This is a genomic window from Shewanella algicola (assembly GCF_014648035.1).
Classification (GTDB): Bacteria; Pseudomonadota; Gammaproteobacteria; order Enterobacterales; family Shewanellaceae; genus Shewanella; species Shewanella algicola.
In genome coordinates, this window is sequence record NZ_BMQI01000044.1 from 1 (window position 1) to 45007 (window position 45007).

Below are 45007 nucleotides of genomic sequence, written 5' to 3' on the forward strand. Positions count from 1 at the left end.
CGCTGTCTGCCGTGTCAGTGGATGCGCATTATAGGCAGCTTAAGATTTAGTGCAAGCGCTTTTGTGCAAAAAAATGATCTTTTTACGATCTTTTATGCCTTTTAGCACTTAACTACACGATACACACTATTTACCCCCAAAGTTATCCACAAAGGCTTTATTTTGTTGGTATTTTTTAGACGCTAGAAACAATAAAGGCAGCGTGTATACGCTGCCTTTATTCACAATGAATTTGATAAATTAACTGAGTTTACCGTGACATTGTTTGTACTTTAGACCTGAACCACATGGGCATGGATCATTACGACCAACCTTTTCACCATCACGAACAACTGTTTTTGGTGCTTCTGGTGCTGACTCTTCTGATCCACCTGTGAGTGATTCAGCAGCTGCGTGTTGATAAGCATGTTCAATCTTAGCTTCTTCCTCACGACGGCGCTGTTCCATTTCGTCGACATCTGATTGTGCTTGTACTTGCACTTTCGACAATACGCTAATGACATCATTTTTTAATGTCTCTAACATTTGTTGGAATAACTCAAATGACTCACGTTTATATTCTTGCTTTGGATTCTTTTGCGCGTAACCACGTAGGTGGATACCTTGGCGTAAATGATCCATCGCCGCAAGATGTTCTTTCCATAGGCCGTCAAGCGTTTGAAGCATGACTGCTTTCTCAAATTGGCGTAGCACTTGTGCGCCAACCATTTGCTCTTTGGTTTGGTAGGCTTGTGTCCAAGTATTAACAATACGCTCACGCAATGTTTCTTCGTGAAGGTCTTCTTCTTTATCTAACCATTCTTGAATGGTGAGTTTAAGATTAAATTCATTTGATAAACGTTGCTCTAAACCTGGAACATCCCACAACTCTTCTAATGATTGTGGAGGAATATATTGATCGATAACACCAGCTATAACATCTTGCTCAATGTTTTTAATGGTGTCTTCAATACTTTCTGCATCCATTAATTCGTTGCGTTGAGCGTAGACTACTTGACGTTGGTCATTTGCCACGTCGTCATATTCTAGAAGTTGTTTACGAATATCGAAGTTACGTGCTTCAACTTTACGTTGAGCATTTTCGATAGCGCGCGACACCCATGGATGTTCAATCGCTTCGCCTTCTTCCATACCCAGCTTTTTCATCATGCCCGATACACGGTCTGATGCGAAGATACGCATTAAGCTATCTTCCATAGATAAGTAGAAACGTGATGAACCCGCATCACCTTGACGACCAGCACGACCACGTAACTGATTATCGATACGGCGAGATTCGTGACGCTCTGTGCCAAGGATGTGTAAACCACCGGCGGCAAGTACTTCATCATGACGGATTTTCCAATCAGCTTTAATTTTAGCTTTTTGCTCAGCCGTAGGATTGGCTAACGCTTCGATTTCCATGTTCCAGTTACCGCCTAATACGATATCTGTACCACGACCAGCCATGTTAGTTGCAATGGTTACTGCACCTAGGCTACCGGCTTGGGCAACAATCTCTGCTTCTTTTTCATGGAATTTAGCATTCAGTACGCTATGTGGAATTTTAGCCTTTTTCAATAATCCATTAAGCAATTCTGATTGCTCAATTGACACAGTACCAACCAATACCGGCTGACCGCGTTCGCGACAACTTTCGATATCTTTAATAATGGCGGCATATTTCTCAGCTGCGGTCAGATAGACTAAGTCAGCCATATCATTACGCACCATTGGGCGGTTTGTTGGAAGTACTACCGTATCTAAACCGTAGATGTGTTGAAATTCGAATGCTTCGGTATCTGCAGTACCAGTCATACCCGCTAGCTTTTCATACTGACGGAAGTAGTTCTGGAAAGTAATAGACGCTAGTGTTTGGTTCTCATTTTGAATTTTAACACCTTCTTTCGCTTCTACGGCTTGGTGTAATCCTTCTGACCAACGACGACCAGGCATTGTACGACCTGTGTGTTCATCAACAATGATGACTTCATCGTCTTGTACAATATAGTCGACATCTTTTTCAAATAAGGTGTGCGCACGTAATGCAGCATTAACATGGTGCAGTAACGAAATGTTAGTTGCCGAATACAGTGAATCGCCTTCGGCAAGCATGCCTTTTTCAATTAGCAATAATTCGACTTTTTCTTGACCACGTTCAGTTAGATGAACCTGTTTACCTTTCTCATCGATGCTGTAGTCGCCATCACCAATTTCGTCTTCGGTGTCTTCTTTATCTTGACGAATTAAGCTTGGGATTAACAAGTTAATTTTAGTGTAAAGCTCAGAGCTATCTTCAGCTGCGCCAGAAATAATTAATGGTGTACGTGCTTCATCGATTAAGATTGAATCGACTTCGTCAATCAGTGCGTAGTGCAGTGGACGTTGTACACGTTCTTGCGGTGAAAAAGCCATGTTATCGCGTAGATAATCAAAGCCAAATTCGTTGTTAGTACCATAAGTAATATCTGAATTGTAAGCTTCTTTCTTTTCAAACTGACCTAGTCCGGCTACGTTAATACCTACCGTTAGACCTAAGAACTCAAATAATGGGCGGTTGTTTTCGGCATCACGACGGGCTAAGTAGTCGTTGACGGTAATGATGTGTACACCCTTACCTGTTAAACCGTTAAGGTATGCTGGTAATGTTGCCGTTAAGGTTTTACCTTCACCGGTTCTCATTTCAGCAATACGGTTACTGTCTAAAACCATACCACCAAGCAGCTGAACGTCGAAGTGACGCATTTCAAATACACGCTTTGATGCTTCACGAACTACAGCAAAGGCTTCTGCCATGATGTCATCAAGAGTTTCACCGCCGTCAAGGCGCTTACGAAACTCTTCAGTTTTAGCTTTCAATTCGTCATTAGATAACTTTTCATAATCCGCTTCTAATGCATTAATTTGGTTTACAATTTTTCCGAGACTTTTCAGGGTACGGTCGTTGCGACTTCCGAATACTTTTGTCAGTAGTTTGCCTAACATCTTAATCACTTATCTGTTGTAGGTTTGGCTCATTTGAGCGCATTAACCGTTAATATTATTAACTTGCTTTGCGGTAGACGTACTTTTGTGGATCGATTCGCTGTTTACCGCGCAACACTTCGTAATGCACATGGGGGCCCGTTGACCGGCCTGTGCTTCCCATACAGGCAATTTTATCGCCTTTGGCAACGACGTCACCTACGTTTACTGACAGAGATTTATTATGACCATAACGAGTGCGAAGACCATTTCCATGATCAATTTCGACTAACTCACCATATCCAAACATGCTTCCTGACCATGTTACTACGCCTGCTGCAGTCGCAATAACATCTGCCCCTTCTTTACCGGCGAAATCAATACCTTTATGCATTGTTCGGCGGCCATTAAAAGGGTCATTTCGTAAACCATAGGGCGAAGATAACCAACCTTTCTTGATTGGTCGCCCTGATATATAACGCTCTTCATCTATATGGAGATTAGATGCCACTGTTTCAAGTAGTGATAGCTGAACATTATTATTATCAATTCTGAATGCCAGCTTATTCATTTCATCCATAAGCTGACCTAATTCGACGCCATTACCTATTTCGCTTAAGCCACCGATGCCTACTTCTGCTGAGAAGTCGAATTGATCATCAAGAAGATTGTTTTGCGCAACTTGTTGGCCTAGGGCTTCAAGTCGGGTAATTTTGGCTTGCATTTTCGCCACATGAGCAACAAGAGTTGCCAGTTGGGTTTCGGTGGCATTTTTGAGTTCTAACACTTGTTGCTTTTGCTGTTGACGCAGTTGTTTGTTTTCGTCAACTTTAGCCTGTTGGCTGGCAAATCGCTCTGTGTTGTATTGATATATTCCTGTGCCTGTGGCCATTAGAATAATAGGTAAGAGTAACCAACGCTTGCTGGGTTGCCAACGTGTTACACCATTTCGACCTTGGATAAAAACTGTTACACTCATAGCCTAATTCAGCCATCTTATTATCATATGAAAAAGCCCCCTCAAGATCTCAGCAATTTAGTTCATTTGTCAGGGCGACTACCTGAACTTGCCGAGAAAGCAGAACTATTAAATAGTCTGAATCAATATGTAAAACAGACATTAACTGGTCCTGTGGCCGAGCAGCTTAAAGTTGCCAATCTCCGCCAGGGTGTTCTTGTAATTGAAACCACTTCAGCAGCATGGGCTGCGAGAATTAATTTCCAAAAGCAGAAGCTATTACTACAGCTTCAAGTTGACACGCTTCCGATGCTTACCGCTATTGAGGTAAAAGTCAATCCTGGGCTTGCCTTAGCGAGACCAAAACCCACAACTAATCAAAATGCAATTAGTTCAACTGCGGCACAACATATTGAAGCATTAGCGGAGCATGTCGATGGTACGCTAGGTGAAAAACTAAAACGGCTGGCTGCATTAGCCAGCCGTAATAGGCAATCTTAACGGTTAAGCGTGCGCCAGCGCACCCGGAACCATGAAGCTGACGGGAACATCAGCCTCTTTGTCAAAGCTAACAAGTTCCCATGCATCTTGCTGGGCAAGTAACGCTCTCACAAGTTGGTTGTTAAGTGCGTGACCGGTTTTGTATGCCGTAAACTCGCCAACAATGGCATGACCTGCAACGTACAAGTCACCAAATGCGTCGAGAATTTTATGCTTAACGAATTCGTCTTCATAACGCAGACCATCAGGGTTTAATACACGATATTCGTCAAGTACAACGGCATTTTCCATGCTGCCACCTAGTGCAAGGTTATTTGCACGTAGGTATTCAATATCACGCATAAAACCAAATGTTCTGGCACGACTAATGTCTTTTACAAACGCTGAAGTCGAAAAATCCATAATCATGTGTTGTTGACTACGGGCAATTTCAGGGTGAGCAAAGTCAATTTTAAAATTAACTCTAAAGCCTTTAAACGGTTTTAGCTCTGCCCATTTGTCACCATCTTCAACACGCACAGGCTTAGTGATTTTAAGGTATTTTTTCGGTGCCGCTTGCTCTTTAATCCCTGCACTTTGCAGTAAGAACACAAACGGGCTTGCACTGCCATCCATAATCGGGATTTCTGGTGCATCGACTTCGATAATGGCATTATCGATACCTAAGCCGGCAAGTGCTGCAAACAAATGCTCAATTGTTGAAATTCTAATACCAGCATCATTGACTAAGGCTGTACACATGGTGGTTTCGCGCACCATATCCGCCTTGGCTGGAATAGACACAGCGGGGCTAAGATCGGTACGTTTTAGTACAATCCCTGTATTTACTGGTGCGGGCATAATGCATAGAGTCACTTTATTGCCAGAATGCAATCCGACTCCAGTGCTCTTCACCATTTTTTGAACAGTTCTTTGAAAAATCATTCAGTAACCCGTAAATATCAATATTAAACAAATAGTTGCAAAAACAGCCCAAGACTATCATGCAGATCTGGTATGACATGCTATCATAAGTTTGGATTTTCACAAAAAAATCACTAACTCAGTAGCAAAATCGTGAACCGACCTACAAAATAATCTTTTTCACAACAGCGTACTCATTAATCACGCAAAACATCACGTTTTATCCGAGTTTTAGTCAGCCTGCTTACGCAAGAATGCTGGAATATCAAGATAGTCAGCATCTGGACGTTGAGTTGGTTGTGGCTGTGGAACTGCGTTTCCTTTTGGCGCTGCGGTATAGCTAGTTTGAGGTGAAACCTCTTCAACTGGCTCTGGGCGAGGCTCAATGGCAACGGGTTCTGGACGTGCAACTGGCTTAGAAACCAATTGAATGTCTGGTTTTTTCTCTGCGCCAATACCGGTTGCAACAACCGTTACGCGTAACTCTTCGCTCATTTCTGGGTCAATTACCGCACCAACAACCACTGTCGCATTATCTGATGCGTAAGCTTTAACATGGTTACCCACAGTTTCAAGCTCTTCGATACTGATATCCATACCGGCAGTGATGTTAACTAACACGCCACGCGCACCAGCTAAATCAATATCTTCAAGTAATGGACTGGCAACAGCTGCTTCTGCGGCTTCTTCTGCACGGTCGTCACCAGTAGCAACACCGGTACCCATCATGGCATTACCCATTTCTGACATCACGGTTTTCACGTCGGCGAAATCGACGTTAATTAAGCCAGGACGAGTAATCAGCTCTGCAATACCTTGAACCGCACCAAGCAGTACGTTGTTAGCTGCAGCAAAAGCATCAAGTAATGATGTGCCACGGCCAAGTACTTTAAGCAGCTTTTCATTTGGGATCGTAATTAACGAATCCACATGTTTAGCTAACTCTGCAATCCCTAGCTCAGCATATGCCATACGCTTTTTGCCTTCAAATGGGAACGGCTTAGTTACAACTGCAACAGTTAAGATGCCTTCTTCGCGTGCAATTTCTGCAACAACAGGGGCAGCACCAGTACCGGTACCACCACCCATACCGGCTGCGATAAAGATCATGTCAGATCCTTTAATCGCTGCGCGGATGTTTTCGCGATCTTCTTCAGCTGCTTGGCGACCCACATCTGGGTTTGCGCCTGCGCCAAGCCCTTTAGTGACATCACGACCCAGCTGGATTGTTGAACCCGCGCTTGATTTGCGTAATGCCTGGGCATCTGTATTTGTGACGATAAATTCAACACCTTCGATGCTGTGTTTTACCATATGTTCGACGGCGTTTCCGCCACCACCACCGACGCCGATGACCTTAATCACCGCTTCGTCTGAATGAGTGTCCATGATCTCAAACATTGTCTGATCTCCGTATGTCTGCGTTATTAAAATTCACCTTTAAACCAACTTTTGACCCGATTCAAAAAGCTGGTAACCCCTTGACGCTCAGGTCGCTCAAACTGACGTTCGATAACTCGCCTTGCGCCATAATGAAGCAAGCCTATTCCTGTTGAGTAAATAGGTTGATCCACATATTCGTATAACCCTTTTACAGGCAATGGTGATGCCACACGAACTGGCATACCAAATGTTGCCTCGGCAATGTCAACTGCACCTGATATTGAGGACGTACCTCCGGTGAGCACTATGCCTGCTGCAATTTGGTCTTCTAACCCACTGTCTTGCAGCTGCTTGAGCACAAGCTCAAACAATTCTTGGTATCTTGGCTCGACTACTTCCGCCAATGTATGTCTGGACATACTGCGCGAAGGACGACCGCCCACTGACGGAACTTCAATGCTGTCTTCGCGGCTCACCGTTGAACTTCTTGCGCTGGCAAATTGCACTTTAATTTGCTCAGCATGTGTTAACGGTGTTCTGAATATTTTGGCGATGTCGCTGGTGACTTGGTTGCCCGCGACTGGGATAACCGCACAGTGACGTAATGCGCCGTTGGTATATACAGCAATATCGGTTGTTCCACCACCAATATCGACAATACATACGCCTAAATCTTTCTCGTCATTGGTCAATACAGAGTCTGCCGACGCAATTCCAGAAAACACTAAGTCGTCGACTTTTAAACCACAACGTTCAACACTTTTAGTGATGTTCTTTGCCATGTCGTTTGCACAGGTCACGATGTGTGCTTTGGCTTCCATGCGCATGCCCGACATACCGATTGGGCTTTTAATGCCATCTTGCACGTCGATTGAGTATTCCTGCGGTAACACATGTAAAATACGGCGCTCTGTTGGTATTTTTACCGAACGTGCCGTGTGAATAACATTGTCGACGTCTTCTTGTGTGACTTCTTCGTCATTAATTGACACCATGCCATTTTCGTTTTGGCAAGCAATGTGCTTACCCGAAATACTCAAGTACACTGACGATACTTGGCAATCTGCCATTAGCTCGGCTTGATCTAATGCGCGCTGTACACTGCGTACAATCGAGTCAAGATCATTAACACCGCCTTTGTCCATTCCGCGTGAAGGATGGTTACCTAAACCAATGACACTAATCTCACCATCAGGTAATACTTCACCAATGATCACTGCGACCTTGGATGTCCCTATATCTAGCCCCACGATGAGGTTTCTTTCCTGATTCTTGGTCATTTATTGTCGGCTCTCTGTTTTGGATCATCCCAGCCTACTGCAAACCCGGTATCGTATCGTAAATCAACGGTTGCAACTGGTTTATTACTTTGCTTCAAAGTAGGATACACATTAATAAATCGTTGTATCCGTGACATTTTATCTTCTCGCCCTAGTTCAATCTCAATCCCGTTAGCTAACACAGCATGCCAAGCGTGACGTGGACTTAAGCGCAAATTAACTAAGGTAAAACCATTAATTGTGAGCAAATCATTTAACTGCTGAAAACTGGTTAATACTTCTTGCTCTGTCCCTTCTGGGCCAGATAACATGGGCAAAGTCGCATGCTGTGCATGAGCTAGCGCTTCAAATACTTCACCATTTACATTTAACCAAGCCGTATTATTCCAATGTGCTACGGCTTGCTGTTCTTGCAGTGTGACTTTAAATTTTGCTGGCCACTCGCGTCTTACTGAAGCATGATAAACCCACGGCAATGCCTCTAATGCTTTTTGTATATCGACAACATCTGCGTTAAAAAAGCTGTTTTGCATTAACGATTGCAGCGCATTTTTAATCTCGTCATCGGTGGTGTAAATCCGCTCACCTTTAAGCGCTACCGCCTCAATAGGCAGGGCGTCTGCGTCATTGAGCAGGTTATGAAGCTGAAAACCACCCCAAGCAATTGTGCCGAGCACACTCAACAAAAACAGTACGCCAGTGCAAAAATACCAATTTACACGAGCTAGGTTATGTTTTAGTTGGCGCCCTTTATCGCTCCACGACACCTTAGTTCCGCCTCTGACGTTGTTCCGGAGTTAGCCCCAAAAGATCGGCCATTATATCGACCAACCCTTACGGATTAAAGCTCGATTTTTAAACGCAACAATTGACGATAAATCAATCATTTCCTTGTTCTTCTTTCTGCACTTTAAAGCCTAGTTCGCTGATGGCTAACTCTTTCGATAATGCCCCGATATTGCCTGCACCTTGGGTTAAAAATAAGTCCCCTTGTTGCAATACATCGGGTAACACGGCAGCCAGCTGATCTGGGCTAGCCACAAAAATGGGGTCTACCTGTCCACGCAAACGAATTGAGCGACATAAAGCTCGTCCATCGGCACCAGGGATCGGCGCTTCACCGGCTGCATAAACATCAAGTAGCAACAAGCTATCGACTTGCGATAACACATCGACAAAGTCTTCATATAAATCACGTGTACGGCTATAACGATGCGGTTGATACGCCATAACGAGGCGTTTATCTGGCCAACCAGCACGCGCCGCTTTAATCGTTGCCAGCACTTCACTTGGATGATGACCATAGTCGTCGACCAACATGACATTACCATTAGGAGTCGCAAATTCACCTAGGTGCTGGAATCGACGGCCAATGCCTTCAAACTCTGCTAACGCTTGTACAATCGCCTCATCGTCAATGTCGTCTTCACTTGCAACCGCTATCGCCGCTAACGCATTGAGTACGTTATGTTGCCCGGGTAGATTAAGCACAATGTCTAAATCATCTTTTGCATGACGTTTAACGGTAAAACTTGACTGATGACCGTTTTGAGCAAAGTTAATCGCTTGTACATCGGCATCGTTACTAAAACCATACGTTACGACTTGGCGGCCAATGCGCGGCATGATCTCGCGGATCACTTCATCGTCAATACACATCACGGCGACGCCATAAAACGGTAAGTTATGTAAAAAGTCGACAAAGGTGGTTTTTAACTTTTCAAAGTCACCACCATAGGTATCCATATGATCGGCTTCGATATTGGTTACTACACTCACCATAGGCTGCAAGTGTAAAAAGCTTGCATCGCTTTCATCCGCTTCAGCAATCAAATAACGGCTTGTGCCTAACCGAGCATTAGTGCCTGCGCTGTTGAGCAGTCCACCAATCACAAAGGTTGGATCGCGCTCTGCCTGACCATACACACTGGCTATTAAACTGGTGGTTGTGGTTTTACCGTGAGTACCCGCAATAGCAACCCCATGACGATAACGCATCAGCTCCGCCAGCATTTCAGCACGGCGAACAATCGGGATACGTAACTCTTTGGCGGCAATAATTTCAGGGTTTTGCGGGTTAATCGCAGTCGATACCACCACAACATCAACATTTTCGACGCTCTGTGCCTGATGGCCAATAATAATCTTGGCGCCAAAACGCTGCAGACGTTCTGTTACACTGTTTACCGCAATGTCAGAACCGCTAATTTGATAGCCTTCGTTAACTAATACTTCGGCAATACCACCCATGCCAGCACCACCGATGCCAACAAAATGTATGCGCTTGATCCGTCTCATTTCTGGGATCATGCTACGAAGCTGTGCGTATCTTTCTGTCTTAGTCATTTCAACCCTTTGTTGCTACTGAGGCGCAAATATCTGCAACTCGTTGAGTGGCATCTAACACTGCAACGCCTCTGGCTTTACGGCCCATTTGGGCTAGTTCTTGTCTATTTTCAGCAAACAACTGTAATTTCTCTGCAAGGTTGTCTGCATTTAAAATCGTTTGTGGCAATAAAAAGCCTGCGCCAGCGTCAACCAATACCGACGCATTGACGGTTTGATGGTCATCGACAGCATGTGGGTATGGCACCAAAATACTCGGAAGCCCAACCGCTGCAAGTTCAGATACGGTTAACGCGCCTGAACGGCAAACTACGACATCTGTCCAACGGTAAGCCGCTTCCATATCATCAATAAATTCAGCGACATTAACCGTGTCTAATTGGCCTAATTGCTGATAACTGGCTTTAACAGCAGTGTGATTGTTTTTACCCACCTGATGCCACACAGTAATCGAATGATGTTTACTTAAATGAGCGACAACGGCTGGCATCACATCATTAAGTACTTTGGCACCTAAACTGCCACCTACCACTAATATTCTTAACGCATCGACCTGGGCTGTTTTGGTTTGATCGCCTAATGCGATAAGTTCTTGGCGAATAGGGTTTCCCACCACCTCTACATTAGCGACATCACTGCCAAAGGTATTAGGAAATGCACACAACACTTTTTTGGCGATTTTAGACAACAATTTGTTGGTCATTCCAGGGATAGCATTTTGCTCATGCAATACCACTGGCACCCCAGATAACTTACCCGCTACACCACCTGGCCCGCTGGCAAAGCCGCCCATACCTAAAATGACATTCGGCTTAAAATCATTGATCACCGCTTTGGCCTGAATAATCGAACGAATAATCTTAAATGGCGCCGCTAATTTACGGATTAACCCATTACCACGAACGCCTTTAATGTCGATAAACTCAATATCAAAGCCATGCTGAGGCACTAAACGCGCTTCCATACGATCGGCTGTTCCCAACCAACGTACCTGCCAGCCTTTTTCTGCTAAATGTTTTGCCACGGCCAAAGCAGGAAACACATGCCCGCCAGTACCGCCAGCCATCACCAAAATACGTGGAGAACGACTTACATTGCTATTCATTAACTTGTTCTCCCTTGAACAGCTTGCACTAAACTCAGCCGGCGCTCGTAATCAATTCTCACTAGTAGCATTACTGCGGCGGTCATGACCCATAAACTACTGCCACCATAACTAATAAACGGTAATGTTAGCCCTTTAGTCGGCAACATCCCGATACTCGCCCCCACGTTAACCACAGTTTGGAAGCACACCCAAATACCCACACCGTATGCCACATAACTTTCAAATGGGCGTTGCATTTTTAAACACAAATTGCCTAGCCTAATGGCTCGAATCGCCACAAAAAACAATGCAAGTAACACCATAATGATGCCAACAAAACCGAGCTCTTCACCGATAACCGCAAAAATAAAGTCAGTATGCGCTTCTGGCAAATAAGCTAACTTCTGAATACTGTTGCCTAAACCTTGGCCAAACCAATCACCACGGCCATACGCCATTAACGATTGAGTTAGCTGATAACCACTACCAAATGGGTCTTCCCATGGGTCCATAAACGAGGTGACTCGTCGCATACGGTAAGGCTCAAACAATACCAGCAGCACAAAAGTCACTACGCCAAGTAGAATCAGTGCCATAAAGTCGATAATTCTAGCGCCAGCCAAAAACAATAAACTTACGGTACACACAAACAACACCACCACGGTACCTAAGTCAGGCTGCAATAAAATCAGTAATGCAAACAAACCGTATACACAAATGGGTTTAATAAAGCCCTTACGGTTTTCGCGTAGCTCACCATGGCGCCGAACCAGATACCCAGCCATGTACACAATAAATATAAACTTGGCCATTTCAGCTACTTGGATACGTATTGGGCCAACTGACAACCAACGTTTTGCCCCATTAACCGAGGTACCAATAAACAACACTGCAATCAGTAAAACCAGTACCCCGAGCATTAGCATTCCGCTGTTTTTTTCCCAGTAACTGACATCAAACTTCAGCACCACAAACGCTATCGCGATACAGCCAATCAAATAAAATATATGGCGATACATAAAGTGAAACGGGTCGCCGGTTAACTTGGTGGCCTCTGGCATTGACGCCGACATCACCATCACAAACCCAAAACACATCAACCCAACAATGGCGACTAAAAAACTACGATCATACAACTGCATTCCTGGGGCACTGTCATCAGACAACAATGACGGTAACGCCCACTTTATGCCTTGCCTAAACAAGCTAAGCTGCTCGTTACTCGCCATCAGCTAACGACTCCACACATTGCTTAAAGTCATCACCACGAGCCATAAAGTTTTTATACATATCTAAACTGGCGCAAGCAGGCGACAACAATACAATGTCTCCTGACGATGCAAGCTCTGCCGCTTTTGCCACCGCCTCGGCCATGTTGCTAACCGTTAAAGAGCTCTCTTTTAACTTGGCAATTTTAGGACCATCACGCCCTAGGGTTATTAGCTTAGTGATATTCTCAAGTGGCGCTGCAAGCGGACTAAAATCACCGCCTTTACCATCACCGCCGGCAATTAAATACAAGTCACCGAGATGCGAATTAAGCCCTTCTAATGCCGCCACTGTTGCGCCTACATTGGTCGCTTTAGAGTCATTGATATACGTTACACCTTGCTTTACACCAACAAGTTCACAACGATGGCTTAAGCCTACAAAATGGGTGGCCACTTCAACCATTGACTCTTTCTCTACGCCACAGGCATAGGCTAACGCCATTGCCGCGAGTAAGTTCGCGTGGTTATGGCTACCAATAAGCGTGACTTCATTTAAGTTAACAATTTCACTATCACCGTGGAAAATTTTGCCGTCACTTAAGCCCCATGCATCACCTTTTGGAACACCTAAACAAAAGTGATTTTGGTTCATTGGCTCCAGCGGATAGGTGAGCTCATCATCAAGGTTATACATCACAAAACGGCTTTGTGGATACAAGCGTAATTTAGCTTCACGGTACGAATTTAAATCACTGTAACGATCCATATGGTCTTCACTAATGTTTAGACAGGTCGCCGCAATACAATTTAACGAGTGCGTGGTTTCAAGTTGAAAACTCGATAGCTCAAGAACAAAAAATTCAGTGCCTTGGCTTAATAAGTCCAGTGCTGGCGTACCAATATTGCCGCCAATGGCCACAGAGATATCGGCTTTTTTCAGCATTTCGTACACTAGCGTTGTCACGGTTGATTTACCATTAGAGCCGGTAATACCTACAACACAAGGTTTGCGGTCGGCAATTTCACGGGCAAATAACTCCACGTCGCCAATGACCTCAATCCCCATATCGAGTGCTGCGCGCACTTCTGGTGTATCAACAGGTACACCTGGGCTAATAATAATCTGGCTCGCTTGAACTAAATATCGGCAATCAAAGCCACCGGCAATTAATTCAATATCAGCAAACTCTTTGGCCAGCGTTTCAGCTCCCGGAGGGTTACGACGGCTGTCCATGACCAAAGGTTTAATGCCTTTAGTTGCTAAAAAACGCACGACTGAAAGCCCTGTAGCCCCCAACCCTAAAACGATGTGCGTGTAACGAGTTTGCATAATATCTACCTTAATAATTGCTTAGCGTAGTTTTAGAGTCGCAAGACCTAATAACACTAAAAACAATGAGATAATCCAAAAACGAACAATAACGCGCGGTTCTGGCCATCCTTTTAGCTCATAATGGTGGTGAATAGGCGCCATGCGGAAAATACGTTGCCCACGTAGTTTGTATGAACCGACCTGTAAGATCACTGACACGGTCTCCATTACAAATACGCCGCCCATAATCACTAACAAAATTTCTTGGCGAACTAAAATAGCAATAACGCCTAATGCAGCACCTAATGCCAATGACCCAACATCGCCCATAAAGACTTGTGCAGGGTATGTGTTAAACCATAAAAAGCCTAAACCCGCACCGACCATAGCAGTACACACAATCACCAACTCACCGGCTAACGGTAAATGTGGCAGGTGCAAGTAACTGGCAAATTGCGCATGGCCAGATAAATAAGCAATTAATGCAAACGCGGCAGCCACCATCACGGTCGGCATAATAGCCAAACCATCTAAACCATCAGTTAAGTTCACTGCATTACTGGCGCCCACAATGGTGAAGTAAGCCAGTACAATAAACATAAAGCCAAGTTGCGGCATAACATCTTTAAAAAATGGCACCACAAGCTGCGTTTCACCGCCCATAGTTGACGAGCTGTATAAAAACACGGCCACGACGATTGCTGCGATGGATTGCAACGCATATTTCCAACGCGCAATCAGTCCTTTAGAATCTTTTTTAACCACTTTACGGTAATCGTCAATAAAGCCGATTACCCCAAAACTGCCTAGCACAAACAAGGTGACTAACACGTAGCGATTCGATAAATCCCCCCACAGCAGCACACTAATAAAAATACCTGCCAGGATTAAAATGCCGCCCATTGTTGGCGTGCCGCGTTTACTAAAATGCGACTCTGGGCCGTCATCACGAACAACTTGACCAATCTGAAGCATTTGCAGACGCTTAATTAAAATTGGGCCCCACCACAAACTAAACACTAATGCAGTCAACAAGCCCAAAATAGCCCGGAACGTTACATATGAAAAAACGTTAAACCCGCTATAAAATTGGGTTAAATACTCGGCTAGATAAACCAGCATCTACACTAACTCCCCACGCCCAAAGGCATTCAATAAACTGTCGACAACCCGCTCCATAGCAGCGCTGCGAGAACCTTTAACTAAAATAGTCACATTGCCTTCAACATCTTTGAGGTGTTGTTGTAATGCGACAATCAATTTGTCTTGTGCTGAAAAATGCTCGCTACCAAATGCCTCGCTGGTATGGGCCGAAAGTTGGCCGCAACAAAATAATGACTCAATTGCTGCATTTTTCGCCTGCAATCCAACGCTGGCGTGCAAAGGGGCAGCATTGTCGCCTAATTCCCCTAAATCTCCCAGCACTAAACAACGATAATCATCACGTTGTTGCAACCAATTAATGGCCGCACTGACAGAAGTGGGATTTGCGTTGTAACTGTCGTCAATTAACAGTATCCGCCCGAGCTTATGCGGTTGCATACGCCCTTTAACGGGTTGCAATAACGCAAACCCTTGTGCGATAACATTCAGCGGGACATTTAGCGCAATACACATAGATGCGGCCGCTAATGCATTGCTCACCTGATGCAAGCCAGCAAGCGGTAATTGCACCTCTGCGTGTTGGTTACTGTACGTTAAAGTAAAGCGACAACAGCCATTATCATCAGCTTCAATCGCGCTCGCTTTCACTTCCGCATTGATGTCTGCCTGGCGAGAAAAACGTAATTGCTTATGCCCTTTAGAGCGTTGCAACATAAACTCAGCATATTGATCATCTGCGTTAATAATTGCTGTGCCATCTTTGGCTAAATGATTAAAAATTTCTGATTTTGCTTGTGCAACTCCATCTAATGAGCCAAAGCCTTCAAGATGTGCACTACCAATATTGTTCACTAATGCCACTTGCGGTTGCACTAATGATGAGGTGTAATCGATTTCACCGCTGTGGTTGGCGCCGAGCTCAAACACGCCGTATTCATCACCTTGAGTTAACCGCAACAGCGTTAAAGGCACACCAATTTCATTATTAAAATTACCGGCGGTAAATAACACCTGGTGATGCTGCGATAAAATCGTCGCTACCATTTCTTTCACGCTGGTTTTGCCGTTTGACCCCGTCAACGCGACACTAATGGGCTTAACATGTTGACGCACAAGTGCGCCAATGTTGCCCATGGCTTTTTGCGTGTCTGCAACCACAATTTGCGCGACATCAAAAGGTAAAACATGATCGACAAGCAAGGCTAGCGCACCATTATCAACCGCCGTTTGAGCAAAATCATGACCATCAAAGCGCTCACCTTTTAACGCAACAAATAAGCACTTTGTGTCTATCTTACGGCTATCGGTACTCACAGCTGAGATTGTTTGGTCTTTACCGTGCAATTGAGCTTGTAAGTGCTCAGTAATTTGAGCAAGCGATAAGCTGATCATAATTCGTCCTTAGACAAAGCAAGTGCTAAAGCGCGCTCATCATAATCGATACGTTGGCCTGCGACTTCTTGATAGGTTTCATGACCTTTACCGGCAAGCAATACGATGTCATCTGCTTGTGCTAATGCTGCTACACGGGTAATAGCTTCAATACGGTCAACATGTGTTAGCACATTATTAGGTTGGCTGATGCCTTGTAAAATATCATCGATAATGGTTTGAGGGTCTTCACTACGCGCATTGTCGCTAGTGATCATCACCTTGTCTGCAAACGCCTCTGCGGCTTGTGCCATTAATGGGCGCTTACCTTTGTCACGATCACCACCGCAACCAAATACGCACCATAAGGTCCCTTTGCAGTGTACGCGCAATGCTTTAAGTGCTTGCTCGATGGCATCTGGCGTATGTGCATAATCAACCACCAGAGTGGCTTTATTAGCAGCAGAAAAACGCTCCATTCTACCGGCTACTGGCACCAAACTTGGCATCACCGCGAGCATGGAGATCATCGACATGCCTTGCAAATACAAGGCTGCAATGGCTGCGACTAAGTTTGATAAATTAAACGCGCCCAGTAAGGGTGATTCAATGTTAGCCGATAAGCTGCTTCGGCCATTTAGTGCTGGGTAATGCAACACAGCACTCACGCCTGCATCATGGTATTGCACATCGGTACAATAAAAATCGGCACTGGTATCGCCTTGAATACTGAACGATTTAATCTGACGATTAGCGAGCTCAGCAAACCATTTAGCTCCTGTGGCATCATCGATGTTAATGACACCGTGTTTTAAGCTAGGAAAATGAAATAAGCGTTTCTTTGCTGCAGCATAGGCATCCATATCACCATGGTAATCAAGGTGATCGCGGCTTAAATTGGTAAATATTGCCGTTTCGAAGGGAGCTGCCTCTACACGGCCTTGCACTAGGCCATGGCTCGATACTTCCATGGCACACACTTCTACCCCTTGAGCATTAAACTCGGCTAATTGCTTCATTACGGTAATGGCATCGGCCGTTGTATTACCACTGTCTACCAATTGTCCCCATACACCATTACCTAAGGTGCCCATAACGGCCGCAGGGTGTCCGAGCAAGTTAACAATTTGTGCAATGATTTGGCTAACTGAGGTTTTACCGTTAGTGCCAGTAACACCAATTAATGTCAGCGAATGGGTATGAGTTGCATAAAACTGTGCTGCTACGGCAGATAGCTGTCGGCCTAGTTGGAAAAAATACACCAAGGGCACTGAGTATTGTTGTGTATCAACTACACCATGTTGTTCAGGATCATCAGTATGAATTAATATTGCAGCGGCGCCTGCATCAATGGCTTGCGCAATATAATGGCGACCATCCACTTTATGACCCGGTAGCGCGACAAATAAACTGCCCTTGCTAACACTGCGGCTATCAAGGGTTAAATCGTTTATCGACTCTACCCCTGCGTAATGAAACCAGGGCGCTAGAAGATCATTTAATAACATCATGCTGCGCTCCTTGCGCAGTGGCTAAATGGATAGCCTCTCGCTCTGAAATTGGCTCAACATTCAGCATTTGCAATGCCCCAGACATAATTTTGGCAAAAGCAGGACCCGCAACATCGCCGCCGTAATATTTGTCGCCTTTAGGTTCGTTAATCACCACAGAAATCGCTAAGCGAGGATTATGAACGGGCGCAACACCGGCAAATAATCCAACATAATCATCACCATAACCACCCGCTACCGCCTTACGGCTAGTACCGGTTTTACCCGCTACGGGATAACCGTCAATATGGGCCTTTCTGGCTGTGCCGCCGGTTTCAGTGACGCCTACCAGCATTTGCATTACATCTTTAGCGACTTGAGTGGAAATGACTTGTTCGCCTTTAGGGGCTTGTTTTAGTTTTAAAATAGACACCGGGTATAACATGCCACCGCTGCCGAGTGTGGCGTACATTCGCGCAATTTGCAGCGGTGTTGCGGTAAAGCCATAACCAAATGATAAGGTTGCACGTTCAAAGTCAGACCAGCGGTTGCGGTCATGAATTAACCCTGCGCTTTCGCCAGTTAAATTAATGCCTGAATAGTTCCCTAACCCCATTGACTGATAGGTACCCAACAATTGCTGAACTGGCATAGATAACGCCAATTTACTGATGCCTACGTTACTTGATTTTACGAGAATTTTTGCCAGCGACATGTCGCCATAATTATTAGAGTCGCGCACCTGACGACCACCAATTCGCATCCAACCGGGCGAGGTTTGAATTAATTCATTGGATTTCACCGTACCCGCTTCTAAAGCTGCAGCAACCACAAACGGTTTTACAGTAGAGCCGGGTTCAAAAGTGTCGGTTAATGCGCGATTACGCATGCGGTGAGTTTGAAGGTTGTCGCGAGAGTTTGGATTATAAGATGGCGTATTGGCCATTGCTAATACCTCACCCGTATTAACGTCAATCACTACGACGGAACCTGATGTCGCTTGATACATTTCTGTGGCTCGTTTGAGCTCACGGTACGCTAACTGTTGAATTCGTTGGTCGATACTTAATACCAGATCATTTGAGCTTTCGCCCTCTTGCACCATATCTAAACGCTCAACAACACTACCGTCGCGCGACTTTCGTACTTTTTGTTTTGAGGGTGTGCCAGTAAGCCAAGTGTTGTAGGTATTTTCAATGCCCTCAATACCTACGTCATCAATATTAGTAATACCAATAAGTTGAGCTGCAATTTCACCGGTGGGATAGTAACGACGAGATTCTGATTTAAGATAAATGCCGCCAATTTTAAGTTGCTCAATATAATCAGCTACGGCAGGAGTCACTTGACGCTTTAAATACACAAAGCGCTTTTTAGGATTGCCTTTTACTTTACGAACGAGATCATCGACTGGCTCTTGTAAAACATCAGCAAGCGCTTGCCAACGACGCATATCTTTAAACGCATCTTGATCAAATGCATGTTTGGGGTCGGCCCAGACAGCACGAACCGGCACACTGACCGCTAACATGTCACCGTTACGATCGGTAATTAAACCACGCTGCACCTGATTACTGGTGGTACGCAAGGTGCGCATATCGCTTTCGTGGCGAAGTTTGTCAGGCTCAATAATTTGAATATAGGCGGCGCGAGCAATCAGGCTGCAAAATAACAACAAAACGAAGCCAACCACAACGTATAAACGCCATGGTATCAGTTCGTGATTTAGTTTTCGTTTTGCTTGTCTAGCCATAGTCCCTATGCTCACTGAACTCGAATAATGACTTCCTCTTTAGGAAGTGGTCGAGCCATATTAAGTTCTTTTATTGCCATTCGCGTCACACGACTGTGTTCAGACTGCGATTGTTCTTCTAATAGTAAGTTGCGCCATTCAATGTCTAGCCTATCCTGCTCTTGCAGCAATTGATCCCATTGAGAGGTCAATTGCCGTGTTACATGGCTGGTGTAAACCACCACAATGCCATTGGCGACAACCAGTAAACCTAACAGCACAATCCATTTATGATGCCAGAGGTCGAGCAACACAATCCGAGGTAAACTTAATGGTGATTGGCTCACATTATCCTCGGTCTTTAATAATCTAAGCGCTCAGCAACTCGTAACACCGAGCTGCGAGCACGTGGATTTTGTTCTAATTCTGCTTCCGAAGGCTTCATCGCCTTGCCAACAGCTTTTAACTTGCGTGATTTATTGATCTCAGCTTCTGTGATGGGCAACCCATGCGGGACACTTTCACCTTGGCTATGACGACGAATAAAACGCTTCACCATGCGATCTTCTAATGAATGAAAGCTGATAACTGACAAGCGTCCTTGTGGTGCAAGTACCGTTAACGCACCTTCAAGTGCTTGATCAATTTGCTCTAGTTCGCTATTTATATAAATTCGAATAGCCTGAAATACCCGAGTCGCAGGATGTTTATTACGCTCTTTGTTTTTAGTAATACGCGCAATTAAATCGGCTAAATCTTTGGTGCGTAAAAACGGTGTTTTTTCTCGATCGGCCGCAATACAACGGGCAATATGTCGTGAATTTTTTTCTTCGCCATAGGTTTTAAACACCCATGCCATGTCTTCTATTTCAGCGCGCGCAATCCACTGTGCTGCTGTTTGACCTTGGCTATTGTCCATGCGCATGTCTAACGGGCCATCGCGTAAAAAGCTAAAGCCACGCTCGGCATCGTCTAACTGTGGTGACGACACCCCTAAATCAAGTAACACACCGTTAATTTTGCCAGTAAGCCCGAGCTCTTCAACATACTGCGCTAACTGACCAAAACTACCGTGCACAATTTGAAAACGTGAGTCGTCGGCAAACTGTTTTGCGGCTTCAATCGCTTGTGGATCGCGATCAATGGCAATCAATCGACCATTAGCACCTAAATGACTTAATACATGACGAGAATGTCCACCACGGCCAAAGGTGCCATCAATATAGATACCATCACTTTGGATATTGAGACCCTCTACCGTCTCATTCAGTAATACAGATAAATGGGCAAACTCTTGGCTCATTGCTTTTATTAACCTTATTGGTCGCTACAGTGAAAAATGTGCCAGACGTTCATTGCTGGCTAAATCTTGGCTATGGATAAGCTCATTGCCATCATCCATTTGTTGCTGCCAAGCTGACTCTTCCCACAGTTCAAATTTATTCAGTAAGCCCACCAGCATGGTTTTCTTTTCTAAGCTGGCAAAACTTCGCAAAGCCGGTGGGACCACAATGCGCCCGTGGCTGTCGAGTTCACAGTCTTGTGCGTGACCCAGTAATTTTCGTTTAAAGGAGCGTTCAAGTGGATCGGTATCAGAGAGTAATCTCAGCTTTGCTTCAATTTGCTCCCACTCGTGCAATGGGTAAATCAACAAACAGGCGGCATTAATGTCAACGGTAATAATCACTGTACCGGCATGCTCCACACGCAACGCGTCACGGTATCTCGCAGGAATTGCGATCCGTCCTTTAGCGTCCATGTTAATAGCACTGGCACCTCGAAACACTTTATTACACCCTTTTTGTTAGCATTTGATCCACAATGATCCACTTTTTCCCACAAATGCTAAGTTTAGGGACTCAAGGCAAGTGTTGTCAAGGGATGAGCAGATATATTAAATCCAGACGCCAAGCGGGTTAGCAGCAAATTGATCTCAATCAGGAGGAATGACAAAGCCGTCTGTAAAAAACAGCTAAAAATCAGGGTAAATGAGTTAAACCAGAGACATAACGCTCATTTTATCGACGAAAATAACCGAGGTTCTTTTGATTAAAATGTGTTAATTCTTTAAATAGTCCACCTTTAGATTGAATTATGAGCCTGTTAGTAAGGGACTTCTCCAGATTAAAACTCACAAATTATCGATCTGGATCGATAAAAGTGGTTAAAAAAACATTCTCATATGGTTGATATCAGGTACTTACAGGGTATGAATAGGTATCAATTTTATGCTCGGTAACAATATCCCCCCTCTAAAATGCTTATGGTATTAACGTCGAAAAACGATATTAGCCCAGCTACAGTAACAATTTCCTGACAGCACCATACCTGTCCCTCTCAACGTCAAGGGCAGGCATTTTATCAATTCAGCTTGTAATCACAGTTAATTATTCTTAATGCCGATAATAGCGCCTGTTGTTCTTTCAAAGTTGTTTTACTGTGAATGGCTCATCATGACTCACATCAATAAGACCAAGATGAATTATGATTAAATTTTAGCCTAAAGGTGCCGATAACAAGTATAGTTAATGGTATATACCTGATCTTTATATCTGCACGGGAGGGCGCGACATGAGTATTGATAGCATTTATGCCATGCTCGCTAGGCCTGTGCGTGCCGTCAGTGAGCATCGTCGAATTGTTGAGCAGGTAAATAGGACTAGTGCGATAAGTGCTGACAGTCATGAAGCACCACAATCACAGTTACCGCCACATATTACCCACAAGCCTGTCATCCACAAAAAAACATTAGTACGTAAAGAACGTCGCTCAAAATTACGCACTATAGATGACAAGAAAAACACCGGCAGCCGCTTAAGAAGAATGGATACTGACGAGCGCTTCTCCACTCGAGGAGAAACCGCCAGTCAGCATATTGATATAGAGGTATAGTGAAAGGGTAATGATTATTGCGGGTTACTGTTAGGACTAACTTGAGACACAGCTTGCTTCCAGCCGGCGTAAATCTCAGCTCTGTGGTCATGATCCATCGTGGAAATAAATTCACGCTCCGTCGATAACATGGCTTTCAATTGATCTGTAGACTCCCAAACACCTACCGCTAGGCCGGCTAAAAATGCAGCGCCCATACCGGTAGTTTCGATCACTAAAGGACGAATGACTTTCGCCCCAGTAATATCTGCTTGAAATTGCATTAAAAAATCATTTGATACCGCGCCACCGTCAACGCGGATTTCTGTTAATGGCACATCCGAATCTTTACTCATTGCATCCAATACATCACGAGATTGATACGCAATAGCTTCAAGAGCAGCACGAATAATATGATTACGATTGGCGCCACGAGTCAGCCCAATAATCGCTCCGCGAGCATCGGCGTCCCAGTATGGCGCTCCTAACCCAACAAAAGCAGGCACTAAATACACGCCATTAGTGTCATCTACTTTTTCGGCAAAGTATTGAGTGTCGCAAGCGTCAGCAATTAAGCCTAGCTCATCGCGCAGCCATTGAATTACCGCACCGCCCATAAAGACTGAACCTTCTAGTGCGTAATTGACTTTAGCATCCGCACCAATGGCCACTGTAGTTAATAACCCATGTGTCGACTCAACGGCCTTCTCGCCGGTATTCATCAGTAAAAAGCACCCTGTACCATATGTATTTTTAGCCATACCAGGTTCAATACAGAGTTGACCGAATAACGCCGATTGTTGATCCCCTGCCATCCCTGCAACAGGCACATGGTTGCCAGCAAGTTCGGTATAACCGTATATGGCGCACGACGGTTGTATGTCTGGCAACATCGCCGGCGGGATGTCAAAGAGTTCCAGCAGATCCTTGTCCCACTCTTGAGTGTGAATATTGAAAAGCATGGTACGCGATGCATTAGTTGGTTCGGTGACGTGCACTTCGCCCTGGGTAAGCTTCCACACTAACCAGGTGTCTACAGTGCCAAATAACAAATCACCCGCTTCGGCGAGCTCACGCGCACCTTCAACATTGTCTAAAATCCATTTAATTTTTGAAGCCGAAAAATACGGGTCTAATACCAGCCCCGTTTTTTGACGTACCATATCTTCAGCGCCTTGCGCTTTTAGTTGCTGACAAATACCTTGGCTACGACGACATTGCCACACCACGGCATTACATATTGGTTTACCGGTATGCTTGTTCCAAACAATCGTGGTTTCGCGTTGATTCGTAATCCCAATGGCTGCGACATCATGACGACTAATCCCTGCACGGGTTAACACTTCCACCAACACTGAACTTTGCGACGACCAAATCTCCATCGGGTCATGCTCTACCCAGCCCGCCTGAGGATAATGCTGAGTAAACTCTTTATGCGCAACGGCAACAATATTTGCTTGGTGATCAAACACAATCGCACGAGAACTGGTTGTGCCTTGATCTAACGCGACAATGTATTTTTTAGCAACCATCTGATTTCCTATATCATTTTTTTATGATTATTTTTATATGATTTATCTGCTTAATTAATCAATGTGACATCCTACATCGACATATAAATTTAATGCAAGTATTAGTCGGTACTTCACATAAATGTTCATGCTTTGTAATTGTGCAGTAGCTAGATCCATTTATTCAATAATAACAAAAGCCCCACATAATGCGGGGCTTATTTAAAAATCCTTGGTTCAAACAACAAACAGATTACATTTTATAGCTAACCTGTAAACCTGCTAACCATACATGGCCTGTCGCTTCACCAGTATACCCAACGGAAGCTAAGCCCAACAAATCCTGAGTTTCAGTAATAGGTGCATCGCCGTGCATGCGGATATAAGTCACAGCAAGGTCAATATTCAGGTTTTTAGATACTTGATAGCCGGTACCCATGCTAAACCATAAACGGTCAGAGTCAGGAATCGTAGTTGTACGGTGTTCATCGTCTACTGCAGTTTTATCAAGTGCGACACCGGCACGTAATGTCCACTGATCATTCACAGTGTATGTGCTACCAATCGAATACCGCCAGTTGTCTTTAAAGTTCTCTTCTTTGACAACATCTGACTCAAGATCGCCAGTTGGTTTTACATCACCAGGAAAGTAAGCGACAAGCTGATCAAACACGCTCCATTCAGTCCAGTTTACGCTACCGTGCATTGCCCAGTTATCGGTCAATTGATGATAAGAAGCCAGTTCAGCAAAAGCTGGGATTTCAATCGGTAAGTAACCATCAATTTCAACATCTTGGCCACCGTCATAACTCACACCTGCAGCGCTACCATCAAGCTCTAACTCAACACCACTGTGATAAGCTAATCCGATACGGTGATGCTTATTAATCTGCCAACTTGCACCCGCTTTCCAGCCGTAACTAATGTCATCACCTTCCATCGATTTTAACTCAGTTCCTGCTGCAGGTAACTGCTCTGCAATGTTTGCAGGTACATTCGGGTTGGCTTTAATCGCATCAATCCAAGATGGTGTTGTCGCGCTAATTTCACCTTCACCATAGACAATACGCAGGCCCGCTCCCACAGTAAATTCATCGTCGATACGATAAGCAATGTTTGGATTAAACTCCACTGTGGTGATAGAGGTGTGATTACCAAAAATAGCCGCGGCGCTGGTTGAATCTATCTCAGTCGCTAAACCATAGTTTGAGTTAACCGCAAGACCCCAGGTCCATTGATCGTTTAATTGATTAGAGTAATAAAAGTTCGGTACCAGAGCATCGTCTGCTACATCAATCGCGTTAGCGTCAATGACAATAGCATCTGAGCCCAGTAATGAAGATTCAATGCTAACGTCGCCCAGTACATCAATATCAGGCATAACATAAATCCCACCAGCAGAAAGCTGACGGCCTTCGAGGTAAGATAGCATTGCAGGGTTACGCGCTTGAGTTGAGGCGTTATCTGCTATGGCGGCTTCACCCGCAAATGCACGGCCTAAACCGGTAGCTGAAGATTCGGCAAGTTGAAAACCTGCTGCGTTGACTTGAGTTGTTGCCCCAAAGACAATGGCACTAATGGCCAATGTTAACACTGTTTTTTTCATTATCATTCTCTGTGCTGTAGATTCATACTGCTTAAGTCGGCTTCAATAGAGCAAAAGCTCGACTTAAATGAGAGCATAAGTGTACTGATCCAAAACGGCTTTGCAACTAGCCGAGAGCTCGAGATACCCATTGAAATGTGCAGATTGAAACTGTGATCCAGTGCACCATTTGTCATTTACGAGATCGATTTGAACTGAAAAAAAATATAAGTGTGCGCTCAATCAAGCAACAAATTGACTAACATATTACTTTCAACATAAAAAACATTATCTTACACGCAACAAGATGAAACACGAGTGAGCTTTGATGTAACAACTAACTTTAGCTCTGTCGATTTAAAATCAATCATTTAGCAATTTCGTTACATTAATTAATTTACAAATAAAAATAAAAAACCTCTTTTTTGTTAGCAAAAAGAGGTTTTATACACCATCAATCCAACAGCGATTGAGTCATTAATCACTCAATATTCACAGATGATTATGCATACCATTGCGGTATTTGAGCTTCATAATCACTAATGTCTTGTTCAAATGACAAGGTTAAGCCAATCGCATCAAGTCCGTTTAATAGCTTATGCCTTGCTGACTCAGCCAAACTAAAGCTAAACACTTCACCTGAAGGTGACGTTACCGTTAAAGCTTGTAAATCGACGGTAATTTGCGCGCCTTCAGTGGCCGCGACTTCATCCATCAATTGTTGCACTTGTTCTGCAGGCAGCTTAACGGGTAATAAACCATTGTTGATCGAGTTGCCATAAAAAATATCAGCAAATGTCGGCGCAATAATCACTCTTAAACCAAAGTCAGCTAACGCCCAAGGTGCATGTTCACGCGATGAACCACAACCAAAGTTTTCTTGGGCTAATAAAATCGACGCCCCTTTATAGCGCGGCTTATTTAACGCAAATTCAGGGTTAGGCTGATCGCCGGCATCATCTAAATAACGCCAGTCATGAAATAAATGCACTCCAAAGCCGTCACGGGTTACTTTAGATAAAAATTGCTTCGGAATAATTTGATCCGTATCGACATTGGCACTGTCGATGGCTACCGCTAAACCGGTATGGGCAGTAAATGCTTGCATGTGTCTCTCCTATCTCGGTTTAGTATGGTTGACGAATATCGACAAAATGACCGGCTACTGCAGCGGCGGCTGCCATCGCGGGGCTCACCAAATGAGTACGACTACCACGGCCTTGACGACCTTCAAAATTACGATTACTGGTTGAAGCACAACGGTCGCCCACTTCTAAACGATCATCATTCATCGCTAAACACATTGAACAGCCCGGCAAACGCCATTCAAAGCCTGCATCGATAAAGATTTTATCTAAGCCTTCCGCTTCTGCTTGAATTTTTACCTGGCCAGAACCCGGTACCACAATCGCCACTACACCCTCAGCCACCTTGCGGTTTTTGGCATGCACAGCCGCGGAACGTAAATCTTCAATACGTGAATTGGTACAAGAACCAATAAACACCTTATTAATGCTGATGTCTGTCATTTTAGTACCTGGCGTTAAGCCAATGTAATCTAATGCTTTAATCATGCTAGATTGGTTAATCAAATTAGATTCTTGTTCAGGATTAGGCACTACACCGTCAATCGCCACTACTTGCCCAGGGTTAGTTCCCCAGGTCAATTGTGGCGCGATATCGTTAGCATCTAATACCACTTCAGCATCAAATACGGCATCGGCATCGGTTTTAAGCTGTGACCACGCAGCAACAGCTTGCTCCCACACATCATCTTTTGGCGCAAACTCACGGCCCTTTAGGTACTCAAAGGTGGTTTGGTCTGGAGCAACCATACCAGCTTTGGCGCCCATTTCGATGGCCATATTACATAAGGTCATGCGACCTTCCATACTTAATGCTTCAATGGCTTGGCCACAAAACTCAACCACGTAGCCTGTACCACCATCCATACCAAGCTTGCCGATAATGGCCAATACAATATCTTTTGCGGTAACGCCGTCAGTTACCTGACCGCGCACTTCAACTTTCATGGTTTTAGCTTTAAGTTGACGCAGTGTTTGGGTGGCAAGCACGTGCTCAACTTCTGATGTCCCAATACCAAATGCCAATGCACCAAATGCACCATGAGTGGCAGTGTGCGAGTCGCCGCATACAATCACAGTACCCGGAAGGGTAATACCAAGTTCTGGCCCCATGACATGCACAATACCCTGGTTTGGGTGGTGAATGTCGTATAAACGCACGCCAAAATCTTTACAGTTTTGCGCTAAGGTTTCAACTTGCGTACGCGCCATTGAGCTCAACGCATCTAAACTTGCGCTGCGCGTTGAGGTGTTATGATCCATGGTGGCAAAAGTTTTTTGTGGTGCACGTAATTGACGCCCTGCCACTTTTAAGCCACTAAAGGCTTGAGGTGATGTCACTTCATGCACTAAATGACGGTCAACATAGACTATTGGCGCTTCACCTTCTGGGCTCGCAACAATATGCGCATCCCACACTTTTTCGTATAGGGTTTTACCTGTTACCTGGGCCATTACACACCTTCCTGAATTGCTTGAGCAATAAAATCGCCCATTTGTGCTGTCGACTTTGCTTCGCTACGCTTATCTGCCGCTAATAACTCACCGGTTAAATAACCACTTGATAATGCTTTAGTGACTGCACGCTCAATGGCGCTGGCCGCTTCTTCTTGCTTTAAGCTATGACGTAACATTAATGCTGCTGATAAAATTTGTGCAACAGGGTTAGCAATACCCTGGCCGGCAATATCTGGCGCACTGCCACCAGCGGGCTCAAATAAACCAAAGCCTGTGCTGTTCATGCTGGCTGACGATAACAAGCCCATTGAGCCAGTTAACATGGCGATTTCATCTGACAAAATATCGCCAAATAAATTTGAACATAACATCACGTCAAACTCGTCTGGACGACGCAGCAACTGCATAGTCGCGTTATCAATATAGATATGTTCTAAGGTGACATCTGGAAAGTCTTTAGCAACCTCCTCAACCACTTGACGCCATAATACTGAGCAGGCTAACACGTTGGCTTTGTCTACAGAGGTAACCTTGTTTTTACGGCCTCGGGCGGCTTCAAATGCAATGCGGGCAATGCGGCTGATCTCGCGGCGACTATAGCGCATGGTGTCAAATGCTTCTTCGTCATCACCTTCGCCTTGACGGCCTTTTGGCTTGCCAAAGTAAATACCGCCGGTTAACTCACGCACGCACAATACATCAAACCCACGGGCTGAGATGTCACTGCGCAGCGGTGACATGTGCTCTAACCCATCATGTAATTTGGCTGGGCGTAAGTTGCAAAATAATTCAAAATGGCCACGTAATGGCAATAATGCACCACGTTCAGGCTGGTCATTAGGCGGTAAGTGTTCCCATTTAGGGCCGCCTACACTACCAAATAAAATGGCATCGGCTGCTTCACAGCCTTTTAAGGTCGAGTCAGGTAATGGACAACCATGGTTATCAATGGCAATACCGCCAACGTCATATTCGCTGTAGCTAATGTCTAGCCCAAAGCGTGTTTCCACTGCGCTGAGCACTTTACGCGCTTCGGCCATCACTTCAGGACCAATACCATCACCCGACAAAACTGCTATTTGATAACTCATACGCCGCCTAACTCCCTTTCTTTATGGATCTGTTGTTTAAAATCAGCCACTTTATCTGCACGGTACACTAGGTTCATCACATGCACGAGTGCTTGGGCCGATGCTTCGACGACATCTGTAGCTAAACCGACACCGTGGAACATTTGTTCATTATATTTTGCGGTAATATCAACCTGACCTAGCGCATTTTGGCCTTCGCCTTTAGCACCTAGCTTATAGTTGGTAATATTAATTTGACGTTGAGTAGCACGCGCAATGGCGTTATAAGCCGCATCAACAGGACCATTGCCCGTTGCCGCTTCAGTAAAGTCTTTGCCATCAACCGCAATTCGCACAGTGGCTGTAGCCACCCCTTCTGTTGAATCTGATTGCACCATCAAATGTTGTAATGTGTATTGGTCATCATCTTGAGCTTGTGACTCCATATACACTAAGGCTTCGAGGTCATAGTCAAACACCTGACCTTTTTTGTCTGCAAGAGTTAAAAATTGCTCATATAAGCTGTCCATATCGTAATCGCTAGGCTGATAACCCATTTCTTCCATACGATGTTTGATTACATGGCGTCCAGAACGAGAAGTCATGTTTAGGTTATTACGGTTTAGGCCAATGCTTTCTGGCGTCATGATCTCGTAAGTATTTTTGGCTTTTAGCATGCCGTCCTGATGAATACCTGACGAATGCGAAAATGCATTTGTGCCAACAATCGCTTTGTTTGCTTGAATTGGCATATTACAAAGCTGGCTCACTAACGACGATGTACGGTGAATTTCTTTGGCGTTGATGCCAGTGTCTAAATCTAGCAACCCTTTGCGCGTTGCTAAAATCATTGCGATTTCTTCTAATGAACAGTTACCCGCACGCTCGCCAATACCATTAATGGTACATTCAATTTGGCGCGCACCCATTTCAACCGCGGCAATCGAGTTAGCTACAGACAAGCCTAAGTCATCATGACAATGCACTGAAATCACAGCTTGGTCGATATTAGGAACGCGGTTGAAAAGCGTTTGAATAATACCGCCAAACTCACTTGGTACTGTGTAACCGACTGTATCAGGGATATTGATAGTGCGAGCACCGGCTTTAATGGCCGCTTCAACCATACGGCACAAATTATCAATTGGGGTACGGCCAGCATCTTCACATGAAAACTCAACATCGTCAGTAAAGCGTCTGGCGTATTTTACCGCGCCAACCGCCATGTCTAACACGTCATCAAACGAGCGCTTTAGCTTGCTTTCAACATGAATAGTTGATGTTGAAATAAAGGTATGAATACGAAACTGTTCAGCCACAGACAAAGCTTGCGCAGCAGCATCAATGTCTTTTTCAAGAGCACGAGACAAAGCACACACACGGCTGTTTTTAATGGTTTTAGCAATGGTCTGCACCGAATGAAAATCACCTGGAGATGACACAGGGAAACCCACTTCCATTACATCAACGCCCAAACGCTCTAGAGCCAACGCAATTTGTAGCTTCTCTTTAACGGTTAAACTCGCTGCTAACGCTTGCTCACCATCACGTAAGGTAGTATCAAAAATTATGACTCTGTTGGACATCGAATTTCTCCATCGACCATCTTGTATGTATTTCACCTAACTGCAAACATCACAACTGGCTCGTTTCAAAAGGGCTATAAACAAAAAACCCCGCGACTATTAGCGCGGGGTTTGTGTATGCTTAATGATTTATTTTGCATGTAACACAAAGGACTCCGCGCAGCATATGCGAGAGAGGAGAAGGAGTCCGAGTAAAGTTGATTGTGTATTCATGGCTTCATTATTCATTTTTAATAAATAGATATTCTGTATAAATTATCTCTATGAGTAATATTTAACGCGACCAGCCTCCGCTGTCAACCTTAAATTGATCAACTTGAGCAAGATTACGATGTACTAGTACTGCATTACAGCTGTTTAAACCAAAAGCCCTTATTAAATTGAACACAAAACAAACCTAACATGGATGATATTAAACCAATGAGCTAGATCAAAATTCGCGCACATAAGTCGCTGCATCGATTATATATTTATGTATCATGTTTTAAAAAATCGTATACTGCCAACAACCCAATATGAGTAGATATTAACGATGACACGATCGAGAAACACAAGTGATAATAAATTAAGTCGAATGTTTGGCTTTATTTTAGGATTATTGATTGTTTCTCTGGCATCTCCCGCTACAGCTCAAGTAACACAATCATTTTTAACAGCACAAGACGTTGTAAGTAACACTCAGCAACTTAGTGTAAATGAACAGTTAGATGTGATTCACGACATCAATACACAACGTTCCGAGCAAGCAAAAATACTGATTGAAGGACTTGAGCAACAAAGCCTAGTGCAGCCCTTATCTGATGTGCAGACCCTTCGTTTACGTTTATTACGCTGTTTTAATTTATTAGAGTTTGGTCATTTCGAGCAAGCAATCACTTTATCGACCCAAGGTGAGCAGACAGCCAGAGAATTAAAATACGATGCGGCTCGCCCTTACTTTATGCAATGTGGCGCTACTGCCTATCAAAGCATTGGCAATACTTTGCAAGAACAGTTGCTCACAGAAGAAGCTTTACGCTTGGCTAAACGCTATTCAGAAAAACAAGCGATTATCGGTAGTTTATATTTACGCAGTCGACAAAACACTAGCCTCGAAAACTACAATCAGTCAATTGAAGACTTGCGCATAGGTCTTGATATTTATGATGAGGCGAAGCAGCAATTTCAACCATGGTATTTATTACCAAAATCATATGTACAGTTGGAAATATCTAATGTCTTTTTTTCTATGGGTGATGTTACCGAAGCATTGCACTTTGCAGAATTAGCAGTTTCGGACCCCTCAACGTTCGGTAGTCTTAATTTCGCACTTTCTATCAATTTAGCTCGTATAAATATTGAAATAGGCGATAAAGAAGCAGTAAAACGACACCTAAAACAGGCCGAAGCTGAAAACAATAGAATGACTGCCGAAAGGGATTTAGCTGTTGGTAGCGCTTTACTTGCGGCTATAAATCTTTTTATCGATAATTACGATTTAGCACAACAACAAGCATTACATAGCATAGAGTTATTTACTAAATATCAAGAACCTATTTACGTTATGCGCATAAAGCGCACATTAGCCAAAGTCTACATAGCCCAGCAAAAAGACAATCAAGCATTAACGCTTCTCAATGAGATTATCGAACAAGCGACTGAACTTAAGCAATATTCAGACCTTGAAGAGTTTAATCAAATCGTCAGCGAATACTATGCCGATAAGCAACAATTTGAGTCGGCATACCATTATCAAATACAACGCTTTAATGCCGCCAAACAAGCCAATAACAAATTGAATAATGCGCATTTCATGCAATATAAAGCCAAGTTATCGGCTCAAAATGAACCAAGCATAGACGAGAAACCAACGACCAATAATATTAATCAAAGCTTGTCTATTGCCGCACTAATTATCCTATTTCTGTCTGTCGGTTTAGTGCTCTTTTTAAGAAGAAAGCCGCTCTACACGAATGACGAATCCAAAGAGCAAAGCCAATCACAGATCATTAGTGCCATGCTTAATAATGCTAAGCAAGGTCACTATCAATTAAGCATGCTATTAATTAATATCAATCATATTCGCCAAGTCGATGTGCCCAATTTACTACGACAGCTACAACTAACCTTAAGAGAGCAAGACCAACTGTTTCGCCATAATCTTGATGAGCTCATCATTATCTTGCCTCACACCTCGGCCATTGGCGCTACCCGCGTAGTACACCAAATCGAAACGGTATTAAATCTATGGCCAACAGACGTTAAAACCAGTATTGGGATCGCGAGTTTACAACAGTTAGATACATTTGAAGGACTAATGAAAAAGGCAGTATTGAATCAATTAAATAAAATGAAACCACAAGATAACCCGCTAAGCTAAGTCTGCAATATTTCGACAAAAAAATCGGCTAGACGTAGCACTAGCCTTTTGTCAGATAATCACTGATCTCATCTAAAAACTCGCCACCAAATCGGTCGAGCTTAATTTGGCCAACACCATTTACCGCCAGCATTTCACCCGGGCTGGTTGGGAGCATGGCCGACATCTCTGCCAAAGTAGCATCGTTAAAGACTAAGTAGGGTGGGATATCATGCTGCTCTGCTAATTCGCGGCGTAACAACTTTAAGCGCGCAAACAGCTTTCTGTCATATTGTTGCGGTGCACGAGGGTTGGTTTTACGTTTTACATCAATCAGCTGAATGCGCGGTTCGGCCAACATTAACGATAATTCGGCTTTTAATACAGGCCTTGCCGCCGGATTTAACTTAATCGATGAGCCACGGGTAATATCCTGGCTAACTAACCCTAAATGGATTAACTGGCGGATGACACTGAGCCAATATTCAGTTGATTTATCTGCGCCAATCCCCCAGGTGGTTAGCTTGTCATGGCCCCTATCAACCACATTTGCAGCTTTAGAGCCTCTCAGTACATCAATCACCTGATGAATACCAAATCGCTGTTGTAAACGATAAATACACGACAACACTTTTTGTGCATCTTCGGTACCATCATAGCGTTTAGGTGGATCCAAACAAATATCGCAGTTACCACAAGGCTCAGAGGCCACTTCATCAAAATAATGCAGTAATACTTGTCGACGACAAGTTTGCGCCTCTGCAAAAGCGGCCATGGTATGTAACTTATGAAACTCAACCTGTTGTTGAGGCCCTGGTTCTGATTGCTCAATTAAATGTCTTACCCGGCCAATATCGGCAGGGTCAAACAACATATAAGCTTCAGCATCTAAGCCATCTCGGCCTGCACGGCCAGTTTCTTGATAATAAGCTTCAATGCTTTTAGGGATATCGTAATGCACCACAAAACGCACATTCGATTTATTAATTCCCATACCAAAAGCCACCGTAGCCACAACGATATCAACTTGGTCTTTCAAAAATTTGTCTTGTACATCCGCGCGATCATCTTGGCTCATCCCTGCATGATATGCTTGCGCATTAAAACCTTGTAAACGCAGGCGCTCTGCCACTTCATCTACCCGGCGACGACTACTGCAATATACAATGCCGCTGGCACCATTTTGTATGGTGACAAACTGACGTAACTGGTTAGCTGCATTTAATTTTTCAGCCACGGTATAACGAATATTTGGCCGATCAAAACTCGATAATAAAGTGTACGGAGCAATATTTAAACGCTCACAAATACTGAGTCGTGTCGCTTGATCTGCGGTGGCAGTTAATGCCATTAACGGAATATACGGAAAATACGCTTTTAACTGCCCAAGGGCTGCGTATTCTGGTCTAAAATCATGCCCCCACTGACTAATACAGTGAGCTTCATCTACCGCAAACATAGACAACTCAACCGATTGTAAGCGCTCAATAAAATCTGGACGTAATAAGCGTTCAGGCGAGACATACAAGAGTTTTATCTCGCCAGCATGTAGTTTACGAAGCACTTCTGCACTTTGCTCACGCGGCAGCGATGAATTGAGATATGCAGCAGCTACACCGCTTTGTAATAAACTGTCTACTTGGTCTTTCATTAACGAAATCAAAGGTGACACAACTATTGTCACACCCGGCAACACTAAAGCCGGTAACTGGTAGCACATACTTTTGCCGCCACCTGTAGGCATAATCACTAAGGTGTCTTGGCCCTGTAAACTGTGCTCAATCACTTCTCGCTGCCCTTCACGAAAGGCACGATAACCAAATACCTGCTGTAAACTGGTCGATAACACATCCTGCTCAGTAGCAGTATCAAGAGTTGGGCTTGGCGTCGAAGTCAGATTATCCATTCACATTATGATGTCATTTAAAGAATGGTCATTTTAAAGCACTCAGCCACAGATGTCTTGAAGCAAAGTACAATTGCCACATTTAACACGCCGATGATAATTGAGTATTGCTCACTTTAGCGTTAGATTAAATACTCTATGCGCATTGAAAATACATACCAAAATAATAAATCAACCTGAGCCCGGGATAAGGGATGAACTTATACTGTTTAAAATCAACATGTTATTCGCCATCACTTTCAAGCTTGTCATTTGTTCTGCTAATAAGATGAATTGACGCGTCAATAGCTAACCTATTGTAAGTCGATTCAACGCAGTTAGCAGGGCAAAGGACTGTTTGAAAGGCGTTTATTATCCCGAGCTCAGGTTAAATACGACAAGGATTGCCCATGACTTCATCTATTCAAGATCAAGCCTTACAGCAAGTTGCAGATATTTTTGATAAACACGTACCCTTTCATAATCTACTCGGGCTAGACATTAAACATTACGACATCAATGGGGTTGAAGTCGTGATAAAAATGAAACCTGAGTTGATTGGCAACATCCATCAAAATATTCTTCATGGTGGCGTAACGGCCACATTACTCGATGTGGTGGGTGGTCTGACAGCCTTTGCGGGACTAGTTGCCAGCCGTGACGACTGGACAATGGAAGAGTTACAACAGCGCTTAACTACCCTAGGGACCATTGATATGCGGGTTGATTTTTTACGCCCGGGGCGCGGTGAAAGATTTACCGGTACCGGCACGGTTATCCGCGCAGGTAATCGCGTATCGGTTTGCAAAATGGAACTGCACAATGAGTTAGGTACTCATATTGCTTTTGGTACAGGTACTTACATGGTCGGTTAATTCATTATCGGTGAGGCGTTACCGGCATTGCCACGTGAAACTGGCAGGCAAACAATACAACAAATAGTTTAATCGCTTGTGTCATCCATGGGGGCGGCCTACAATCGCCCCTCTTTTGTTGTTGCCAATGTTGACCATTATGCCTGATATAGAATATCGCAAAGGGGTTTTCCTCGCGATTTGCGCTTACACCATTTGGGGTGTCGCCCCTTTATATTTCAAATTATTACATCAAGTCCCTGCCACTGATATATTAATGCACCGCGTGATATGGTCATTTCTGTTTATGATCATTTTAATGCAATTTATTGGTGGATTTAGCCGTTTACGCCTCATTCTTAAACAGCCCAAACAACTGCTCATTTTACTGACGACATCGATATTGATCGCCGCAAACTGGCTTATTTTTATCTGGGCAGTGAATAACGACCACATGCTGGATGCCAGCTTAGGTTATTTTATTAACCCATTGTTTAACGTATTGCTAGGAATGGTGTTTCTCGGTGAACGCTTACGTAAATTACAATGGGTTGCGGTTACATTAGCGAGTGTAGGTGTACTGGTGCAGTTGATCTCGTTTGGTTCCATTCCGCTGGTGTCTTTAGCCCTGGCTGCAAGCTTTGGCTTTTATGGTTTACTGCGCAAAAAAGTCAATATTGATGCAAAGTCTGGCTTACTGGTTGAAACCGCCATTTTATTACCGGTTGCACTCGGTTACTTATTAGTAACGTTAGACAGTTCACCCGTCAGCATGTTAACCAATAGCCTTAACCTCAATTTACTGTTAGTGGCCGCGGGTATTGTTACCACCATCCCTCTTTTATGTTTTGCAGGATCTGCAGTCAGAATTCCATTTTCTATTTTAGGTTTCTTCCAATACATTGGCCCAAGCATCATGTTCATTCTTGCGGTAAAACTGTTTAATGAGCCTTTCGACATTGAAAAAGGCATCACGTTTTGCTTTATCTGGGGTGCACTGGTGATATTTATTAGCGACATGGTACTGCAACGCCAGCGACGTCATGTGGCCACTAAAAAAGTGCCCGTTGTGAAGGTTTAATCGATAGCCTGTTTGGGCAGTGCGCTAGCATGCAACTTTGCTAGCGCTTCATCAGCATCGATTACGCTAACCAAAATAACTCTATCTAGGCTTATTGGCAACAGTATGACTTGCACAGGATTGGTGAGCGACAGCAAGGCTTTAGCGCCATTATTTAATGAAAACCAACCCAGAGAATACCCTGGCAGACCCAAACCATTTGTGCGCCATTTAGCGGCGTATTCGGGCTCTTTAATCAGGTTAACAATACGCGCTTGTGCAAAATCAACTTGGTTAATCTCAATCGCATTCGAATACAGCGGAATATTGACCTGCAACTGTTTATCATCCCACGAAATTGTACTGGTAAATGATTGATAAAGCGTAAATACAAATAATCCCATTAATGGCAGCATAATTCCTAAGGTTAAATATTTTGCATTGCTGGGAATGGGTTTTACAAAAATAAATACCGTTAAACCAAGTAAACCGACCAATAGTGCAATAAAGCTATATATAGCTCCAGAATCCAGTGGCGCTAACTCAATAACATTCATACAGTCTCTTAATGCAGAGTAATAATGGGTTTATTTTGCCATAAAAAATGCCGGAATAACCGGCATTTTTCATTGTGCGAAACACTTATAAATCGAGCGCAAGAATTTTTGAGCGACGTTGATAGTTATACAATTGTTTTTTCATATTCGGTAGTTCTTCAACATCCACAATACTAAAGCCATGTTCTAAAAACCAATGAATGCTTCGTGTTGTTAACGCAAATAAACGTGAATAACCACGCACTCGCGCTTGGCCAATAATGTTATTCAACAAAATACTGCCACGGTCAGCATCACGATAATCAGGGTGAACCACTAGACACGCAAACTCGCCGGCATTGTCTTCTTCAAACGGATACAGTGCAGCACAACCAATGACTAAGTTATCGCGCTCAACCAACATAAACTGCTCAATTTCCATTTCGAGCTGCTCACGAGAGCGACGTACTAAAATACCTTGCTCTTCCAATGGGCGAATTAAGTTTAAAATACCACCAATATCGCCAATCGTTGCTCGACGTAAGCGCTCTGCACTTTGCGTCACAATTTGAGTACCAATACCTTCGCGAGAGAATAACTCCTGTAGCAAGGCGCCATCGTCTAAATAACTCACTAAGTGACAACGTGGCACACCTCGACGACAAGCCTCAACACTGGCCCTTAAGAATGCCATTTTACCCACAGAAGTATGATCATCTTCAGACATGGTTTTAAGCATTTCTTCGATATCATCAGGCATGAGTTCGGCAATGACTTCGCCATTTTTGTCAATAAGACCATTAGTATCACTAAAACCAATAATCTTGTCTGCTTTGAGTTTAATCGCCACTTGAGTGGCCACTTCTTCAGCAGTTAAGTTAAAGCTCTCGCCTGTTACGGATGCCGCGATAGGCCCCATTAACACAATACCGTTATTGTCTAACTGACGGCGTAACCCCTGTGCATCAATACGGCGCACCTTACCACTCAAACAAAAATCGACACCGTCATCCACACCTAAAGGCTGGGCAATCACAAAGTTACCACTCACCACGTTAATCTGCGCATTTTGCATTGGAGTATTGCCCAAACTCATCGACAATCTCGCGGTGATATCAAACTGGGTTGCACCTGCAACTTGTTTAATAATTTTCAGGCTATCTTCGTCAGTAATACGAATACCATTGTGGTAAACAGGCTCAATACCAGCAGCTTTTAATCCTGCATCAATTTGCGGCCTTGCGCCGTAGACTAAAACCACTTCAATCCCAAGCGAGTGCAACAAGGCAACGTCATTTAAAATGCCGCGAAATTGCGAATGTGCTAATGCTTCCCCACCTAACATGACAACAAATGTCTTACCTCTATGTGCATTAACATAAGGAGCAGAATGACGAAATCCATCAACCAGTTCAGTGGTTCTCACAGGCAAATTCACCTCGGTGTTGGTCAGTTTAAGTAAGACTTGCAAGCATATTCATCCAGCAAGCCAATATATTGTATTAACGCACGATCTTATTGCATTTTAATTCACTTTAAAAGCATTTTATTTCACTTCAAACAAAAAATATTTTGTCATTTTTGTGTGAAAAATTCATTACAGCCAAAAAGTTAGTCAAATGTTAACGTCAATATAGCTTTACGCACTTTTACTCAATCAAACGACATAAACCGTTTCATACTCATTATTGGTAAAATGCGAGCTATTTTGGGTGTTATGTCTATATCAAAGACATTTGAGGATGTGGATCAGTATAGGTTAATTTTCTGCGGGCATAAAAAAAGCCCCAATAAAGGGGCTTTTTTAAGATTCAAAAATCAATTATTTGATTTTAGCTTCTTTATAGATAACGTGCTGACGAATAACTGGATCAAATTTCTTGATTTCCATTTTCTCAGGCATGTTACGCTTGTTCTTTTCAGTAGTGTAGAAGTGACCAGTTTTAGCACTAGATACTAATTTGATCTTCTCACGATTACCTTTAGATTTAGCCATTTTCTATTATACCTTCTCGCCACGGGCACGAAGTTCAGCAACAACAACTTCAATACCTTTCTTATCGATAATACGGATACCTTTAGTAGATACACGTAGTTGTACGAAACGCTTTTCTTCTTCTAACCAAAAACGGTGGTTTTGTAGGTTAGGTAAAAAACGACGACGAGTCGAATTTTTAGCGTGCGAACGGTTGTTACCAACCATTGGCTTCTTGCCAGTTACTTGGCATACTCTTGACATGTCAATCTTCTCCAAAACAAATTTTTAACGCTCGAGCATTAATGTGCCTCGTATGGCCGTCGCCCGAGGCACAAAGAGGGCGCATTTTATACACGATTGACCACATAAGATCAAGCAGTGTTTATACAATCCATCCTCGCTCGGCAAAGGAGACTATCTCCTGATCACCTACAACCATATGATCTAACAAAGAAACATCTATGGTTGCCAATGCATTTTTTATTCGCTCAGTTATTCGCCGATCAGCCTGACTTGGCTCAGCAATGCCAGACGGGTGATTGTGACACACTATCACCGCTGCTGCTTTTTTCTCCAAAACAAGGCTAATAACCTCGCGAGGATAAACAGAAGCTGAATCGATGGTGCCACGAAATAATTCTACAAATTGAATGACTCTATGTTGGGTATCCAACAATAGTAAGGCGAACACTTCATAGGATCGGTCTGCTAATTGTCTCATTAAATAGTCCCGAGTTAAATCAGGATTTGTCAAAATTTGCCCTCTTTGTAGATTTTCATGCGCAATTCGCTTAGAAATTTCGGCCGCAGCCTGTAATTGAGCATATTTTACCGGCCCAACCCCAGCCAATTGGCACACCTGGCTCTTAGAAGCACTTAACAAACTGCGTAAACCGCCAAACTGATTTATCATGTTGCGGGCTAAATCCACGGCATTTTGGCCTGCCAAACCATTGCGTAAAATCACCGCTAATAATTCTGCATCAGACAATTGCCCTGCACCATTAAGCAATAGCTTTTCACGTGGCCCTTCTCCTTGAGGCCAATCTTTAATCCCCATGCAAACTCCTTGTTAACTGTGAGACGTCATAACACCGACGAATCCAGTTGCACAAATTCGCTACCACTACGCCAATACTGAGTTGTTGCGTTTTAAAAACACGCTATAAATGAGTGACACCCTCAGAGTGAATGACACTCTCTAAAATCAGTTACACAGTATGGTCGATATTTTTGAGATTGGATCCACGCAACTTGTCATAGGTTTGTGATATTGTTAGCCGCAATGAGATTTGAGGCGGATAATGCACAACATGCTGACAAATAAAAAAGTACTACTCGGAATTGGCGGCGGTATTGCCGCATACAAAAGCGCCGATCTAATTCGTCGCTTAAAAGAACGTGGCGCAGATGTGCGTGTCATCATGACCCAAAGCGCCATGGAGTTTATTACACCATTAACCATTCAAGCACTTTCAGGCTATCCAGTCGCCTCTGATTTGCTCGACCCAGCAGCAGAAGCCGCAATGGGCCATATTGAGCTGGCACGCTGGGCAGACGTAGTCATACTTGCTCCTGCTACCGCAAATTTAATGGCACGTATTAATGCAGGCATGGCAGACGAGCTACTCACCACCACATGTTTAGCCACAAGTGCGCCAATCATTGTGTGCCCAGCCATGAATCAACAGATGTATCAAAACATCGCTACCCAAGAGAACATGGCCAATCTAGCCCGCAAAGGCTTAACCATTTGGCAGCCCGCCTCAGGTAATCAAGCTTGTGGTGAAGTTGGCCCTGGCCGCATGCAAGAGCCCGTCGCCATAGCTGAGCAACTGGTGCAATTTTTTGGACTAAAGTCTTTACAAGGGCATAAATTATTACTCACCGCAGGGCCAACCCGTGAGGCAATTGACCCGGTGCGTTATATATCCAACCACAGCTCAGGCAAAATGGGCTTTGCCCTTGCACAAGCTGCAGCAGAAATGGGCGCAGAAGTGACACTTGTTTCGGGGCCTGTCAACCTTGCCACACCTGTTGGCGTTAAACGCATTGATGTTGACTCTGCACAACAAATGCTCGACGCCGTAATGCAACAAGTTGAACTACATGATATTTTTATCGGTTGCGCCGCAGTAGCAGACTATCGAATTGCCGATGTCGCCGATCAAAAAATTAAAAAATCGGCAGAAGAAATGCAACTTGCGCTGGTGCGTAATCCTGATATCTTAGCCACGGTAGCTCAGCACACAACACGACCTTTCACCGTAGGTTTTGCTGCTGAAACGAACGATGTAGAGCAATACGCTCGCGGTAAACTACAGCGTAAAAAACTGGATATGATTGCCGCTAACGATGTCTCTATTCAAGGCTTAGGCTTTAATGCCGATAGCAATGCACTACAAGTATTTTGGCAAGACGGCAGCCAACAACTGCCCGCAACAGATAAACTGACACTGGCACGCCAATTACTTACATTGATAGAACAACAACTAAAAAAATCATGAAAACACCCATTGAACTAAAAATTCTCGACTCGCGTATTGGCAGTGAATTCCCGCTGCCAGCTTATGCGACTCCCGGTAGCGCAGGTATGGACTTACGCGCAATGACCGACACGGCAATGGTTATCGAACCAGGTCAAACCGTGTTAATTCCAACAGGTATCGCCATTTACGTGGCCGATCCAAGCCTGGCAGCGGTTATTTTACCACGCTCAGGTATGGGCCATAAAAATGGCATTGTGCTGGGTAATTTGGTCGGTTTAATCGACTCAGATTACCAAGGGCAACTTATGGTGTCATGTTGGAATAGAAGTGATAAACCATTCACACTCGACATTGGCGATCGTTTAGCCCAATTAATGTTTGTCCCTGTTGTACAAGCAGAATTTACCCTAGTGGATGAGTTTAATAGCTCAGATCGTGGAGAAGGCGGATTTGGCCATTCAGGCACCAAATAACCTTTTCAAGTAGTCACTGAGCCAAGGAACACATAATGGCCGAAAGCCCAAAAATAAACCGTCGTGAGCATATTTTACAATGCTTAGCACAAATGCTTGAGACCAGCCCAGGTCAACGGATCACTACCGCCAAACTCGCCGCAGAAGTGGGTGTGTCAGAAGCCGCACTGTATCGTCACTTTCCTAGCAAAGCGCGCATGTTTGAAGGCTTAATCGAATTTATTGAAGACGCAATTCTATCGCGATTGAATATCATCATGGACGAAGAAAAAGACACCATGACCCGCTGCCAATTAGTATTACAGCTATTGTTGGTGTTTTCAGAACGAAACCCGGGTATTTCACGGGTATTAAACGGCGATGCACTATTAGGTGAAAATGAGCGTTTACGCAGCCGTATCGACGCTCTCTTTGCCAAAATTGAAACCCAAATAAAACAAATTCTGCGTGAAAAAACCTTACGCGAAGGCGTCGGTTTTAATCTCGATGAAGCCATACTCGCTAACCTATTATTAGCGTTTGCCGAAGGCAGAATTTCACAGTTTGTCCGCAGCGAATTTAAACAAAAGCCCACTCAACATTTTGATGAGCAATGGACCTTTATTCAGCAGCAGTTGTTGAGAAGCTAGCCAGTATTAGGGCTATATGCAATGTGTATGTAGCTCTAGTTTCCTCCCTATATCTGCTTAATCTAATTGAATAATTAATCCGTATCTCTTGCTTCAAAAACTTAGACAAAATACAATACCGTTACATTTTTAACATTTATTACACGGACTGTATTCATGCTGCGCATTTTATACCTCACTTGCTGTTTGCTCATTTTATTCACCACCCACACCTTCGCCTCACCTTCAATTAAAGATTTTAGTGCTGATTCTGAGTTTTCTGGCGTAAAAATTTCACCCGACGGTAAACACCTTGGTGTGATCCTAATGGAAGATGAAAAACGCACATTATTGATTTTAAATCTTGAATCAATGAAGCCAACTTATGCGGTAAAATTCAGTGGCGATGAAGAAGTCGGTAGCTACTATTGGGTCAATGACGAACGGATAGTATTACAAAAATTTTATAAACACGCCCAACGCGAAGCATCAGACTATTATGGCGAGTTATTAGCTGTAAATTATGATGGCAGCAAATCTAAATACTTGTTTGGTCATAATGGCGGAACATCAACCGGTACTAGTATTTCAAATAACGAAGCTATCCGTGCAAGTGCATTTGTTTTAGATACGTTAAAAAATGACGACAAATACATTTATGTAATGGCCTATCCTTGGAATAGACAAAATTATGCATACACTCTGGCATACAGAGTAAACGTCTATTCAGGTAAACGTAAACGCCTTACCACATCACCCATTGCCAACGCAGGCTTTCTTGTTGATAACAATGAAGAGGTACGCTTTAGTTTCGCCACAGATGAGAAAAACAATGACCAACTGTTTTACTATGAAAATGGTGAATGGGTTGATGCTGATAAAATTAGAGGCGGACTCACCGACTTCTACCCGCTTTCGTTCACTGAAGACAATAAATCTATTTACGCTTTAGCAAATGGTGAAGGTGCAACTCGCGCCATTTATGAAGTCGAACTCGCCACAGCTAAACACAAAAAAATTATCCAGCACGATGTTGTCGATCCACTGATGACGTGGGTCAGCGACCAAACCAATGCCCTTTACGCGGTTGAGTTCGAAAACGGCTACCCAGAGTATCGCTTTGTTGATACTCAAAGCGATAAAGCCAAAGCCCTACGACAGTTAATGGATGCAATTCCAGATCATCGCATTCGTATTGTCAGTGAAACCGTCGACGGAAACACGCTTATTGTTGCTGCGATGAATGATAGAAACTCAGGTGACTATTACTTATTTGATCGTAAAAAACTTAAACTCAAATTCTTATTTGCTGAAAACGCAAAGCTAGACCCTAACGAAATGTCAGAAGTACGCCCAATCAGCTTTACTAACCGTGATGGCGTAACGATTCATGGTTACTTAACGCTACCCGTCGGCATGAAAGAGCATAAAAACATGCCACTTGTGGTTAATCCTCATGGCGGCCCACATGGTCCGCGTGACTTGTGGGTATTTAACTCAGAAAACCAATTACTCGCTAATAATGGTATTGCAGTGCTGCAAGTTAACTTCCGCGGCTCTGGTGGATACGGCACAGCATTTGAAGAGTCAGGCTACTTATCTTGGGGCAGCAAAATTCAATACGATATTATTGATGCAACCCAATATGTTATTGACCAAGGCTATGCCGACAAAGACAGAGTGTGTATTTCGGGCGGCAGTTTTGGCGGTTACTCAGCACTCATGAGCCCTATGTTAGCGCCAGATATGTTTAAGTGCGCAGTGGGTGTTGCCGGTGTTTATGATTTAGAGCAAATGTATAAAACCGGTGATGTACCTGAATCTTACAGTGGTGGAGCATACTTAGAAGAAGTGTTAGGCACTGATATTCAACGCCTTCGTGCAATGTCACCGACTCACAATGTGAGTAAGCTAAAAGCTAAAGTGCTGTTAATTCGTAAGCGGTAAATGAAGCAGTGAAACGTTAATCCAAATTGCTTAGATCAACATTCCACGGCAT

General features: G+C 43.8%; 38 protein-coding genes. 9 read left to right on the plus strand and 29 right to left on the minus strand.

The window, feature by feature from the left end; genetic code table 11:
• Positions 1-240 precede the first annotated feature (240 nt).
• Both secA and IEY42_RS16640 read right to left on the minus strand, forming a co-directional pair.
• Positions 241-2964, minus strand: a complete 2724-nt coding sequence (gene secA, locus IEY42_RS16635; protein ID WP_188926387.1) for a preprotein translocase subunit SecA — start codon at positions 2962-2964, stop codon at positions 241-243.
• Between the two features lie 58 nt (positions 2965-3022).
• Positions 3023-3922: a M23 family metallopeptidase gene (locus IEY42_RS16640; RefSeq protein ID WP_188926389.1), complete on the minus strand. Its 900-nt coding sequence runs from the start codon at positions 3920-3922 to the stop codon at positions 3023-3025.
• A 27-nt stretch (positions 3923-3949) separates the two neighbouring features.
• Between IEY42_RS16640 and IEY42_RS16645 the strand changes: the two genes are divergently transcribed.
• A complete protein-coding gene (locus IEY42_RS16645) occupies positions 3950-4402 on the plus strand; it encodes a DUF721 domain-containing protein (protein WP_188919454.1) in 453 nt (150 codons plus the stop codon).
• A 3-nt stretch (positions 4403-4405) separates the two neighbouring features.
• On the opposite strand, the gene lpxC is transcribed toward IEY42_RS16645, so the two are convergent.
• From lpxC to mraZ, 15 genes are all read right to left on the minus strand, one after another.
• Positions 4406-5326 (minus strand): UDP-3-O-acyl-N-acetylglucosamine deacetylase, encoded by a 921-nt coding sequence (gene lpxC, locus IEY42_RS16650; RefSeq protein ID WP_188926392.1) that lies wholly within the window; start codon positions 5324-5326, stop codon positions 4406-4408.
• Positions 5327-5536: 210 nt separating this feature from the next.
• Positions 5537-6706, minus strand: coding sequence for a cell division protein FtsZ (gene ftsZ, locus IEY42_RS16655; RefSeq protein ID WP_188926394.1), 1170 nt, complete (start codon positions 6704-6706; stop codon positions 5537-5539).
• A 26-nt stretch (positions 6707-6732) separates the two neighbouring features.
• Positions 6733-7968, minus strand: a complete 1236-nt coding sequence (ftsA, locus tag IEY42_RS16660; RefSeq protein WP_101088499.1) for a cell division protein FtsA — start codon at positions 7966-7968, stop codon at positions 6733-6735.
• Positions 7965-8735: a cell division protein FtsQ/DivIB gene (locus IEY42_RS16665; RefSeq protein WP_188926396.1), complete on the minus strand. Its 771-nt coding sequence runs from the start codon at positions 8733-8735 to the stop codon at positions 7965-7967. The genes ftsA and IEY42_RS16665 overlap by 4 nt, the downstream gene beginning before the upstream one ends.
• A 112-nt stretch (positions 8736-8847) precedes the next feature.
• Positions 8848-10314 (minus strand): UDP-N-acetylmuramate--L-alanine ligase, encoded by a 1467-nt coding sequence (gene murC / locus IEY42_RS16670; RefSeq protein WP_188926398.1) that lies wholly within the window; start codon positions 10312-10314, stop codon positions 8848-8850.
• Between the two features lies 1 nt (position 10315).
• Positions 10316-11419 carry an undecaprenyldiphospho-muramoylpentapeptide beta-N-acetylglucosaminyltransferase gene (gene murG / locus IEY42_RS16675; RefSeq protein WP_188926400.1) on the minus strand — a complete coding sequence of 368 codons (1104 nt, stop codon included), beginning with the start codon at positions 11417-11419 and terminating at the stop codon, positions 10316-10318.
• Positions 11419-12630, minus strand: coding sequence for a cell division protein FtsW (ftsW, locus tag IEY42_RS16680; RefSeq protein WP_188926401.1), 1212 nt, complete (start codon positions 12628-12630; stop codon positions 11419-11421). Before ftsW ends, murG begins: the two co-directional genes overlap by 1 nt.
• Complete coding sequence (gene murD / locus IEY42_RS16685; RefSeq protein ID WP_188926403.1) at positions 12620-13942, minus strand: UDP-N-acetylmuramoyl-L-alanine--D-glutamate ligase; 1323 nt, start codon at positions 13940-13942, stop codon at positions 12620-12622. The genes ftsW and murD overlap by 11 nt, the downstream gene beginning before the upstream one ends.
• Before the next feature lie 21 nt (positions 13943-13963).
• Positions 13964-15046: a phospho-N-acetylmuramoyl-pentapeptide-transferase gene (mraY, locus tag IEY42_RS16690; RefSeq protein ID WP_188926405.1), complete on the minus strand. Its 1083-nt coding sequence runs from the start codon at positions 15044-15046 to the stop codon at positions 13964-13966.
• The gene (locus tag IEY42_RS16695; protein ID WP_188926407.1) at positions 15047-16420 is read right to left on the minus strand and encodes a UDP-N-acetylmuramoyl-tripeptide--D-alanyl-D-alanine ligase; all 1374 of its coding nucleotides are present in this window, start codon (positions 16418-16420) and stop codon (positions 15047-15049) included. It abuts the gene before it with no gap.
• Positions 16417-17910 carry a UDP-N-acetylmuramoyl-L-alanyl-D-glutamate--2,6-diaminopimelate ligase gene (gene murE / locus IEY42_RS16700; protein WP_188926409.1) on the minus strand — a complete coding sequence of 498 codons (1494 nt, stop codon included), beginning with the start codon at positions 17908-17910 and terminating at the stop codon, positions 16417-16419. Before murE ends, IEY42_RS16695 begins: the two co-directional genes overlap by 4 nt.
• Positions 17894-19642, minus strand: a complete 1749-nt coding sequence (locus tag IEY42_RS16705) for a penicillin-binding transpeptidase domain-containing protein (RefSeq protein ID WP_188926411.1) — start codon at positions 19640-19642, stop codon at positions 17894-17896. Before IEY42_RS16705 ends, murE begins: the two co-directional genes overlap by 17 nt.
• Positions 19643-19653: 11 nt before the next feature.
• The gene (gene ftsL / locus IEY42_RS16710; protein ID WP_188926414.1) at positions 19654-19968 is read right to left on the minus strand and encodes a cell division protein FtsL; all 315 of its coding nucleotides are present in this window, start codon (positions 19966-19968) and stop codon (positions 19654-19656) included.
• Between the two features lie 14 nt (positions 19969-19982).
• The gene (rsmH, locus tag IEY42_RS16715; RefSeq protein ID WP_188926416.1) at positions 19983-20924 is read right to left on the minus strand and encodes a 16S rRNA (cytosine(1402)-N(4))-methyltransferase RsmH; all 942 of its coding nucleotides are present in this window, start codon (positions 20922-20924) and stop codon (positions 19983-19985) included.
• Positions 20925-20948: 24 nt separating this feature from the next.
• Positions 20949-21407, minus strand: coding sequence for a division/cell wall cluster transcriptional repressor MraZ (mraZ, locus tag IEY42_RS16720; RefSeq protein WP_188919483.1), 459 nt, complete (start codon positions 21405-21407; stop codon positions 20949-20951).
• A gap of 785 nt (positions 21408-22192) precedes the next feature.
• Between mraZ and IEY42_RS16725 the strand changes: the two genes are divergently transcribed.
• Positions 22193-22513, plus strand: coding sequence for a hypothetical protein (locus IEY42_RS16725; protein ID WP_188926418.1), 321 nt, complete (start codon positions 22193-22195; stop codon positions 22511-22513).
• Between the two features lie 14 nt (positions 22514-22527).
• On the opposite strand, the gene glpK is transcribed toward IEY42_RS16725, so the two are convergent.
• From glpK to leuA, 6 genes are all read right to left on the minus strand, one after another.
• Positions 22528-24024, minus strand: coding sequence for a glycerol kinase GlpK (glpK, locus tag IEY42_RS16730; protein ID WP_188926421.1), 1497 nt, complete (start codon positions 24022-24024; stop codon positions 22528-22530).
• A 232-nt stretch (positions 24025-24256) separates the two neighbouring features.
• Entirely contained in the window at positions 24257-25609 is a 1353-nt protein-coding gene (locus IEY42_RS16735; RefSeq protein ID WP_188926423.1) for an outer membrane protein transport protein, read from the minus strand.
• A 481-nt stretch (positions 25610-26090) separates the two neighbouring features.
• Positions 26091-26696, minus strand: a complete 606-nt coding sequence (leuD, locus tag IEY42_RS16740; RefSeq protein ID WP_188926425.1) for a 3-isopropylmalate dehydratase small subunit — start codon at positions 26694-26696, stop codon at positions 26091-26093.
• Positions 26697-26715: 19 nt separating this feature from the next.
• A complete protein-coding gene (leuC, locus tag IEY42_RS16745) occupies positions 26716-28128 on the minus strand; it encodes a 3-isopropylmalate dehydratase large subunit (protein ID WP_188926427.1) in 1413 nt (470 codons plus the stop codon).
• Positions 28128-29222: a 3-isopropylmalate dehydrogenase gene (gene leuB / locus IEY42_RS16750; RefSeq protein ID WP_188926429.1), complete on the minus strand. Its 1095-nt coding sequence runs from the start codon at positions 29220-29222 to the stop codon at positions 28128-28130. The genes leuC and leuB overlap by 1 nt, the downstream gene beginning before the upstream one ends.
• Positions 29219-30787: a 2-isopropylmalate synthase gene (leuA, locus tag IEY42_RS16755; RefSeq protein WP_188926431.1), complete on the minus strand. Its 1569-nt coding sequence runs from the start codon at positions 30785-30787 to the stop codon at positions 29219-29221. The genes leuB and leuA overlap by 4 nt, the downstream gene beginning before the upstream one ends.
• Positions 30788-31319: 532 nt before the next feature.
• On the opposite strand from leuA, the gene IEY42_RS16760 reads away from it, so the two are divergent.
• On the plus strand, positions 31320-33146 hold the full coding sequence (locus IEY42_RS16760) for a nucleotidyl cyclase domain-containing protein (RefSeq protein ID WP_188926433.1): 1827 nt from the start codon (positions 31320-31322) through the stop codon (positions 33144-33146).
• A 40-nt stretch (positions 33147-33186) separates the two neighbouring features.
• Here IEY42_RS16760 and recQ read toward each other — a convergent pair whose 3' ends face one another.
• Positions 33187-35031: a DNA helicase RecQ gene (gene recQ / locus IEY42_RS16765; RefSeq protein ID WP_188926435.1), complete on the minus strand. Its 1845-nt coding sequence runs from the start codon at positions 35029-35031 to the stop codon at positions 33187-33189.
• A gap of 389 nt (positions 35032-35420) precedes the next feature.
• Between recQ and IEY42_RS16770 the strand changes: the two genes are divergently transcribed.
• Positions 35421-35885: a thioesterase family protein gene (locus IEY42_RS16770; RefSeq protein ID WP_188926437.1), complete on the plus strand. Its 465-nt coding sequence runs from the start codon at positions 35421-35423 to the stop codon at positions 35883-35885.
• Positions 35886-36024: 139 nt separating this feature from the next.
• Positions 36025-36945: an EamA family transporter RarD gene (gene rarD / locus IEY42_RS16775; RefSeq protein ID WP_188926439.1), complete on the plus strand. Its 921-nt coding sequence runs from the start codon at positions 36025-36027 to the stop codon at positions 36943-36945.
• On the opposite strand, the gene IEY42_RS16780 is transcribed toward rarD, so the two are convergent.
• The 5 genes from IEY42_RS16780 to radC all read right to left on the minus strand — a co-directional run bounded on the left by IEY42_RS16780 (position 36942) and on the right by radC (position 40498).
• Positions 36942-37481 carry a PH domain-containing protein gene (locus tag IEY42_RS16780; RefSeq protein ID WP_188926441.1) on the minus strand — a complete coding sequence of 180 codons (540 nt, stop codon included), beginning with the start codon at positions 37479-37481 and terminating at the stop codon, positions 36942-36944. The genes rarD and IEY42_RS16780 overlap by 4 nt on opposite strands.
• A gap of 85 nt (positions 37482-37566) precedes the next feature.
• On the minus strand, positions 37567-38886 hold the full coding sequence (gene argA, locus IEY42_RS16785) for an amino-acid N-acetyltransferase (protein WP_188926447.1): 1320 nt from the start codon (positions 38884-38886) through the stop codon (positions 37567-37569).
• Positions 38887-39282: 396 nt separating this feature from the next.
• Positions 39283-39456 (minus strand): 50S ribosomal protein L33, encoded by a 174-nt coding sequence (gene rpmG, locus IEY42_RS16790; RefSeq protein WP_055025224.1) that lies wholly within the window; start codon positions 39454-39456, stop codon positions 39283-39285.
• 6 nt (positions 39457-39462) lie between these two features.
• A complete protein-coding gene (gene rpmB, locus IEY42_RS16795; protein WP_137223931.1) occupies positions 39463-39699 on the minus strand; it encodes a 50S ribosomal protein L28 in 237 nt (78 codons plus the stop codon).
• 121 nt (positions 39700-39820) lie between these two features.
• On the minus strand, positions 39821-40498 hold the full coding sequence (radC, locus tag IEY42_RS16800; RefSeq protein WP_188919513.1) for a RadC family protein: 678 nt from the start codon (positions 40496-40498) through the stop codon (positions 39821-39823).
• Positions 40499-40751: 253 nt separating this feature from the next.
• Here radC and coaBC point away from each other — a divergent pair, with 253 nt between their 5' ends.
• The 4 genes from coaBC to IEY42_RS16820 all read left to right on the plus strand — a co-directional run bounded on the left by coaBC (position 40752) and on the right by IEY42_RS16820 (position 44955).
• Positions 40752-41945, plus strand: coding sequence for a bifunctional phosphopantothenoylcysteine decarboxylase/phosphopantothenate--cysteine ligase CoaBC (gene coaBC / locus IEY42_RS16805; RefSeq protein WP_373292873.1), 1194 nt, complete (start codon positions 40752-40754; stop codon positions 41943-41945).
• Positions 41942-42400: a dUTP diphosphatase gene (gene dut, locus IEY42_RS16810; RefSeq protein WP_160054460.1), complete on the plus strand. Its 459-nt coding sequence runs from the start codon at positions 41942-41944 to the stop codon at positions 42398-42400. Before coaBC ends, dut begins: the two co-directional genes overlap by 4 nt.
• Before the next feature lie 35 nt (positions 42401-42435).
• The gene (gene slmA / locus IEY42_RS16815; protein ID WP_188926445.1) at positions 42436-43029 is read left to right on the plus strand and encodes a nucleoid occlusion factor SlmA; all 594 of its coding nucleotides are present in this window, start codon (positions 42436-42438) and stop codon (positions 43027-43029) included.
• A 156-nt stretch (positions 43030-43185) separates the two neighbouring features.
• Positions 43186-44955 (plus strand): alpha/beta hydrolase family protein, encoded by a 1770-nt coding sequence (locus IEY42_RS16820; RefSeq protein WP_229780128.1) that lies wholly within the window; start codon positions 43186-43188, stop codon positions 44953-44955.
• Positions 44956-45007: the final 52 nt, after the last annotated feature.

Excerpts from the sequence above, each read along its gene's own strand:
- IEY42_RS16820 (WP_229780128.1), top strand. The coding sequence starts at position 43,186 with ATGCTGCGCATTTTATACCTCACTTGCTGTTTGCTCATTTTATTCACC.
- murE (WP_188926409.1), bottom strand. The coding sequence starts at position 17,910 with ATGATGTTATTAAATGATCTTCTAGCGCCCTGGTTTCATTACGCAGGG.
- glpK (WP_188926421.1), bottom strand. The coding sequence starts at position 24,024 with ATGGTTGCTAAAAAATACATTGTCGCGTTAGATCAAGGCACAACCAGT.
- IEY42_RS16780 (WP_188926441.1), bottom strand. The coding sequence starts at position 37,481 with ATGAATGTTATTGAGTTAGCGCCACTGGATTCTGGAGCTATATATAGC.
- rpmG (WP_055025224.1), bottom strand. The coding sequence starts at position 39,456 with ATGGCTAAATCTAAAGGTAATCGTGAGAAGATCAAATTAGTATCTAGT.
- recQ (WP_188926435.1), bottom strand. The coding sequence starts at position 35,031 with ATGGATAATCTGACTTCGACGCCAAGCCCAACTCTTGATACTGCTACT.
- murD (WP_188926403.1), bottom strand. The coding sequence starts at position 13,942 with ATGCAAACTCGTTACACGCACATCGTTTTAGGGTTGGGGGCTACAGGG.
- dut (WP_160054460.1), top strand. The coding sequence starts at position 41,942 with ATGAAAACACCCATTGAACTAAAAATTCTCGACTCGCGTATTGGCAGT.
- leuB (WP_188926429.1), bottom strand. The coding sequence starts at position 29,222 with ATGAGTTATCAAATAGCAGTTTTGTCGGGTGATGGTATTGGTCCTGAA.
- ftsA (WP_101088499.1), bottom strand. The coding sequence starts at position 7,968 with ATGACCAAGAATCAGGAAAGAAACCTCATCGTGGGGCTAGATATAGGG.
- IEY42_RS16760 (WP_188926433.1), top strand. The coding sequence starts at position 31,320 with ATGACACGATCGAGAAACACAAGTGATAATAAATTAAGTCGAATGTTT.
- lpxC (WP_188926392.1), bottom strand. The coding sequence starts at position 5,326 with ATGATTTTTCAAAGAACTGTTCAAAAAATGGTGAAGAGCACTGGAGTC.
- slmA (WP_188926445.1), top strand. The coding sequence starts at position 42,436 with ATGGCCGAAAGCCCAAAAATAAACCGTCGTGAGCATATTTTACAATGC.
- murG (WP_188926400.1), bottom strand. The coding sequence starts at position 11,419 with ATGAATAGCAATGTAAGTCGTTCTCCACGTATTTTGGTGATGGCTGGC.
- leuA (WP_188926431.1), bottom strand. The coding sequence starts at position 30,787 with ATGTCCAACAGAGTCATAATTTTTGATACTACCTTACGTGATGGTGAG.
- coaBC (WP_373292873.1), top strand. The coding sequence starts at position 40,752 with ATGCTGACAAATAAAAAAGTACTACTCGGAATTGGCGGCGGTATTGCC.
- murC (WP_188926398.1), bottom strand. The coding sequence starts at position 10,314 with ATGACTAAGACAGAAAGATACGCACAGCTTCGTAGCATGATCCCAGAA.
- IEY42_RS16770 (WP_188926437.1), top strand. The coding sequence starts at position 35,421 with ATGACTTCATCTATTCAAGATCAAGCCTTACAGCAAGTTGCAGATATT.
- IEY42_RS16695 (WP_188926407.1), bottom strand. The coding sequence starts at position 16,420 with ATGATCAGCTTATCGCTTGCTCAAATTACTGAGCACTTACAAGCTCAA.
- rpmB (WP_137223931.1), bottom strand. The coding sequence starts at position 39,699 with ATGTCAAGAGTATGCCAAGTAACTGGCAAGAAGCCAATGGTTGGTAAC.
- ftsZ (WP_188926394.1), bottom strand. The coding sequence starts at position 6,706 with ATGTTTGAGATCATGGACACTCATTCAGACGAAGCGGTGATTAAGGTC.
- radC (WP_188919513.1), bottom strand. The coding sequence starts at position 40,498 with ATGGGGATTAAAGATTGGCCTCAAGGAGAAGGGCCACGTGAAAAGCTA.
- rarD (WP_188926439.1), top strand. The coding sequence starts at position 36,025 with ATGCCTGATATAGAATATCGCAAAGGGGTTTTCCTCGCGATTTGCGCT.
- IEY42_RS16640 (WP_188926389.1), bottom strand. The coding sequence starts at position 3,922 with ATGAGTGTAACAGTTTTTATCCAAGGTCGAAATGGTGTAACACGTTGG.
- IEY42_RS16725 (WP_188926418.1), top strand. The coding sequence starts at position 22,193 with ATGAGTATTGATAGCATTTATGCCATGCTCGCTAGGCCTGTGCGTGCC.
- leuD (WP_188926425.1), bottom strand. The coding sequence starts at position 26,696 with ATGCAAGCATTTACTGCCCATACCGGTTTAGCGGTAGCCATCGACAGT.
- IEY42_RS16705 (WP_188926411.1), bottom strand. The coding sequence starts at position 19,642 with ATGGCTAGACAAGCAAAACGAAAACTAAATCACGAACTGATACCATGG.
- IEY42_RS16735 (WP_188926423.1), bottom strand. The coding sequence starts at position 25,609 with ATGAAAAAAACAGTGTTAACATTGGCCATTAGTGCCATTGTCTTTGGG.
- ftsW (WP_188926401.1), bottom strand. The coding sequence starts at position 12,630 with ATGGCGAGTAACGAGCAGCTTAGCTTGTTTAGGCAAGGCATAAAGTGG.
- leuC (WP_188926427.1), bottom strand. The coding sequence starts at position 28,128 with ATGGCCCAGGTAACAGGTAAAACCCTATACGAAAAAGTGTGGGATGCG.
- secA (WP_188926387.1), bottom strand. The coding sequence starts at position 2,964 with ATGTTAGGCAAACTACTGACAAAAGTATTCGGAAGTCGCAACGACCGT.
- rsmH (WP_188926416.1), bottom strand. The coding sequence starts at position 20,924 with ATGAGCCAAGAGTTTGCCCATTTATCTGTATTACTGAATGAGACGGTA.
- IEY42_RS16645 (WP_188919454.1), top strand. The coding sequence starts at position 3,950 with ATGAAAAAGCCCCCTCAAGATCTCAGCAATTTAGTTCATTTGTCAGGG.
- mraY (WP_188926405.1), bottom strand. The coding sequence starts at position 15,046 with ATGCTGGTTTATCTAGCCGAGTATTTAACCCAATTTTATAGCGGGTTT.